At 48.3% G+C, this 54,743-nt stretch carries 42 protein-coding genes and 1 pseudogene; 24 read left to right on the top strand and 19 right to left on the bottom strand.

The features are described from left to right. Together J5I83_RS04725 and J5I83_RS04730 are read right to left on the bottom strand one after the other, a co-directional pair. Positions 1-1,250 (bottom strand): cbb3-type cytochrome c oxidase subunit I (locus J5I83_RS04725; protein ID WP_304053688.1); only part of this gene is annotated, 1,250 nt, incomplete at its 3' end. A 32-nt stretch (positions 1,251-1,282) separates the two neighbouring features. Then, on the bottom strand, positions 1,283-1,735 hold the full coding sequence (locus J5I83_RS04730; RefSeq protein WP_304053690.1) for a cytochrome c: 453 nt from the start codon (positions 1,733-1,735) through the stop codon (positions 1,283-1,285). 483 nt (positions 1,736-2,218) lie between these two features. Here J5I83_RS04730 and J5I83_RS04735 point away from each other — a divergent pair, with 483 nt between their 5' ends. Then, entirely contained in the window at positions 2,219-3,619 is a 1,401-nt protein-coding gene (locus tag J5I83_RS04735) for an alkaline phosphatase PhoX (RefSeq protein WP_304053692.1), read from the top strand. 120 nt (positions 3,620-3,739) lie between these two features. On the opposite strand, the gene J5I83_RS04740 is transcribed toward J5I83_RS04735, so the two are convergent. The 3 genes from J5I83_RS04740 to J5I83_RS04750 all read right to left on the bottom strand — a co-directional run bounded on the left by J5I83_RS04740 (position 3,740) and on the right by J5I83_RS04750 (position 7,949). Next, the gene (locus J5I83_RS04740) at positions 3,740-4,477 is read right to left on the bottom strand and encodes a ParA family protein (RefSeq protein ID WP_304053694.1); all 738 of its coding nucleotides are present in this window, start codon (positions 4,475-4,477) and stop codon (positions 3,740-3,742) included. Beyond that, complete coding sequence (locus J5I83_RS04745; RefSeq protein ID WP_304053696.1) at positions 4,474-6,051, bottom strand: CHAD domain-containing protein; 1,578 nt, start codon at positions 6,049-6,051, stop codon at positions 4,474-4,476. Before J5I83_RS04745 ends, J5I83_RS04740 begins: the two co-directional genes overlap by 4 nt. Before the next feature lie 221 nt (positions 6,052-6,272). Next, positions 6,273-7,949 (bottom strand): YeiH family protein, encoded by a 1,677-nt coding sequence (locus J5I83_RS04750; RefSeq protein WP_304053699.1) that lies wholly within the window; start codon positions 7,947-7,949, stop codon positions 6,273-6,275. A 418-nt stretch (positions 7,950-8,367) separates the two neighbouring features. On the opposite strand from J5I83_RS04750, the gene J5I83_RS04755 reads away from it, so the two are divergent. From J5I83_RS04755 to phoU, 7 genes and pseudogenes are all read left to right on the top strand, one after another. Continuing rightward, positions 8,368-8,925: an Hsp20/alpha crystallin family protein gene (locus J5I83_RS04755; protein ID WP_304053702.1), complete on the top strand. Its 558-nt coding sequence runs from the start codon at positions 8,368-8,370 to the stop codon at positions 8,923-8,925. Positions 8,926-9,144: 219 nt separating this feature from the next. Next, positions 9,145-10,748, top strand: a pseudogene (gene groL, locus J5I83_RS04760) (chaperonin GroEL). A 125-nt stretch (positions 10,749-10,873) separates the two neighbouring features. Then, on the top strand, positions 10,874-11,923 hold the full coding sequence (locus J5I83_RS04765) for a PstS family phosphate ABC transporter substrate-binding protein (RefSeq protein ID WP_304053704.1): 1,050 nt from the start codon (positions 10,874-10,876) through the stop codon (positions 11,921-11,923). 56 nt (positions 11,924-11,979) lie between these two features. Beyond that, a complete protein-coding gene (gene pstC / locus J5I83_RS04770; protein ID WP_304053706.1) occupies positions 11,980-13,362 on the top strand; it encodes a phosphate ABC transporter permease subunit PstC in 1,383 nt (460 codons plus the stop codon). Further along, entirely contained in the window at positions 13,355-14,653 is a 1,299-nt protein-coding gene (gene pstA, locus J5I83_RS04775; protein WP_304053708.1) for a phosphate ABC transporter permease PstA, read from the top strand. Before pstC ends, pstA begins: the two co-directional genes overlap by 8 nt. Before the next feature lie 22 nt (positions 14,654-14,675). Further along, positions 14,676-15,575 (top strand): phosphate ABC transporter ATP-binding protein PstB, encoded by a 900-nt coding sequence (gene pstB, locus J5I83_RS04780; protein ID WP_304053710.1) that lies wholly within the window; start codon positions 14,676-14,678, stop codon positions 15,573-15,575. A 26-nt stretch (positions 15,576-15,601) separates the two neighbouring features. Next, positions 15,602-16,303, top strand: coding sequence for a phosphate signaling complex protein PhoU (phoU, locus tag J5I83_RS04785; protein WP_304053711.1), 702 nt, complete (start codon positions 15,602-15,604; stop codon positions 16,301-16,303). A 100-nt stretch (positions 16,304-16,403) separates the two neighbouring features. Here phoU and J5I83_RS04790 read toward each other — a convergent pair whose 3' ends face one another. The 3 genes from J5I83_RS04790 to J5I83_RS04800 all read right to left on the bottom strand — a co-directional run bounded on the left by J5I83_RS04790 (position 16,404) and on the right by J5I83_RS04800 (position 19,478). Beyond that, positions 16,404-17,102, bottom strand: coding sequence for a lipopolysaccharide biosynthesis protein (locus J5I83_RS04790; protein ID WP_304053712.1), 699 nt, complete (start codon positions 17,100-17,102; stop codon positions 16,404-16,406). Between the two features lie 5 nt (positions 17,103-17,107). Beyond that, positions 17,108-17,710, bottom strand: a complete 603-nt coding sequence (locus tag J5I83_RS04795; protein ID WP_304053714.1) for an oligosaccharide flippase family protein — start codon at positions 17,708-17,710, stop codon at positions 17,108-17,110. A 322-nt stretch (positions 17,711-18,032) separates the two neighbouring features. Beyond that, positions 18,033-19,478 (bottom strand): OprO/OprP family phosphate-selective porin, encoded by a 1,446-nt coding sequence (locus J5I83_RS04800; RefSeq protein WP_304053715.1) that lies wholly within the window; start codon positions 19,476-19,478, stop codon positions 18,033-18,035. Positions 19,479-19,959: 481 nt separating this feature from the next. Between J5I83_RS04800 and J5I83_RS04805 the strand changes: the two genes are divergently transcribed. The 3 genes from J5I83_RS04805 to metK all read left to right on the top strand — a co-directional run bounded on the left by J5I83_RS04805 (position 19,960) and on the right by metK (position 25,343). Next, on the top strand, positions 19,960-20,769 hold the full coding sequence (locus J5I83_RS04805; protein WP_304053717.1) for an EcsC family protein: 810 nt from the start codon (positions 19,960-19,962) through the stop codon (positions 20,767-20,769). A 195-nt stretch (positions 20,770-20,964) separates the two neighbouring features. Beyond that, on the top strand, positions 20,965-24,159 hold the full coding sequence (locus J5I83_RS04810; protein WP_304053718.1) for an HAD-IC family P-type ATPase: 3,195 nt from the start codon (positions 20,965-20,967) through the stop codon (positions 24,157-24,159). Then, the gene (gene metK, locus J5I83_RS04815; protein WP_304053720.1) at positions 24,156-25,343 is read left to right on the top strand and encodes a methionine adenosyltransferase; all 1,188 of its coding nucleotides are present in this window, start codon (positions 24,156-24,158) and stop codon (positions 25,341-25,343) included. Before J5I83_RS04810 ends, metK begins: the two co-directional genes overlap by 4 nt. Before the next feature lies 1 nt (position 25,344). Here the strand turns inward: metK and J5I83_RS04820 are convergent, their stop codons facing one another. From J5I83_RS04820 to J5I83_RS04855, 8 genes are all read right to left on the bottom strand, one after another. Further along, complete coding sequence (locus J5I83_RS04820; RefSeq protein WP_304053721.1) at positions 25,345-25,845, bottom strand: HMA2 domain-containing protein; 501 nt, start codon at positions 25,843-25,845, stop codon at positions 25,345-25,347. Positions 25,846-25,849: 4 nt separating this feature from the next. Then, positions 25,850-26,191, bottom strand: coding sequence for a DUF5132 domain-containing protein (locus J5I83_RS04825; RefSeq protein WP_304053722.1), 342 nt, complete (start codon positions 26,189-26,191; stop codon positions 25,850-25,852). Positions 26,192-26,277: 86 nt separating this feature from the next. After that, positions 26,278-26,568 carry an HMA2 domain-containing protein gene (locus tag J5I83_RS04830; RefSeq protein WP_304053725.1) on the bottom strand — a complete coding sequence of 97 codons (291 nt, stop codon included), beginning with the start codon at positions 26,566-26,568 and terminating at the stop codon, positions 26,278-26,280. 242 nt (positions 26,569-26,810) lie between these two features. After that, the gene (locus J5I83_RS04835; protein ID WP_304053728.1) at positions 26,811-27,821 is read right to left on the bottom strand and encodes a magnesium transporter; all 1,011 of its coding nucleotides are present in this window, start codon (positions 27,819-27,821) and stop codon (positions 26,811-26,813) included. A gap of 126 nt (positions 27,822-27,947) precedes the next feature. After that, entirely contained in the window at positions 27,948-28,187 is a 240-nt protein-coding gene (locus J5I83_RS04840; protein ID WP_304053731.1) for a hypothetical protein, read from the bottom strand. A gap of 253 nt (positions 28,188-28,440) precedes the next feature. Then, on the bottom strand, positions 28,441-28,740 hold the full coding sequence (locus tag J5I83_RS04845) for a hypothetical protein (protein WP_304053734.1): 300 nt from the start codon (positions 28,738-28,740) through the stop codon (positions 28,441-28,443). 163 nt (positions 28,741-28,903) lie between these two features. Then, the gene (locus J5I83_RS04850; RefSeq protein WP_304053736.1) at positions 28,904-30,205 is read right to left on the bottom strand and encodes a cytochrome c; all 1,302 of its coding nucleotides are present in this window, start codon (positions 30,203-30,205) and stop codon (positions 28,904-28,906) included. Continuing rightward, positions 30,202-30,909: a c-type cytochrome gene (locus J5I83_RS04855; RefSeq protein WP_304053738.1), complete on the bottom strand. Its 708-nt coding sequence runs from the start codon at positions 30,907-30,909 to the stop codon at positions 30,202-30,204. The genes J5I83_RS04850 and J5I83_RS04855 overlap by 4 nt, the downstream gene beginning before the upstream one ends. A gap of 291 nt (positions 30,910-31,200) precedes the next feature. On the opposite strand from J5I83_RS04855, the gene J5I83_RS04860 reads away from it, so the two are divergent. From J5I83_RS04860 to cphA (J5I83_RS04895), 8 genes are all read left to right on the top strand, one after another. Then, entirely contained in the window at positions 31,201-33,039 is a 1,839-nt protein-coding gene (locus J5I83_RS04860; protein ID WP_304053740.1) for a sigma 54-interacting transcriptional regulator, read from the top strand. A 136-nt stretch (positions 33,040-33,175) separates the two neighbouring features. After that, the gene (locus tag J5I83_RS04865) at positions 33,176-33,745 is read left to right on the top strand and encodes an RNA polymerase sigma factor (protein WP_304053772.1); all 570 of its coding nucleotides are present in this window, start codon (positions 33,176-33,178) and stop codon (positions 33,743-33,745) included. Next, positions 33,742-34,119, top strand: a complete 378-nt coding sequence (locus J5I83_RS04870) for a DUF3619 family protein (protein WP_304053743.1) — start codon at positions 33,742-33,744, stop codon at positions 34,117-34,119. The genes J5I83_RS04865 and J5I83_RS04870 overlap by 4 nt, the downstream gene beginning before the upstream one ends. Beyond that, on the top strand, positions 34,098-34,493 hold the full coding sequence (locus tag J5I83_RS04875; RefSeq protein WP_304053746.1) for a DUF3106 domain-containing protein: 396 nt from the start codon (positions 34,098-34,100) through the stop codon (positions 34,491-34,493). Before J5I83_RS04870 ends, J5I83_RS04875 begins: the two co-directional genes overlap by 22 nt. Before the next feature lie 208 nt (positions 34,494-34,701). Beyond that, the gene (locus J5I83_RS04880) at positions 34,702-36,969 is read left to right on the top strand and encodes an ABC transporter ATP-binding protein (RefSeq protein WP_304053747.1); all 2,268 of its coding nucleotides are present in this window, start codon (positions 34,702-34,704) and stop codon (positions 36,967-36,969) included. Beyond that, positions 36,966-37,436, top strand: a complete 471-nt coding sequence (locus J5I83_RS04885; protein ID WP_304053749.1) for a DUF1854 domain-containing protein — start codon at positions 36,966-36,968, stop codon at positions 37,434-37,436. Before J5I83_RS04880 ends, J5I83_RS04885 begins: the two co-directional genes overlap by 4 nt. 86 nt (positions 37,437-37,522) lie before the next feature. Then, a complete protein-coding gene (gene cphA / locus J5I83_RS04890; protein ID WP_304053750.1) occupies positions 37,523-39,835 on the top strand; it encodes a cyanophycin synthetase in 2,313 nt (770 codons plus the stop codon). An 11-nt stretch (positions 39,836-39,846) separates the two neighbouring features. After that, positions 39,847-42,462 carry a cyanophycin synthetase gene (gene cphA / locus J5I83_RS04895; RefSeq protein ID WP_304053753.1) on the top strand — a complete coding sequence of 872 codons (2,616 nt, stop codon included), beginning with the start codon at positions 39,847-39,849 and terminating at the stop codon, positions 42,460-42,462. Between the two features lie 190 nt (positions 42,463-42,652). On the opposite strand, the gene dcd is transcribed toward cphA (J5I83_RS04895), so the two are convergent. Both dcd and apbC read right to left on the bottom strand, forming a co-directional pair. Next, entirely contained in the window at positions 42,653-43,219 is a 567-nt protein-coding gene (gene dcd, locus J5I83_RS04900) for a dCTP deaminase (RefSeq protein ID WP_304053756.1), read from the bottom strand. A 4-nt stretch (positions 43,220-43,223) separates the two neighbouring features. Beyond that, a complete protein-coding gene (gene apbC / locus J5I83_RS04905; protein ID WP_304053758.1) occupies positions 43,224-44,312 on the bottom strand; it encodes an iron-sulfur cluster carrier protein ApbC in 1,089 nt (362 codons plus the stop codon). Between the two features lie 117 nt (positions 44,313-44,429). Between apbC and metG the strand changes: the two genes are divergently transcribed. Both metG and J5I83_RS04915 read left to right on the top strand, forming a co-directional pair. Beyond that, positions 44,430-46,553, top strand: coding sequence for a methionine--tRNA ligase (metG, locus tag J5I83_RS04910; protein WP_304053760.1), 2,124 nt, complete (start codon positions 44,430-44,432; stop codon positions 46,551-46,553). Between the two features lie 151 nt (positions 46,554-46,704). Continuing rightward, on the top strand, positions 46,705-47,532 hold the full coding sequence (locus J5I83_RS04915) for a hypothetical protein (RefSeq protein WP_304053761.1): 828 nt from the start codon (positions 46,705-46,707) through the stop codon (positions 47,530-47,532). Between the two features lie 94 nt (positions 47,533-47,626). On the opposite strand, the gene J5I83_RS04920 is transcribed toward J5I83_RS04915, so the two are convergent. Beyond that, positions 47,627-48,277, bottom strand: a complete 651-nt coding sequence (locus tag J5I83_RS04920) for a CPBP family intramembrane metalloprotease (protein WP_304053764.1) — start codon at positions 48,275-48,277, stop codon at positions 47,627-47,629. A gap of 481 nt (positions 48,278-48,758) precedes the next feature. Here J5I83_RS04920 and J5I83_RS04925 point away from each other — a divergent pair, with 481 nt between their 5' ends. From J5I83_RS04925 to putA, 3 genes are all read left to right on the top strand, one after another. Next, the gene (locus J5I83_RS04925) at positions 48,759-50,552 is read left to right on the top strand and encodes a diguanylate cyclase (RefSeq protein ID WP_304053765.1); all 1,794 of its coding nucleotides are present in this window, start codon (positions 48,759-48,761) and stop codon (positions 50,550-50,552) included. A gap of 239 nt (positions 50,553-50,791) precedes the next feature. Next, complete coding sequence (locus tag J5I83_RS04930) at positions 50,792-53,089, top strand: NAD(P)/FAD-dependent oxidoreductase (RefSeq protein WP_304053768.1); 2,298 nt, start codon at positions 50,792-50,794, stop codon at positions 53,087-53,089. Beyond that, the coding region (gene putA, locus J5I83_RS04935) for a bifunctional proline dehydrogenase/L-glutamate gamma-semialdehyde dehydrogenase PutA (protein WP_304053771.1) at positions 53,049-54,743 on the top strand (1,695 nt) is incomplete at its 3' end. The genes J5I83_RS04930 and putA, both read left to right, overlap by 41 nt.

Genomic DNA, 54,743 nt, shown 5'->3' on the forward strand with positions numbered 1-54,743 from the left:
CATAGACCTGCCCCTAGCCGGAACCAATAGAACAATTCAATTTGTGACTGGATTTGCATAAAACCCATGGCCAGCACACGCTGAAGATGGGTCTGCAGGATACCCGCGAACGCAAGCGTAAGCGTCATGAATACCATGGCGCCCGTCATGAACCAGAAACTCCACATATTCAGAATCTGGTTGAATGGCTGCAATCCCCGTAAGGCAGGCAAGGCATAGGTAAAGAAAGCCAGATTCAACATCACATAGGCGCCATAAAAAGCCAGGTGCCCATGCGCCGCTGTCAACTGAGTGCCATGGGTATAGTAATTGATCGATGGAAAACTATGCATGAGACCTAATATTCCTGCCCCAAAAAAAGCCATGACCGGGCAACCCAGGCTCCAGAGTGTTGCCGCTTTATTGGGATGGTTGCGCCCGCTTTGATAAACCAGATAAAAAGCCCACAGGATCATAGCGAAAAAAGGCACGACTTCCAGAATCGAGAATACTGCGCCAATCCAGTGCCAGTATTCCGGCGTACCTATCCAGTAATAGTGGTGGCCGGTTCCCAGCAAGCCACTAAACAGAGAGAAACCAACGATGACGTAAAGCCACTTTTCTATCACTTCACGATCGACTCCGGTTAGCTTAATCAACAAGAAGGCCAGCATGGCCGCCATAATCAATTCCCATACCCCTTCAACCCAGACATGCACAACCCACCACCAGTACAGCTTATCCAAGGCCAGGTTGTCTGGATTGTAAAAAGCAAAGAGGAAAAATATTGCGGCGCCCCAGAGACCCAGCAGCAAAACAATGGAAACGACGGTTTTCCGCCCTTTAAGAACGGTCATCGTTACATTGTAAATAAACAACAAAAAAGCAATCACCATCAGAATCTTGATCCAAAAAGGCTGCTCCAGTAATTCGCGCCCTTCATGGATCCCGAAAAGATAACCGACAACAGCGGCCAAGGCGGCAAACACAAAGATCCCTAGCTGTAGCCAGGCTAGCTTGGGGCTATGGATTTCACATTCACTTTCTTCTGGAATCAGAAAATAACTGGCTCCAAAATAGCCCAGCAGCAGCCATACCAGAAGAGCGTTGGTATGTATCATTCGAACAATATGAAAGGGAACGGCTTCCGACAGAAAATTCGGAAAAACGTAAATGATGCCCGCAAGCACACCAGCTAATACCTGAACCAGGAATAAGGCCAGCGCCGCTACAAAATAGGGATAAGCAAGTTTCTGGGTCTGATATTTCATCATGAATCTCCTTAAGTAAATCGTACATGCAGTCAGCCAGCATCATTTGGGGGCCAGCCCAGCGTATCGATACGACTCGTCCATTCAAGAAAATCAATTAGGTCATCCAGCTCCTGTTCTGTCAGATTGAACTGCGGCATTTGCCGCCGTCCTGGGACACCTGTAGGCTGGGCGCGCATCCAGGCTTTTAGGCCCATGCGTGCGCCTTCCGGACTTTCACGTCCGCCGTAGCGGACCCACACATTTCCTAATTCCGGGGCAAAGTATGCGCCCTCACCCAGGAGAGCATGACAATTAATACAGGAATGGCGTTCCCACACATGCTTTCCTCTGGCGACTGCCTCGGTCAAAGTAGATTCATCTGTTGAAACATTTTTGATATAGAAATGACTGTGAACAGTTAAAAGCGTGAAAGTCACCAGAAAGAAAATTGAACCACCATAGAAAATATTGCGTGCTGCGGATTTGGTAAAACGTTCTGCCATACCTCCCCCTTGTTTACAAATGGTCAAAATTCACACATCGGCTACATTTGATTTTAACCATAATAATCATATGGATAAATGGTTTCTCTAGAAACCGTCTCTGATTCTAACGCAAGCTTCTTACAATGAGAAGCCTGTGTACTAAATCGATGCCGGGAGAAAAATTTTTGTTTAAATATAAGCTGTGATATCTCCATCTTTCCCATGACTTAACGTGAAAGAACCTGCTCAAAAAACGAGTGCAACCTGACCTCGAGGTCAAGGATAGGGGTGAATAGATTAGGCTGTGCAGTTCAAGTAAGCCATTTTAGAGCTCAATAATAGAAGCGCGCTTTTTCTTAATGTTTTCCTCTCATTAAAACGTCATATATGCGTCACAAGCATTTAACAATCCCACATTATCTTTGCAGTGTTTGATCGATCAATTAAGCGCAACAAAACAGATGCATATCTATTCTAAATAATGTGGATGGAGAACAATCAATGTCTAATTCTCGTCGTGAATTTATCAAGCTGATGAGCGCGGGTGCCATGTTGGCGCCACTTACCGCCTTTTACAGCCGTCCTTCCGCGGGTGCTCCCAGTTTCGGTCCTGGTTTCGGCCCACTTACCCCAGCGTTGCCACTCAACACCAGTGAATTATTTGCATACCGGGTTGATGATCCAGCGTCGCTGGCTTTCGATTTTCGTAACATTCCAATCATCTCGCTTCCTCCCGGGTTCCGTTACTGGGCGGTGTCATGGACGGGCCAACGCATGAGTGATGGGTCGATCGTGCCTGGCGATCAAGATGGTATGGCAGCTTACCGTGGGCTGAATGGTACGACCATTCTGGTGCGTAACCACGAGCTTAGCAACCGTGAGAATAAATTCGGCAATCTCGATGGCGTATTGGTGCCCAGTGAACTGAAGTACGATACCTGGTGCAATGGTGGCACGACTACGCTTGTTTTAAACAGCGACGGCATGCTGATGCGTGATTTTGCCTCGTTGGGTGGTACTAATAACAATTGTGCTGGTGGTTTAACGCCATGGGGAACCTGGTTGACCTGTGAGGAAAGCACTTCGCTGCCGACGGGTAGCGAAACGGGTTACCAGAAGCCTTATGGTTATGTGTTTGAAGTGCCCGCGTTTGTGCACGCGCCTGTGCAAGCCGTGCCTATTGTCGCCATGGGCCGTTTCAATCATGAGGCCACAGCAACCGATCCGCGCACCGGCATCGTCTACCAGACTGAGGATGTCGGCGATAGCTTGTTCTACCGTTATGTACCGAACATCAAAGGTGAGCTGCTGGCGGGAGGGAAGCTGCAAGCATTGAAGCTCAAAAATTTTTCTGATGTAACCAATACCCGTACCGGTTTTCTGGAGCTCAAGGGTGTACCGCTGGCTTGCGAATGGGTCACGATTGATAACCCAGATCCTGCTGACAATGTGTTCGACAACAGTACTCGTGCACAGGGTCAGGCAAAAGGCGCTACGATTTTCTCACGCGGCGAAGGCGCGTGGTATGGCAATGATCTGATATATTTCTGCTGTTCGAATGGCGGAAATTTGGGCGCAGGGCAGATTTGGGCCTACCACCCAGCAACCGAAACTTTAACGCTAGTGGTCGAGTCAGAAAGCCGTGATGGGCTGGATGCACCGGATAATATCACTGTTGGCCCCGACGGCCGTATCTATATGTTTGAAGATGGTAGCGGGGGGGACAATATCGTCGGTGTAAATTCAGAAGGCGAATTGTTCAGGGTGGCAGAGAATTTGGTCAATACAGCCGAGTTTTGTGGTGGTTGTTTCTCGCATAATGGCCGCTTCATGTTCGTCAATATTCAGAATCCTGGTATGACGCTGGTGATCGAAGGTCCTTGGCGCAAGGGCCAGGCTTGATGAAATAAACTTTCCTTTTGTATCCCCATCAGGAGTGCCGCCATAATGAAAACATGGCGGCACTCCTTTTTATTTTAAAAATTCCACTAGACGCTCTCTCGCTCCATCCAGTGGCGGAATCTAGCTTAACTCTTTGATTTCGTCCCAAAGCGCCTCGTAAGCTTTTCCAGCTCGGCTATTTTTGGCGAACAGAGGCACTGGCTGACGATGGATGCCCATTTGTTCGATATCACTGGCATAAGGGATGCAGGTTTTCAGGATACGCACATTATCAGGCGGGTTTTCAATGATCTGTTTGTGCAGTTTTTTGCGTAAATCAACCATGGAAAAGAACATGAAAACCTTGGCGTGTGCAACCCCAATTTTATTGCAGAATTCAAGGATCTGGTCCAGTGTGCGCAAAGACAGGGTTGTTGGGATTGTTGGCGCGATAATGATGTCGGCGGCGACGAGAATATTCTCGGATACCAGTGAAACACTGGGCGGACAATCAAGAAAGATGTAATCATATTCTGTATCCAGTGGTTTCAACAGCTTACGAATTCTTTTGTCAGAATTTTTAAAATCATCTAACGCAAGATCGAGGTTTCGATAGGAAAAATCGGCAGGCACCAGGTCCAGGTTGATATGATCGGTTCCTTTAATCACATCATCCAATTCTTTTTTACCGGAAAGCAATCCTGCACCACCTTTTTTTACTTTGGGTTTTATCCGGAAGTAAAAGCTGGTTGCACCTTGCGGATCCAGATCCCAAACCAGCGTCCTGGCGCCTTCCCTGGCTGCGAGATAAGCTAAATTGACGGTTGTGGCTGTTTTTCCGATACCACCTTTGATGTTGTAGCAGGCAACAATTTTCATACTGACATACCTCCCGGTTGATGATGGGGGCTAAGTGCGTTTGTAAATTCCGCCCTTTTACTGGGTGAGGTAAATTCCTTAAAACATTCCTCAAAGTGCGCCCGAACCGCTTCTTTGCGCGCGGTCAGTTTTTCTACCAGTACACCCATGGCGATGATGGTTTTTGTTTCAGCCAATCCCTCATCCTGCATTTCCTGCGCAAAGCGGATTAATTGTGTTATCTGAATGCTGAGATCCTGAAAATCACCCAGATTTTCTTGCAACAGTTTGAGTGTTTTTATCAATTTCTTAATTTGCTCATCCGCATAATAATCATGAAAAAACTCGAGCAGATAGCGGAATTTTTTGCAAGTCTTGCGAAGCTCATGTAGCTCTTCATCATGCGATTGCTCACTAATCGCTGCGCCTTCCCTGAGGACTCTTTTGTACAGTTTCCAGATGCGTTGATTGGCCACTTGTTTGGCTGGTTGAATTGCGTTCGAAGCCGCCTGCGATCGGTCAGGTTTATTTGTCAGAATGCGTTGCCATTCGCTGATCAGTTTATGGTAACGTTTTGAATTCAGTGCCTGACATAGCTGCTTATGTTCCACTTGCCAGTGACGCTGCAAGAATTGCCGGAACGGGATGAGATCGTTCTGCAGCCCTGACGGAAGTTCTTGCGTATAACCATCAAATTTTAATAAGTACATATCAAGATCACGCGTAGGGCCTGTCATCGTTCCCAGCCAAGACAGCTCTTGTCTGAAGTAAGCGAGCACTTTATCAGGAAACACCTGTTTGATCTGGCCTAGAATTGATCGGGCACGCCTTACGGCAACACGATAATCATGCAGGAATTCCGTGTCGATTGCAGCGCATATGCCTTGCTCATTTGCCTGTATGACGCTGAGTAAGTGTGTCAGCAAAATCTGGAGTGCTTCCCGGGTATTCAGCGACTCTGTTAATTTCTGGACTATTGCCGGTGCGGCAGGTGTTTGCCCGGTTGCTGCAAGAACTTCATCAAACAGGGTGCTGCTCGCGTGGGGCAACTTCAAATGTTGACTGCTATATTGCACTACCTGCTTAAATGCTTTTTTATAGCCTCTGACCGGAAGCACCATCAGGCGAGCAGGAATGCTGTTATCCTCAGCTTGCCCTGTCATTGAATAACTTTCAGCATGCAGGATGGCAAGCGTCTTGCCTTCCTTATCCAATACCAGCAATTGCCTGCGCTTGATATGAATGGTTGCAACCGTGATTAGTGCTCTGATGCCAAGGACGCTATCCAGTAATTGGCGACATGATTTATGGCGAATATCGTGTGAAAATCTGGCCACTTTATCGAGTGGAAATTTATAAGTACTGTTGTCAGTTTCCTTATGGCAGATAAAAAAATGATGCGCGCTGCCGTGGCTGTCCATGCCGCAAACATAACCGCCGTGATAAAGTCGCCAATCAAAAGAATCCAGATATTGCCTTTGAATACGGATATGGCTAGCTTCGTGCGAGGCATATTGTTGGCACAGCAACGTAAAAATATGCTCAATATCTGTCTTTTGATTAAGAACGAACTGGATGCAGTGGGCTGATGCCATAGCATTAGGAAAAGGAAGAACGGTCAGACATGATTGATATGGTCCATTATAGAATTATCAATTAATTTTTTTGCGCATGAGGATAATCAAAAGATTGTTTTGCCAGCCAGATGGAAACCAATCCCGCATCCTCTGCGGCAATAGCCTGGGCTGTCAGGACAAATAAAAACAGCTATGCAGAAGCTATCTTTTCATGCTGTCGCCAGAGCTATGAGCAGGAATCAAATCATCGCTGTAATTTCCGGAAACACGATATAAAACATTAAGTAAGCAGCGCCCAGGGTTAACAGCAGATTCAGCAGCTGTCCACAAACATAAAGTATCAATGGTTTGCCACCAACAAAATGATGCTTGAGCGTTTTGAAATTGGTCGACAGGCCGATACTGGCAAACGCCAGGCAAAAAAACCATGTTCGCAGATTTCTGGTGAAATCACTCAGAATGCCGTTTTCCAGCACCAGATTGGCGATATGTTTATCCAGCGATGCATAAAGGATTGAAAACAGGACGCTTGCGCCAATAAAGCCGAGAATGAATTTAGGGAAACGATGCCAGATTTCTCCGATACCGATTTGCGGCGCTTGTGCATCCTTTTCTACCTTGGTTGCAAAATAAATGGCAACACAAAAGGCGACAAGGCCTATCAGCATGTTCTGAATCATTTTGATCGTGGTCGCGACATACATCGCTTTTTCACCCAGCGCTGCGCCAGCGGCCACTACTGCGCCGGAACTATCGACTGTGCCGCCGATCCAGGCCCCGCCCAGCACTTCCGGCATGCCGGTAAATTTGACGAAAAGTGGCATCACCACCATCATGATAGCGGTGAAAACCATGCTCAGGCTGATCGCCACGGTGAGTTCCTCGCGGCTGGCCTTGCTGGCCGCGGCCGTAGCAATCGCAGCAGATACGCCGCATACGCTCATATCGGCACTGATCGTGATGTTGAGCGATTTGGAAGCGATCTTCAATATATTCTGACCAAACCAGTAGGTTGTTACCAAGACGATGGGTGTAACTATCCAGGCTACAAAAATGCCAGGCAGGCCAATAGCGAGGATTTTACCGATCATCAACTCTGCTCCCATTAAAACCAGCCCGGTTTTAATGAAAAACTCCGTTTGTAATGCGCTGGTCGCCCAGCCTGGTGTGCCGATGGTGTTGCTGATGATGATGCCCAGCAGGATAGCCCATATGGCGTATTCGATACCGAAATCCTTGAAATCATTCTGTGCTGCCAGAAATAGTGAAATCAGCGACAGCAGAAAGACGGGCACAAAACCTTGGGCGAACTGTTTGAAGGGGATACCCTGCACTTTGGCGCCTATGCCAAATAATACCGCCAGAAATCCGAAAAGCAGGATGATATGGGGCAGGGAGAAAGCACCTGCTTTCAGTTTTGCTTTTTTCTTTTCAGTTTCACTCAAAAGCTGTTGCCATTGCTCAATGGCGCTCTGGGCCGATGAATTGAGCGTTTCTATCTTAAAATCAACAGTCTGCGCGGCGAGTTCAGCAACCAGTGCCTGCTCGCGTGCTAAAGCGAGCGCATTGGTTTCTGCCGCCATATCGGCAGGGGTGGCTGGCTTGTAAAAAGCTTCAATAGGATTATTGCTCCATTTATTGGGCAGGGTGGTGAGGTTTTTCAGGAATTTGCCAATGGGATCCTCCGATAATTTCAGTTTGGCTAATTCCGCTGTGGCTTCGTGCCAGGCGACAGTTTTGATCGGTTTGCCGGCTTCGCTTTGAATGATTGCTGAAGTTTCGGCAATTTTCTGCTTCAAATCTGCAGAAAGAAGCGAGAAGTAAATCGCCAGCCCGGCTAGCAATAAAAAGCTACCAATGATGATGGCCCAAAAATCTTCTGTTTTAAAAAAAGGTTGTTGATGGTGCTTGGTCATATTCGATAGTAGTAATAAGTGTGATTACCCAGCTAAAAATCAGAGAGAATAAAAAAGAACATCATCTTATGTTATTGATATCTTGGCGGTAGCGCAATGTTATTTGTACTTTGGCATGTTGCAAGTCACTGTTCGTAAAGTGGTTATAAGTATTTCTACGTATATATTTTTTTTGATTACGAATCTAGTATGAATGACGTCCTCGGTTATTGCGTGCTACTGCAGCAGAAGCTTGCAGGGCAGACTGAGTGAGTGGCTCAAACAGCAAGGAAACAGTGGCATTTGCAGTTTAGATCATCTTGTAATTAATAAGGTTGAGATTGAGCAATACATGCTTATTTCAGCAGTCGCCGATTTGAGTAACTGTTTGGTTTGGCCAGGTTTCAAAATTATGTTGCTTCAGTTAAGGAGAACCATCATGACAAGTACCAAGCGAGCATCTTCAGCTCCGTCTAGCGAGATAACCGCCACACCGGCACCTTCAGCTTCAGCGAATGAGGCAAGCGTCGCGCCGCCTTCAATTCCGTCTGGCGAGACAAGCGCTACGCCAACACCGGCAACTTTGCCAAGTACTGTTGCGCGATCCGATCTTTTTGCCACTATTGAAGATTGGCTCACCAATTTAGGTCAACGGATACATATAGGAGATATTCCAGAAATGAAAGTCGATTTGTCTGAAAATGATACTGTTTACACCGTCCTTGCAGATATTCCCGGGGCAAATAAAGAAGATATCAAAGTTCAACTGGAAGGCAACCGTGTTTCCATCAGTGTCGATAAAAAGAAGGCGGCAGAACCAAAAGAGGGTGAAAGAGTCATTTCTCGCGAGCGTTCGCAAGAAGCAATCTCCCGTACATTCCGTCTGGACGAGGAAATCGATGAAAACAAGGCACAGGCTAAATATGAAAATGGCGTGCTGGAATTAATATTGCCGAAAAAACATGTGAAAACGATCAAACAGATCGAGATCATGTAGCAGCGAGGAAGTCTTGCCTATTCACAGCAGGGGCAGTTACTGCAGCTAAGGGTAGCATCATGCTGTGTCTAAGTCTGGGCACTGTGGCTACAGAGGCGAGAGGTGCCCCGCTTTAACTCGCTTTAGGGTCCGCTTTTATCTATCTGCGATCTGTTTACAGATAGCCTTTTGAGTGAAGTAATCCGGGTAAGCTGAGAAACGATCGTCCAGGAGGTTCCATTGCCGGCAAAGCAAATCCTGTTTCATGATGCGGTATACAGCAAGATTGCCTGCGGCATGAATATTCTAGCCGATGCAGTCAAGGTCACGCTCGGCCCGCGTGGCCGCAATGTTATTCTCGAACGTGCTGATGGTTCACCGCTGATCGCCAATTCTGGTGTAGTGGTGGCGAGGGAAATCGAGCTTGAGGATAAGTTTGAGAATATGGGTGCACTGATGGTGCGAGAAGTCGCCAGTAAGACATCCGCTACGGCAGGAGATGGCACGACTACCGCGACAATCCTGGCCCAGGCCATCGTGCGCGAAGGCATGAAGTTTGTCGCAGCAGGAATGAATCCGATGGATTTGAAGCGTGGTATCGACATAGCGGTGGCGGCTATCGTGGAGACGCTGGGAGCAGTATCCAGACCATGCATCACCCGCAAAGAAATTGCCCAGGTGGCTGCTATTTCTGCGAATGCCGATACGGCGGTAGGCGAAATCATTGCTGCAGCGATGGAGAAAGTAGGAAAGGAAGGGGTCATTACAGTCGAAGATGGCCAAGGGCTGGAAAATGAACTGGAGATTGTAGAGGGCATGCAGTTTGAGCGCGGTTACCTGTCTCCCTATTTCATCAACAAGCCGGAAAGACAAACAGTCGAACTGGATGATCCCTATATCCTGCTGTGTGAAAAGAAAATCAGCAATATCCATGATTTGTTACCCTTGCTAGAGCAAGTTTCCCAGGCTAATCGGCCGTTACTGATCATTGCAGAGGATGTTGAGGGGGAAGCACTGGCAGCATTGGTGATCAATAATCTACGTGGCATTCTTAAAGCAATAGCCGTTAAAGCGCCAGAATTTGATGACCGGCGCAAGGCGATCCTGGAAGATATTGCGATTCTCACTGGTGGCGCTGTGATTACTGAAGCAAGCGGTCTTCTTCTGCAAAAGATTACCCTGCAAGCACTTGGCCAGGCGAAGCGCGTTGTAGTAGATAAGGAAAATACGATACTCATTGGCGGGGTTGGGGAGATTGAGAAGATCCAGAACCGTATCAAAGAAATCCATCAACAGATTGAAGTACCTTCAAGTAATTACGACAAGCAAAAGTTACAGGAGCGTGCGGCCAGGCTCGCTGGGGTGTGGCGGTTATCAAGGTGGGCGCCGCGACCGAAACAGGGATGAAAGAGAAAAAAAGCCGGATCGAAGATGCTACGCGTGCCACGCGTGCCGCTGTGGAAGAGGGGATCGTACCAGGTGGCGGTGTCGCTTTACTGCGCGCCAGAACGGCGATCGGTGTCCTGCAGGGTGATAATCATGAGCAGAATGCCGGTATCCAGATTGTCCTGCGGGCGTTAGAGGAACCTTTACGGCAAATTGTCATCAACGCGGGCGGTGAGCCATCCATCGTACTGGCCAATGTATTGAAAGAAAGCGGTAACTTTGGCTATAACGCAGCTTCCGCGGAGTATGGCGATCTGCTGGAAATGGGGGTGCTCGATCCCACGAAAGTGACACGCTCTGCCTTACAGAACGCAGCTTCGATTGCCGGTCTGATTCTGACGGCCGATGTCATGATCGCTGGCCTGGCTGAGCCTGCTGAAGAAACACATGGGACATAAGATGAATAAAACCAGGAGATTTGAGCGATTGTCATAATTTTGTAACAAATGAGGCACATAGTATTTCAGGGTTAGCAATAGGGATATATAACATCATCTAATTGTTATCCTAAAGGAGGAAAGAAATGTCCAGAAAATCATTTGTTTTGACCATGGCGCTACTGACTGCCGCAATCCCATGTTTCGCGCAGGCCGCGCGTGATTATGTCAGTATTGTTGGCTCCTCCACGGTTTATCCTTTTGCCACGGTCGTGGCTGAAACTTTCGGTAAGACCAGCCGATTTAAAACGCCAAAAATTGAATCCACAGGTTCTGGCGGCGGTTTCAAGCTTTTTTGTGGCGGGATAGGGGTTGCGCATCCTGATATTACCAATTCTTCCCGTGCCATCAAAAAGTCAGAGATCGACGCCTGTGCTGCCAACGGAGTTACAGATATCATCGAAGTGAAAATTGGCTATGACGGCATTGTCATTGCCAATGCCAAAAAAGCTGAGCAATTGCAGTTTTCGCGAAAAGACCTGTTTTTAGCGCTGGCCAAGAATGTTCCCGATCCCAAGGGTAGCGAAAAATTGGTGCCCAATCCCTTTAAGACCTGGAAAGAGGTCAACTCCGATTTGCCGAATACTGCCATTGAAGTGCTCGGCCCGCCACCCACCTCAGGCACCCGTGATGCTTTTGTCGAGCTTGCCATGGAAGGAGGTTGTAAAAAGTTTGATTGGATCGCAGCAAAAGAAAAAGAGGATGAAAAGCAGTACAAGTCAATTTGCCATGCAATTCGTGAAGATGGCGCTTATGTTGAGGCAGGTGAAAACGATAACCTGATTGTACAGAAGCTGGAAGCAAATCCAAATGCAGTAGGTATTTTTGGCTATAGCTTCCTGGATCAGAATACTGACAAGGTGCAGGGTCTAATGATTGACGGGGTTGCACCATCGTTTGAAGCGATTGCAGATAATAGCTATCCCATTTCCCGCCCACTGTTTTTTTATGTGAAGAAAGCGCACGTCGGTATGATTCCAGGAATCAAGGAATACTTGCACGAGTTTGTCAGTGAAAAAGCCTGGGGCGAGGAGGGCTATCTGTCAGACAGAGGGTTGATTCCTATGCCAGTGGCTGAACGTACTGCCGTCGCTCAGGATGTTAAAACCCTACGGGTAAATGTAAGCCGTCATTAACCGGTTGAAAAAGTGGCGCAGTGCAAGCCACACCGCCCTTTTTGAGTTAAATTGTTATGCATACATTCACCTTTGTTTTGATTTTACTAATGCTGATGGTGGCCAGTTTCTTCTTTGGCCGCCGGCGGGCAGTGACAGTTTCCAAGGGTGATGTTCGCTCCCTCAACTCCTTGCCCGGTTACTATGGCTACTACACTGCGCTGTGGTGCGGGATTCCGGCGCTGCTTATTTTTACTTTCTGGCAGTTTTCTGAATCGGCAGTGATCACCAATCTGGTCATTGCGGGCCTGCCGGAAGAAGTCACGTTACTGTCAAAACAGCAATTAAACCTTGTCATCAACGAAATTCGCAATCTGGTAAGTGACAATATTGTGGCAAGTACGATATCGCCAGAAATAGCAGCAGCAGCCGAGCGCTATCGTGAAATGCAGGCGATCAGCAAGATGGCATTATTTGCAGTCATGATGGCGCTTGGCGTGGGTGGCGCTACCTATGCATTATCCCGCATTCATCAGCAACATAAAGCACGCAACAAGGTTGAGAATACGATTCTGATTTTTCTGATAGCCTGTTCTACCATCGCGATATTTACCACCTTGGGTATTGTGCTGTCAGTTTTATTTGAGGCGATACTTTTTTTCCAGGCGGTGCCTGTCACAGACTTTCTGTTTGGATTGGAGTGGAGTCCTCAAACCGCCATACGGCCCGGCCAGGTGGGCGCATCGGGTGCATTTGGCGCTGTCCCTTTGTTCACCGGCACCATGCTGGTATCAGCCATTGCCATGGTAGTCGCGGTGCCCATTGGGCTGATGTCGGCTATCTATTTAGCTGAGTATGCCTCACCAGGCATGCGTGCCTTGAGTAAACCCATGCTTGAAGTGCTTGCAGGTATTCCCACGGTGGTATATGGATTTTTCGCAGCATTGACCGTTGCGCCCTTTTTCCGAGGATGGGGTGAGTCACTGGGGCTGGCTATTTCATCTGAAAGCGCATTGGCGGCAGGGGTCGTGATGGGAATCATGATTATTCCGTTTGTCTCGTCACTTTCTGATGATGTGATTTATGCGGTACCACAATCATTGCGTGACGGCGCTTATAGTCTGGGGGCAACGCAATCTGAAACGATCAGAAAAGTCGTGATACCAGCAGCACTTCCTGGCATTGTGGCGGGCATTCTGCTGGCGGTGTCACGTGCTATTGGCGAGACCATGATTGTGGTGATGGCAGCAGGCCTGGCAGCGAATTTGACCGCTAATCCATTAGAGTCTGTTACCACAGTGACTGTCCAGATCGTCACTTTGCTGGTGGGCGACCAGGAGTTTGATAGTCCGAAAACGCTGGCGGCTTTTGCTTTAGGGCTGGTACTTTTTGTGGTAACGCTGGTCCTCAATGTCATCGCATTATATGTCGTGAGAAAATATCGTGAGCAATATGAATGAATTAGTCCCGCCAAAACCGAAAACAATCGATCTGGTCAACGCCAGCCTGGCTAAGCGGCGCGCATCTGAAAGGTTGTTCCGCGGCATCGGCCTGATATCCATCATGATGGCCCTGATGTTTCTTTTTATGCTGTTCTACAGCATCGTGTCCAAAGGCTACACTGCTTTTCGGCAAACCCACATTCAACTGGAAGTCAATTTTGATCAGCAGCTGCTGGATCCGGCAGCAACACGCCACCATGACGTGCTTTCCTCTGCTGACTATAGCAGTCTGGTCAAAGCAAGCTTGAGCAAGCTATTTCCTGATGTAACCAGTCGTAACGAAAAGCGTCAGCTTCATGGTCTTGTCAGTGCGGGTGCTGCCTATCAGTTGCGGGATATGGTCATGGCGGACCCTGCCTTGCTTGGCCAAACCCTGCAGCTATGGGTACCGGCGGATGATGACGTGGATATGCTGATTAAAGGGCATATTGATCGAGATGGGCCAGAGACCGAACGCCGCCTGCGTGATGTGCAGATTGCATGGCTTGATCAATTGGCAGCCCAGGAAAAACTGTCACTTAAGTTCAATATGTTATTTTTCGCCAATGGCGATTCACGCGAACCGGAGCTTGCTGGCATATGGGGCGCGTTGATGGGATCGATCTATACCTTGCTGGTAACTTTGCTGTTATCGTTTCCGATGGGTGTCGCCACTGCTGTCTATCTGGAAGAGTTTGCTCCCAAAAGCAAGTGGGTGGATTTGATCGAGGTTAATATCAACAATCTGGCTGCAGTGCCATCCATTATTTTTGGACTCCTTGGTCTGGCAGTATTTATCAACTTCATGAGTTTTCCGCGTTCGGCCCCGCTGGTTGGCGGATTGGTGCTTGCCTTTATGACATTGCCTACGATCATTATCGCCAGCCGTGGCGCCCTGAAGTCCGTGCCGCCTTCCATACGGGAGGCGGCGCTCGGTGTGGGTGCATCAAAAATGCAAACAGTTTATTTTCATGTACTGCCGCTTGCTACTCCCGGCATGCTTACGGGTACGATCATTGGTATGGCGCGTGCGCTCGGCGAGACAGCACCCTTGTTGATGATTGGCATGGTGGCTTTTATCGTTGATATTCCATCAGATATATTTGATCCTGCCACGGCGTTGCCGGTACAAATTTATTTGTGGGCAGATAGCCCGGAACGTGCGTTTGTCGAGCGTACCTCGGCAGCGATTATTGTGTTGCTAGGATTTCTTTTTGTCATGAATGCGCTGGCGATCATCCTGCGCAAGAAATTTGAACGGCGGTGGTAAATTATTCAGGAAAGGATGGTTGATGGCTAATACCGTTAATATGAGTCAATATAATGAGCAGGCCGAGCGTCGCAAACAAGAGCGCAGAAAACAAGGCAAAATGCGGCTGTCAACAGCTACAGTTACGCGTGACAATAGAGAAACGATTGGAAATGTCACTGTTCCTGACTACCGGATACGCTGTACCGATATCAACGTGTTTTATGGCGACAAGCATGCTATCAGGAACATTACGCTCGACATTGGGCGCCATGAGATCATTGCCATGATTGGCCCCTCCGGCTGTGGAAAATCTACTTTCCTGCGTTGCTTGAATCGAATGAATGACACCATAGAAAATTGTCGTGTGACTGGCAAAATCATGATGGATAACCAGGATATCAATGACAAGTCAATTGATGTGGTGCCGTTGCGCGCCAAGGTGGGAATGGTGTTTCAGAAGCCCAATCCTTTTCCGAAATCAGTGTATGAAAACATTGCTTTCGGGCCACGTATTCATGGTCTTGCCAAAGACAAAGTCGAGCTGGATGAAATCGTGGTGACAAGCCTGAAAAGAGCAGGACTTTGGGAAGAAGTTAAGGATCGGCTTGATCAGCCAGGAACAAGCCTGTCCGGCGGACAGCAGCAGCGTTTGTGTATCGCGCGCACGATCGCAGTCAACCCCGAAGTGATTTTGATGGATGAGCCTTGCTCTGCGCTTGACCCCATCGCGACGACCAAGATCGAGGAGCTGATGGATCAACTGTGTGCCGATTATTCGATCGTGATCGTAACGCATTCCATGCAGCAGGCGGCGCGTGTATCGCATCGTACCGCGTATTTTCATCTTGGTGATTTAATCGAGGTCGGCGCTACCGAGCAGATTTTCACCAAGCCTGTGCATCAGCTGACTGAAGATTATATTACGGGCCGTTTTGGTTAAACCCATAAAGCAAGGAGGAAAAAAATATGTCAACTCGACTTGAGGGTCATACCTTCCGGCGGTTTGATGGCGAGTTATATCACCTTCACACCGAAATACTTCAAATGGCTGGACTTGTTTATGAGCAGGTGCAAATGGCGCTTGAATCTTTTCAACAACAGAAATTGGATAGCATTCGTGTGATAAATGAAAGAGAGGCGCAGGTAGATGCTTTGGAGAAAAGCATCGATAGTGTCATCACTGAAGTATTGGCAAAACGTGGTCCAGTCGCCCGCGATCTGCGCACCATTATGGCATTTTCAAAAGCAGTCACCGATCTTGAACGTTTGGGTGATGAGGCCGCTAAAATAGCCTATATCGCTGCCACCATGTATAACAATGATGGCAATAATCCAAGTAATTACTTGCTGCGCGATGTCGGCATAATGGGCAAGCTTGCCTGTGTCTTGCTAAAAGAAGCGATTGAAATTCTGGATATGCTTGATCTGGAGAGAGCTGAAAAATTGTTAAATAGCCATGATGATATTGAAGAAGAGTTCCAGGCAGGTTTACGCAGATTGGCTACTTATGTGCTTGAAGACGCACGAAACGTTGGCCACATCATTAATGTTGTGCTGGCCATGAAATCACTAGTGCGTATTGGTGAACACGCGCGCAACCTGGTGGAATATGTCGTGTATATGGTTAGCGGCGAGGATATTCGGCATACTGAGAGTGTGCAGGCCTGATTTTTCACAAGTTTGAACTGTGTGAGGCTTTCGATGAATTGTTGAAGCGCTCTACGCGCAGTACGACGGAATGTAGAGACAATTTACCTAATAAAGGGGTTTAGGATGAAACATTCAGGCTAGGATGACGGGAAATCTGGACACGTTGTATCAGAAAGAGCAAGGACATCGATATTGAATAACCGCAAGCGGCACCGACCAGACCCATGTGATAACTCAATACTGTGGTGAAGATCAGGTTCAGGATCATCGCACACATTGTTGTTACGAAAACATTATGCGTCCTTTTCATAAACTGCAGATAATAGGGTGCATCTGAGAACATGGCGCTGATTGAGGCGCCTGCAGCAAGGATACAAAGTGCAAAGTAACCATCAGGAAAATGGGGACCGAACCATGCAAGAACCTCTTGTCCGAAAACTGCGATACTACAGAAAAACAAGCCTGCCAGGCCCCCGACGACGACCAGTCGATGCTGCATGAGATGATGCATTGATGCAGCATCCCTGCGCTCCATAAACAGTGACATCAAGGGTAGATACAATCGGTTGACTGTGTTTGCAAATAATACAATAAGTGTCCCGGTCTGGGCCACAACGGCGTAAATTCCTACTACCGCTTCAGATGGATAAAGGAATTTGAGAAGGATTACACCGGAGCTCGCCATCATGGTGAGCATCCAGCTGTTCATCATCAGTGGGGCGGAGTGACTGATCCATTCCCGCTTGAGATATAAAGGTTGGGCCAGCCATACCCCCTGCGGTGTAGAGATGCGCATGAACCGGTAGATTGCAATCAAACCCCCTATCCAGCGACTCCATAGACCAGGCTCACGCTGACGGCTGTCATCGGCAACTCGAACGCATAGAGCAGAATCACGAAAACGAAGAAACAGGCTGGAACTTGGAAGCGATAGATAACGACGGCTTCGATCGGGGCGTTGTTGGCTATGACAATCTCAATCAGGAACAGAACGATTACTATAAATGGCAGGAAAGAGACCATCACTACGATCGGGATATGACTTTCGCCAAGTCGATTCAAAAATACTAATTCGAGTATAACGTCCAGCACCACGACCAACAGAACACTGAAGATAAATATCACGGTCAGTGAAAACCGCAAGAAACCACGCGTGTGAGACCAATCGCCATGATCGCGATAGACCGGAATGCAATGTAACGCATACTTCTCTAGACCGAGTGTAGCAACTGTCGCCAAGACGGTGACTACGGATATCGCCACGCTGTAATCGTCGAAATCGGGGACGGTAAGATTACGAGCCAGGACGATGTTGGTCACGTAAAACCACAGGAAGTTTGCAAGGGCCAAAGCACAGAGTAGAAGCGCCCGGAAATAGTCTGCTCTTGAGAGCGCTTGAACTTCGATATATTGTCGTTTCGTCATTGGCTCGAGTGAAATAGAATTAGCAGCGATAGGCCCTTTTCATCAGAATTGAAAGGTTTCACTACTGTTGGACGTCTCTGAGGTCGACTTAGCAAGAGAATCATTCATGGCCAGTCTCGTTTAGGCTTCGTCGAAGCATTATTGGCGTGGTTTACCTTGTATTAATTGGTTAAGCGAGCTTTATCCGCTTTACAAAAAAATCGGGTAGAAACAAGCATCAAGCATCGATCGGCGTATTTTACTAATCAGGCAGAAGGCTTGGCCTGTAGCGCCTAAGAGCTGACTGTATTCCGCCCCATCTCGCCTTTTAAGCTAAGGAGTTTTACCAAGTGACCTGTCCGCGGAGTAAAACGCCTTGTGGTTCAGCTCCTGCAAATGGACCACCTTTGACGTTCAGAACGTGTACGTAATTGGCCATGAATTTGAAATTGGAATGAGGATACCAATTGACGCCTACTGTGATATTCTCCTCCTTGCCACCTTCAACGTCCTTATTGTTTAGATCTAAACCACTGTAACGAGCCGCGATTTCCCAAGCCCCGATGCCTCCCAGGCCCACGATGCTTTTTGGTTTAGGATTTTTGAGAGTGCCAAATTTGAAATTATAGATTCGAGGCTCGCCTGTCACAATCCAGCTTCCCTGGACATACCAGCCGTCGAACCCGGGGTTCGTCAGACCCTTGCGCTCAACATCGGCGTACATATATTCGCCCTGCAAGGAAACTGGACCATAGATGATAGCGGTTTCCACACCAATACGGGTTACGCTGTCGACATTGGTCAATAAGCCCGTATCAACTAGCCGATTGGTGCCCGGAGTCATTTCAGGCCGTTCACGGAAGCGAACCGGATTATCGGGCGAGAGCCAAGAGCCGGCAAAGCCAAAATGCACGATTTTATCCTCGGTGTGGATAGGCGATAGGGTGCCCCGGCCGGTAAAAACAACGGGATCATCCCTTTCCAGCTCCACGCCACCAAACTCTTCACCGGAAGCGTTTCTCCCGTAGAAACCTGTGTGGAGCGTCCATAGGTCATGACCGTGGGTAATTAGGCCGAAACCGAGGCGGCGGGCGTCAGGTGGGCTGAAAGCTCGGCTGGGCAAGGCTCGTTCGATAAAGGTAATATCGTTGGAGCTGTTGAAACTTTCCAATCCATAGGTTTCCTTGAAATGGCCCAAAATGGCCGAGGCTGGCCAGACTTCCTCATTGTTATAAGCCAGCCATGCATCCCGCAAGCCTGCGAGGACGTCACCATTGCCAGCAAAGTCATATTGTAGCTTCAATTGCCAGCGTTTCCACAAAGTGGCGAGGATATCCAAGCGGGCGCGCCTGATGCTGGCGTTATCGTGAAAGTCGGTAGATTCTCCGCTGTCTGCCCGGTCGTCGTCGTAAATTCCTCCTTGCGTATGAAGACGCCCTCCTAGGCCCCATACAAAGTTACCATCCCGTGACTTGAATTCGAGTTTGCCTTTCGTATTGATTACAGGAAAGTCCTTAGTGACTGCTTCGACTTCCTTCTTCACTTCCTGCTTGGTGACCGCCTCGATTTCCTTTTTTACCTCTTGCTTGATTTCTTCCGGTGTTGCAGAAGGAATCTCGTTAGCTTCGTCGACAGGCTTGAGAGTCCCGAGTTTAACGCGGCCAGGAGCTGGTTGTCCGTAGAGCTGGTCGGTTTTGGGGTCGATGTAAATATCGAGCGCGAAGGCTGGAAAGACGGCGAATCCAGTGAGAATGAACACCAGTATGCTAGTAAGATAGGTGATTTTCATTGAGATCCTCCACTGAGAAGCGAATTCTGTTAAGCAGCTGTTGATTAGTACTTCCCGAGTAAATGTGATGTACAGCGAAACAGCAAACAGCTGCCCGCACTGGACTAGCTTATGTAAGAATTGTTACAAATTTATTAAAGAGAGCGTCTGCAAGGATGGTGATTTCCCTATAGCAGTGGGCCGCGAGACGGCTTTGGTTTGGCTATGATCCAAAAATTCGCAGGCTACCGTAGAGAGAGTAGTGATAAAACCAAGCAAACCAATGTGCGCTCGGCTGCATCATTGATTTCAAGGAGAGAATAAATTTACCATGATGGCGTGCCCAATCGAGCCTGATAAAGGTTATTATTCATATAGAACTGCTTTGGGATACGCCATAGACCGAATAGCATGCGTGCACCGGCCTCAAGATATTGCTAAAATCAAATGACGAATAGCCAGAGGCAATTCAATATTTTTTCATATTGATTACAGGCAAGAAATGACCGAAATCCTGCAACTCATACCAGAGGATGCGGAGGCACTACGCATTGCCCATCAGCATCTGGAGCATCCCAGCCTGGCGGCACGCCTGACTAACTTTGTCGGTCTGCCGATTGAGCGCAGTCTCAAGCTGCTGCCCAAGGCTTGGTACGAGAATCTGCGACAGGGCATGAACCGGACTCTGCTGACAGCGCTGGAATGGGCTATCAGTCCACTTGACTTGCAGCCTGGCATTTCTGCCCAGGAAGGTTACCATAAACTTTTGGCGGCTACTTCGGGAGCGCTTGGCGGTTTCTTCGGCCTTCCCGCAGTTATTGCCGAGTTGCCTGTGTCGACCACGATTACCTTGCGGGCTATTGCCGATATCGCCCGCAGCGAGGGTGAAGACCTGGGCGATCTACGCACTCGTCTGGCCTGCCTGGAAGTTCTGGCGCTAGGAGGTCGTACTGATGAGGATGATGCAGCAGAAACCGGCTACTATGGTGTCCGCATCGTCCTGGCTCTGCATTTGTCCAGAGTACCGGAAAAGGTGCTGGAAAAGAGTATTCTCAAACCATCTCACCCGGCCATGGTGGAGCTGATCGCTGCTATCGCTGCCCGTTTGGGTATCGTGGTTACTGAAAAAACTGCAGTTCAGATGGTGCCCATACTGGGCGCCTTGAGCGGAGCGCTGGTGAATGTGATCTTCATTCAGCATTTCCAGGATATTGCCCGTGCCCACTTCACGGTGCGCCGCTTGGAGCGCAGCTATGGCTCCGAGTTGATCCGGCGTGAATACGATAATTACAGCCGGGCGGAGCACGTCTGACGCTGATTCTGCTTGCAACAGGGTTGGCATGCATCGCACCGTTGGTTATAAACGTGAGTTGAAAAAGGCGGTCAGTTTGTTATACATTGGAGCAAGCAAGATACGTTAAGCGTAGAGCAGCAATCCTCAGTGCGGCTGGACGATACATTTCGTTGCTGCCCACTGCAGTAAAGCAACCAATATTCAATATACTATATGATGGTCAGCAATACTGAATCCAGACTTACGCCGCAGGTCTCGCCTGGTGCGGATAAAAAAATTATTAAAATCAGGATAAAACCTGTGCACACCTGCGTGCCGGGCAGAGCGCGCTATCATGTAAATATCTTGCAGCGTGTAGCTGCGCTGGCACAGCACCTGGAGCAGCAATTGGGTGCAATCTCGGGTGTTGTTATGGTTAGAGTAAATAGCCTGACAGGATCGGTGGTAATTGTTTATGGCAAAGACATCGCGCTGGATAAACTGCCTTTTTTGTTGCTAGAAGCCTGCAAACAAGCACTTAAAAGTCTTCGTTATACTGGCTCGCTAACTAAATCTGATGCAGCAGCAGTATCAACCAGTTTCACAGCTTATTTCGATTCGCTGTGGAAAAGAACGCAAAACTTATTTGCTGCGCCGCTGCATACCCCCGTAAGCCCAAATGCACCTCAAGATAACACCGATTGGCACATTCTTGAGGTAAGCCGTATTTTAGAAAAACTTCAAGTAGATACGCGCCAAGGCTTGGATAAACAGGCAGTGCAGCGCATGCTGCAACAGTATGGCCTGAATCAATTGCCGGAAATTGCCCAGCGCTCACCGCTTAGCATGTTTCTCAACCAGTTGTTCACGTTACCGGTAGGACTACTCGCGGCCTCTGCGTTAGTCTCGCTGGCAACAGGTGGGATATTGGACGCAGGCATTATTGTGGGCGTGGTGATGATTAATGCGAGTATTGGTTTCTTCACCGAAATGCAGGCGGAAAAAATTATTAGCTCATTGACAAAAATTACCCCGCGGCATGCACAGGTAATACGCGATGGCGGCGAACTGCAATCGATACCGCATGCGCATGTGACTGTGGGTGATGTGCTGGTGTTGCAGCCGGGTGATTTTGTTGCTGCGGATGCGCGTGTGATTAAAACCAGTCAGCTCACCGTGGATGAATCGGCATTGACCGGTGAAAGCATGCCAGTGTCGAAAAATACGTCACCCATTGCCAAACAGGACACGCCACTCGCTGACCGGCGCAATATGGTGTATATGGGTACCATGATAACCGGCGGCAATGGCGTGGGCATTGTCATCGCGACTGGTGTTAACACGCAGATTGGGCAAATTCAAAGTCTCGTTGGCGAAGCGCATTCACCTGAAACTCCCATGCAGCAGGAACTTGATCATATTGGCACCCAATTAGCGCTCACGAGCGGTGCGATTTGTTTGGGTGTATTTGCACTTGGTATGTTGCGTGGCTATGGTTTATTGCAAATGCTCAAGAGTTCAATTTCACTGGCAGTAGCAGCAGTGCCGGAAGGGTTGCCAGCAGTGGCCACGACCACGCTTGCTCTCGGTATCCGCAAGATGCGCAAATATAACGTGGCAGTCCGCCATCTTGACGCAGTGGAAACGCTCGGTTCGGTGCAAGTATTTTGTCTGGATAAAACCGGCACTTTAACTTTGAACTGTATGACTGCTGTTACAGCTTATGTGGGTGGCAAGCACTATCTTGTGTCCGGCGAGCAATTACTCGTAGGCGATCAACCCATAGCCGGATTTTCCGATGACAGTTATCGGCGCTTTTTAGAGATTATCAGCCTGTGCAATGAATCAGTGCAACAGAATAGCGGCCAGCAGACTCACATGAATGGCACGCCTACAGAGAACGCCTTGCTGGAGCTTGCCAGATTCAGTGGTTTGGATATTGATGCGCTGCGGCAGCAATATCCCCACTATAAAATCAAGTATCGCGCGGAAAACCGGCCATACATGTGCACTTTTCACCGTTTGCCGCGAAAGCGGCATTTGATTGCCGTGAAAGGGAGTCCGCAAGAAGTGCTAACGTTATGTGATTTTTACCAGGATCAAGGTGGCATACATCCGATTGACGATGCTTTTCGTGCCTCGGTGAGCAACATCAATAATCAAATGGCAGGGGATGCGCTGCGCGTGCTGGCTGTAGCTTACGCCGAGAAACCAATGAAAGATGAAGAGGCACCTGTGCATTTGACCTGGCTTGGTTTGGTGGGCATGACTGATCCTTTACGTACCGGCATGCCCGATTTGATGCGCTTGTTCCACCGCGCTGGCATTCATACCGTCATGATCACCGGAGATCAATCCAGTACCGCCTATGCAATTGGTAAGCAATTGAATTTAAGCAACGGCAAGCCGCTGCAAATTCTTGATTCCACCCGATTGGAAAAACTCGATCAGAAAATATTGAGTGGCGTGATTCAGGGTGTGCATGTGTTTGCCCGTGTCAGCCCGGCCAATAAACTGCAAATTGTGCAAGCCATCCAGAGGAGTGGCAAGATTGTTGCGATGACAGGGGATGGCATTAACGATGGTCCCGCGCTAAAGGCAGCCAATATCGGGGTGGCAATGGGTGGCGCTAGTTCCGATGTGGCACGCTCAGTATCGGATGTTGTGCTGGAAGACGATAACTTGCATACCATGGTGCTCGCTGTCGAGCATGGGCGCGCTATTTATAACAATATCCGTAAATCGATTCACTATCTGATCTCGACTAACATGTCCGAAATCGAAGTGATGCTAGCCGGCATTGCGGTGGGGGCGGGCGAAGTGTTAACGCCGATGCAGCTTCTGTGGATCAATCTTATTACTGATATCTTTCCGGGACTTGCTTTATCCATGGAAGCACCAGTAGCAGACTTAATGCAGCAACCGCCACGTGATCCGCAAGAGAAAATCATCCGGCGCGACGATTTAATACGAATGTCACGGGAATCGGCCATTATCACCATGGGGTCTATGGCAGCATACGGTTATGGATTTTTACGGTACGGGATTGGCCCGCAATCCAACACCATTCTGTTTAATTCGCTGACGCTTGCGCAATTGTTGCATTCAATTACCTGTCGTTCGGAAACCCATTCGATCTTTAATCAAGGCGCATTGCCGCGTAATCCTTATTTGAATTATGCTATTGCAGGGTCTGGTCTGCTACAAGTTCTGGCCATGCTTGTACCTGGCTTGCGCAACGGTCTCGGTGCAGTGCCGTTAAACATACTCGATTTGCTGGTCGTTGCAGGCGGCGCGACGGTACCCATGCTGATCAATGACAGCGCCAAACATCTCATCAAGGCTAAAATGGACGTTACCAATGACGAAAGTGATGCAAATACATCAACTACAGATGTTTCTCAAACAATGAAGGAGGCGGCGGCATGACGGCAAACTTTATATTTACTTCCGCCTCAGTGACCGCCGGGCATCCGGACAAGCTGTGTGATCAAATCAGCGATGCCATTGTTGATCACTTCCTGCAACAAGATCCTTACTCGCGGATTAACGCGGAGTGTGCGGTGGCAAGTGGTGTGGTATTTATCGCAGCGCGGTTTGCATCGCATGCAGTAGTCGATATTCCTGAAGTGACGCGTTATGTAATTGAAAATGTGGGTTACAACCAGCCTGATTTTAATGCTAAGGATTGCACCATACTGACCAATTTCACTGAATTGCCGCCAGAGGAATATGTCACGGCCGATGAAACACAAATGAGCGATGCGGAACTGGACAATGTTACTGCAGAAAATCATGCAACAGTGTTCGGCTATGCCTGTAAGCAAACGCCGGCCATGTTACCTATGCCAATTTGGCTGGCACACCGGTTCGCGCGGCAATTAACGCAGGCGCGTGAAAGTGAACTGATATCCGGTTTGCTGCCTGATGGAATGTCGGAGGTTGCGATTGAATACAGAGATCACAATCCAGAACGCATTCACAGCATGGTGCTGGTCGCCAGTCATAATGAGGGTCACAGCAATAAAGCCAAAGATTTAAATGCTGCCTTGATCAAATATGTGGTTGAGCCAGTGGTAGAACAACAAGGTATCAGGATTGATAAGGACACCAATATTTACATTAATCCGCAAGGTCCTTTCTTCGGCGGTGGGCCTAAAGTGCATGCAGGACTTACGGGCAGGAAAGTGGCTGTTGATGGTTACGGTCAATATTGCCGTATGGGCAGTGCCGCGCTTAGCGGCAAAGATCCGTTGCGTATCGACCGCACGGGCAATTATATCGCCCGTTATGCTGCAAAAAATGTCGTTGCAGCAGGTTTGGCAGAAGAGTGTGAAGTGCTGGTGAGTTACTGCATCGGCCAGGCGAAACCGGTGACAGTTCAAATCAATACCTTTGGTACTGGCAATATTTCCGATCATGATATTGCAACGCGTTTACTGGATGTGATTGATTTCCGGCCGGGAGCAGTGATTAAGCAGTTCAATTTGCGAACTTTGCCTGCTAATAGAGATGGTTTTTACCGCAGGCTGGCAGTATTTGGCCATGTAGGCAGAGATGATATTGAGTTGCCTTGGGAGAAGACAGACTTAATAAAACTGTTAACCGGCTAAGTTATGGTTTTTTGGGTCTTAACAATTGGAAGGCATACCAAAACAAGTTGACCGCATTGCCCAATACCGCACCTTGCGTGAGTTGCCGCGTGGCAAACATGACGAAGCTGATAAATAGCACTGAACGTAAGTCGAGAGAACCATGACTGAATTCCCGTAAAGTGGAATCAAATGATGCAAGCGAGCGGGAGGCTTTTTGTGCAGCCGTTGGCTGCTTGGCTGTGGTAAATATCGCCCCAGATTTTTCAGTCAAGTTGTCGGTGGATTCAAACTGAAGGAAGGGATGATTTTTGATGCGTTCAATCAGAACGTCTTGTTTAATGTCATCATATAACAACAACACACTGCCGGTTAGTATATTCGCGGTAACTTGCTTCACGCCTGCAAAGCCGCTGCAATCAATCTGCAGTGCTTCAAAAAAAGATTGGTCGCGGCGTTTCGCGGGTACTTTAAAACGAATTCTTCCCGGCGTGATGTGGGTGATTTGCGCGGGTAGTTTCATAAAGCTAAGAGGAAGGATGCACCGTTTGTTCCGGATCTGCTGCAGATACTTCTACGACATCTTCAATAATCTCCTCTGCGGCTACTGTTGCGGCTGCAGCTCCGGCACGTTCTTCATCAATTTCAGCGCGGGCTTCTGCCACCAGATCTTCTACCACTTCTCCCAATTCAGCAACCGTCTCGCGGCCCTTATTTAGAAAAAGTATGCCTGATTTGATTGCTGCGCGCGCAAGAGGTCTCGCAGCTTGCGCAACTGCGGGCAGTATCACAGGCGCTAGAATGGCTGCCGCTATGCCGATTGCAAAGCCTTTGCCAGTATTACTTTTAAAAAAATCTTCAACTGACATAATTACCTCAGATTAAAAAGTGCGCAGATCAAATTTCCTTATTTGGTTAAACACTGCGCGGATTTAAAAATATCAATGCATTATACTTATTCAGCCAAATATGGCCGCAATTTTTCCGTATCTAAATCTGGAAATAATTTCTTTAAAGTGACTAACAAGTGGTCTGAATTTTTTCCATCCTTAATCGCATACTTGTCATATTTGACTAATACGCTGCCGGTCAGCATACTGATTTCCACTTCAGTGATACATAGCACCTTCGACAATTCAATTTCTACTTTCTTGGCAAAAGCCTCGTTATTTTTTATTTTGTCAACTTTTAGACGCACGCGTCCTGGAAAGAAATGTATGATTTTGATGCCTGGAAAGCTGAGCATGGTTGATCCTTTAATGACTAGCCCAATACAGAGCTGCGGTTCAACTATAGTGCTGCCAATTTTGTGAGCTTAAACAATGATTCCTTATTGATAAGCGCCAATTCGTACAATGAATTGATGGTATATAAGTAGACAACCTATTGTCAATTTATAGCGCACAAAATCTACGCTTGACCGCTCCCTTGTGAGTTTTAGTATTTGTCCCTCTTGCCTCGCTACGATTATTCATATTCTGGAATTTCCTAGAAAATGAGCACGTTTACCACCAGGAAATACACTATCAGGCTTAAAAGATCCTGGATAATCGTCGCAAGTGGACCACTTCCGTAGGCAGGATCAGTGCCTAATCGCTGCAGCAGCCACGGCAGGAGCATCCCGATCGTCGATGCTATCGACGATGCGATCACTAATGATAACGAGACAGCTATTGCCAAATTTATATCAGCAAAAAACACCCATACGAAAGGAAAAGTTAGCAAACCTAATATCATGCCGATAATGATGCCGGTACGTGATTCCCCCACTACTAAATGATGCAGATCGGCATGAGACAGGGATAGGCCGCGCACTGCCACAGCTTCGCTTTGTGTTCCTATCGCATCGGCAATATATACCAGACCTGGTACGAAAAAGGCGATCACAACGTTTCGGGCAAGCTCCGCTTCGAATGACGAAACCAGCACTGCTGATAGCATCGAGCCAAACAAACCGACGATCAGCCATGGTAAACGATGGCGCACGCGCCGTAGCGGCGGCAGTTCGAGGGCTTCACGGGCGACATCGGATTCGCGTCCGATACCAGCCAGGCGGTGCAAATCTTCGATATGTTCGCGCCGCAGGATATGCATCAGCGCATTGGAAGGGACAGTACCCAATAAAAAGTGATGGTGATCGACGATAGGCACTGCGTTATGATCATGATGCAAAGCGATTGACGCCACCCGTTCTTGATCGACATCTGGATACACAAACGGCAGATTAGTGTGCATGATATCGCCAATTTGTGCCTCGGGTGCCGCCGCGAATAACTCAGAAATCGGGATGACACCCACTAACTTGCCCACCGGATCAATTACACAGATTAATTCAATGTTTTCGTAGGTGTGGTTAGACAGGCTTGCACGCGTAGCAGCGGTGGTGTCAGTTGGCAGCGCACGTGGCACTGATGCAACCAGATAGTGCCCGGCAGTTTCAAAATGCTGACGAATTGTTGGAGGTTTGTAGCGGGTCGATTCAGTTTTGCGCTTTATCATGATTTTGCAAAAGGCGGTTGAAAAAAAGCACTACCAGCATTAAGTGTAAGAGGCACAATAAAAATTGTTCTGGAAGCTTTGATCAGAAATGGTTTTGGTTCTTTAATAAGTAGCCATTATAGCTATCTAAAACTGCTTGTCAGCATGACCAAGAGACCGCTTGTTATGAATCCAGTAGGCAGCCATAAGAATATGCCAGTCGTAATCGGGCGGTTTTCGAAATACTGATAAAACAAATAACCACTGCCAATGCTGGCCCACAAGGCGAAAATCAGTCCGAATAGATGAATGCCAGGCTGATGCGGCAGGAAATGAAAGAAAGCTGCATGAGTAATCAAACATAACGGGAGCAGCTACGACCAGCATGACTAATAGCATTAGCCAGAAGAAATGGTCTTGTCTGCTGGAGTTATTCCATTTCTAAATCAAAACTGACATTGTCGGCTTCACCTTGCCGTATTATTTATACTGTCTGCGGCTCGCCTTCGCGTCATTTTTGATTTGGAAATGGAATTACAAACCACACGCTTGCGCCGAGAGCGCTTCTTGATTGAGCAGATCATGCAGCAACAATATATGCGCTACAAGCTGGAAAAAATTGAGTGTGTCTGGAATGGAGTCATGGCTTATCCAGACTCGAGTCAATGCGGCGTATCCGATTGCCAGTGTGAGTTACAGCAAGGTACGGAATGATCAGCCGGCCGTAGCGTTGTTTAATGGCATGAATCGGCTCAGTGACAAGTGATATGCCAGAGGATGCAAGCTTTTTTGCTGACAGAAATCCTGCTATGACAAAAAAGACTTGCACCGCGACTCGTCCGTGCTCACGCAACCAATCAATCAGGCCAGGGATCAATGGATATGCAAGTCTCGCATAGGCCCATACAATGTCAAGTGATGAGATGTGATCAGCAGGCATGAAATCGCTTTGAGTGCATCAATCAGAGGCATTCTCGAAGAACCGGTTTGCATGACTTTAAGGTGGCAAAGATAACAGTAGGTTATTTTCCTTATTGAAGAAATGGTTGCTTTGCCAAGATAACATTTCGCCTATTAATTTAGAAGCGTAGAATTTTACACCATTAACGCTCCCCACTTTTACTTCGATCCACCTCAAGCGCTGTTACCCAGCTACCGCTGTTTCCCCATGCATTTCTGATAAAAGATACGACGAGGGCGATTTCTCCATCACGCAGGATTTGTTGAAATGGTGGCATCCCATAAGGCCGTGGGTTTGCTGCTGTCGTCGCTGGAAAACCTCCATTTAAGACAGTGCGGATTGTATTCAAGGGAGATGCCATGATGACACTCCGGTTACCTGCCAGTGGTGGATAGATGCCAGCCACACCTTCTCCGGAAACACCATGACATTCCTGGCAGTATGTGTCATACAATTTTCTACCTTGAGCAAACTGCTCTTTCATGTTTTCTGATATTACTGGTACAAGCGTGCCCGAGGTATCATCGTTATTATTTTCCGCAATGGATTTAAGGTAAACAGCCATTGCACGAATATCTTCTATGGATAAATGCTGTAGGCTTTGCCGGATGATCGTCGCCATAGGACCAGAGGCTACTGCGCGCTTTGATATGCCGGTTGCCAGCAATTCGGTAATTTCTTCAATTGTCCAATCGCCACTGCTTACCTCCAGGCGTGAAATCAATGATGGTGCATACCAATTCACGCCCATTATTCGCCCGCCTGTTAATGTATCTTCTTCGCTGGCTCCTAACAAGTTACGATTAGTGTGACAGGCATTACAATGACCCAATCCTTGCACCAGGTAAGCACCCCGATTCCATTCTGCACTTTTGGATTGATCCGGTGTATATATCCCTTGCTTAAAATACAATGCACGCCAGATAGACAAGAGCGGTCTGAAATTATAGGGAAAACGGATGTCACTTGGTGGGTTAATTTGAGAAACCGCTGGCAATGACTGTAAATAGGCAAAAATTGCATTGGCATCCTGTCGCGTCACCTTGGTATATTCGGTATAAGGAAAAGCAGGGTAGAGCAAGCGACCATCACGTGACTTACCCTGATGTAACGCTTGCCAGAAATCCTCTTCAGACCAAGAACCTATTCCTGCCTCTTTATCAGGGGTGATATTGGGGGTAACGAAAATTCCAAACGAGGTAGACAGGCGGCGCCCTCCTGCAAATGGCTGACCTCCTTGCGCAGTATGACATCCCATACAATTTCCTGCGCGTGTGAGATAGGCGCCAAGCTTTTGCTGCTCAGATGCAGAGCGAGCCGATTCTTCATTGAGGATGTTTTCCGCTGCGGTCGTGGGTGCCAATATGGTTGCTAGAACATAACCAAGAAACAGGACAGCGATTTTCCATTCGCTCATGGTTGATGTGTTGAACCGGTATTTCATTTTGTATGCTCCCCCAAAACAATGTTGCTGCAACGATTTGTCAGTGCAGGTGAAAGCACGCTGATGGAGCCTGGCTGTGTTGAAACAGGCTGAGCCGCTAGCCACTTAGTCACCGCATTGACTTCATCGTCAGTCAACTTTTTGGCAATTTCAGACATGCAGGTAGATACTTGACCGCGCATTGATCCACCATTGCGCCAGCTACCGAACTGGGCAGTAATATAGGCGCGGGATAGTCCCAGTAATCCGGGAATGGACGGCGCAATACCCATCAAGGTATCGCCGTGACAAGCGCTACATGCCGGGATATCCCTGGCCGGATATCCCGAATGGATGAGTTGCTTTGCCAGCTTGATTTCATCAGGTTGTATGCTGACCTGCTCGGGGGGTGGAAATGACAATGGTAGAGTGGAGAAATAACCAGCTATTTCCAGCATGTATTTATCTGACATATTTTCCAGCAAAATAGCCATCGGCTGGTAGTGACGGCGGCCATCCCTGAAATGACGTAACTGATTAAAGAGGTAGTCCTGCGGCTTGCCAGCTATGCGAGGATAATAAGCATGCCGCTCAATCTTGTCTTCGTTATCATGACAGATGGTACACGCTTTTACGCGCTCGGCGATCGTATCAGGTACGCTCTTCGCAGCGTTGGCCACGGGCGTAATCAAAAGAAAAGTAATTAGAAGAATAAAATGCATCATGTGCGATACCTCCTTGCTATTTAGCTTATTCTGAGAACTTGCTGCAATAGATGACTATCTCGACAGATCGCATGATCCGCCAGGTGGCTTGCTTTCTGAACTGTGCAAGCTTTTAAAATCATTTTTACTTGCTGATTGAAAAAAATATATTACTCAAGAATATATATTCAATAATCGTGCCATAAAATAAACCATTGATTAATAATAGATTGCTGTTTTGTTGTGCTGTTGGAAAATTATGATTCACAATTTTTTGTGATACGATTCACAAAAAATTGAGTTTTTTTAGTGATGATGAATACTTTTAATGAGCTGTTCCATGATTCGCCGCTGTTTGTTGCGGTAATCGATGATTCACTTGTTTGTCGTGATCTGAATGCAGTATGGCGTGACTACCTGAGTATGACGACTGCAGCGGTGGAGGCAATACCGGTAGCGCAATTATTCAGTCTTGAAAATGAACTTTTGCTCATGGATCAAATCACGCAGGTTATTCATCAGGGCAACGTGATTAGTGGAAGATCAGTTACATTACGGGAAAAAGATCCGGCAGTAAGATTCATGCACAAGGGATTGTTATCGGCCTGGCGTATCTCGCAGACTCAGGAGGAACGGATGCGGGCGCTGTTAGTATTTACGGAAACAACAGAATATAGTCGGGCGATTAATCAGTTCAATCGATTGCAAACTACACACGAATTAATTCTGAATGCGGTCGGCGAGGGAATTTATGGCGTAGATTGCGAGGGTAATACCACTTTCGTTAATGAAGCGGCCACCCAGATACTGGGTTGGCGTGCGGAAGATGTGATTGGTAAGTCACTGCACGATATCCACCATCATTCCTATCCTGATGGCAGGCCTTATCCTAGCAGCGAATGTCCAATTTACGCTGCTGTGACAGATGGCAAAGTGCATCGTGGAGATGACGAGTTTTTTTGGCGCACGGACGGGATATCCGTCCCTGTTGAATATACCAGTACCCCCCTTCGTGAAGATGGCAAGCTCAAAGGTGCTGTTGTGGTCTTCCGCGATATTACTGAACGCCGGAAAAATGAGCGGCAACGTGAAGCGGCCTATACACAGATAAAAATCCTGAAAGATCTGCTCGAACGTGAGCGTGACTATCTGCGTGATGAAATTAATGTCAACATCAATTTTGGTGAGATCATTGGAGAAAGTCAGGCCTTAAAGCGTACGCTTGCCCAGATTGAAGCCGTTGCCAAGACTTCAACCAGTGTCCTCATTCTAGGGGAGTCAGGTGTTGGCAAGGAAATGGTTGCGCGCGCGATTCATGCCAATAGCTCCCGGGCTGACAAACCCCTGGTAAAAGTTAATTGTGCTTCCATTCCCAAGGATCTTTTTGAAAGCGAATTCTTTGGGCATGTCCGTGGCTCATTTACCGGTGCTCATCGTGATCGCGTTGGCCGCCTGCATCTTGCTGCAGGCGGAACACTTTTTCTTGATGAGGTAGGTGAAATTCCTCTAGATTTACAAGGTAAGCTATTGCGCGCATTACAGGAGCATGAATTTGAGCGCGTGGGCGATGATAAAACCATTAAAGTTGATGTGCGTATTGTGGCTGCAACGAATCGTGATTTGAAGGCGGAAGTCGAAGCAGGGCGGTTTCGTAAAGACTTATATTATCGTCTGAGTATTTTTCCTATCGAAGTACCGCCATTGCGAGAGCGTATTCAAGACATCGGACCTCTCGCGATTCAATTCTTGAATAACATCTGTAAAGAGCTAGGGCGTGATCCATTAACATTGACCCGGCAACAATTGGATAGCCTGAATAGATATCACTGGCCGGGTAACATCAGAGAACTCAAGAATGTTATCGAACGCGCAGTCATTCTTACAAAAGGTAGCCGGCTCAGACTCGATCTTGCCATGTCCCATAATCATCAGAACGAGAAACCTCTGATAGCAGCACCGCCGGAAAATAATGAGTTTGTTACCGATGCTATTTTCCGTGAACAAGAGAAATTAAATATGGTTGCAGTCTTGCGTCACACGAACTGGCGCATATCAGGCACGGATGGCGCAGCCGAGTTACTGGGAATCAAACCTTCTACTTTTGCTTACAGAATGAAAGTATACGGTATCAAGCAATCTGATTACCCATGACATCTGATTTGTTTCCTATCTCAATAAATACAAAACCATAGACAGAGAATCATCATTCCTTCCTGGCTAAAACAAAAAAATTGCTACTATTGCAGCAAAAATGATAATTTTTTACTCCATTAAAAGGTAGGCCGCTCTGGCTACGCTACAAGAATTCTCTGATTTTTTCATCAGCATCGAACAGCGTGCATATAAACAGGCGCTGTTCGCAGTGCATGATGAACACGTGGCATTGGATATTGTGCAGGATTCTATGATGAAGCTTACCGAGAAATATGCGGATAAATTGCCCGAAGAACTGCCTCCCCTGTTTCAGCGTATTTTGCAGAATACGATACGTGATTACTACCGGCGGCAGAAATCCCGCTCGATATGGATAACACTCTTTTCAGCTTTCGCGCCCACTCATGATGAAAGTGAAGGTCATGATTTACTGGAAACTTTACCGATATCAAAAGATACTGGTTTAGGTACTGATCCATACACGGAACTTGAGCAATCGCAATTAATCAATTTTATCGAGAAAGCATTAGAAACATTACCTGCGCGTCAACGAGAAGCCTTCCTGCTGCGTTATTGGGAGGAAATGGATGTAAGTGAAACTGCCAAGGTGATGGGCTGCTCAGAAGGAAGTGTGAAAACACATTGCTCTCGGGCAGCGCATGCGCTTGCTACTATACTGAAAGAAAAAGGAGTCAAATTATGAACGAAGAAGATAGGATGGGAAAAGAGGTGGCCAAACTATTGAATCGTAGTTTAAGTGAAATTAACCAGAATACACTGTATCAATTGCAAATAGCGCGCATGGCTGCCCTGCAGAATTATCAACCTGCGAAAAAGATTTTTCATATCGGTGCGGGTGTCTCTGTGCATAGTGGGCATGACGGACTTTTTGCTCATGCCAACAAACTGCTTTTGTCAGTGGCTGTATTACTTATTTTGCTGGGAGCTATTTATTTGAAAGTTGGCTACGAAATCGATGAAAATGCCGCAATTGATGCGATGATACTCGCTGACGATTTGCCAGTTGATGTTTATATTGATGATGAGTTTGATGCATGGCTGGATTCCACCTCCTAGTCGCTGTTTGGATATTATTATTTACTGCCTATCCCAGTGATGCTTTTTCTGAGCAGAGACAGCCTACGTGGGCAGAGCTCAAACCCTATCAGAAAATAATCTTGCAACCGCTTGAGCAGAACTGGGATACAATCGAACCAGCCCAAAAAAAGAAATGGATAAATATCACTAAACATTATTTAAAGAAGACTCCTCAGGAACAACAGCGTATACAATCTCAGATGCGTAGCTGGAATGCGCTGACATCCGAGCAGCGCACGCAGGCCCGGGAAAGATACAAAAAAATAAAAAAACTACCTGCTGACAAACGTCAGGAAGTCAAGCAAAAATGGCGAAAGCCAGATGAATTACCGGAAAATAACAACAAGCAGTAATTGGCCAAGATAACTTGAATTCTTGGTATTGCTGCATTCTGTTCAGGATTAAACAGAATGCCTGTATAGCAGAATGAGTACATATGTGTGTATTTGAGTTTTATACATCCTATCTGTAACTAGTATTAGTTGTAATCATTTTTTCCTCTTCTACCTGATCACCCCTGAGCAAATGCAACAGAACTCTTATCCATTGCAACATGAAACTATGCTGACGTTTCCTCCCGTTTGGGCTTCTCAAGTCACGGCATATTTGACAAGCGAAGAAATCGTGCTGGCCTGGCTGGAAGTTGATCTGAATACGCGCTTGCATTTTTCTTCTGGCATAGTGGTGGTCACCAACCGGCGCTTATTGGCAAAAATGGCGGAGGAAGAATGCTGGCAAGACTGGAGCTATCAGCAGGGATTAAAATTGTCATGTCGTGATCATGCGGGTGTGGGTAATCTCGAGCTATTTGATACACAAGCACGGCTTGCTCAATGGTGTTATACCTTGGGCAAGAATGCGGGAGTGCATCATCTCATAGCGGAATTTACGCAACAACTCCATTTCCGTTTAACCGGAGAAACGCCAATACAGCGCATTCCGGTCAAGTGTCCGAAATGCGCAGCAGTGTTATCGAGTGCGCAGGAAACTTGTCCGGTATGCAATCAGGATGCTCATATTCCTCCCTCCACTTGGACATTGTTTCGTTTGTGGCGCTTTGCCAGGCCATACAGATGGCGTTTGCTCACAGGCTTCCTGCTGATGCTTGGCGGTACTGCTGCGACGCTCGTGCCTCCCTACTTGACCATGCCGCTGATGGACAATGTGCTGATTCCTTATCAGAACGGTAAGCCGATCGATGTTGATCTTGTCACCATTTATCTTTCCGGTCTGCTAGCTGCGGCTTTGTTGGCCTGGATATTGGGTTGGTCACGGACTTATCTGCTAGCTAAAGTATCCGAGCGTATCGGCGCAGATTTACGGACGACGACCTATGAGCATCTTGTCAAGCTGTCACAAGAATACTTTGGCGGTAAGCGCACAGGGGATCTGATGGCACGGATTGGAGCAGAAACAGATCGTATCAATCTGTTTATTTCGCTGCATCTGCTCGATTTTGCCACGGATGTGATCATGATGAGCATGACCGCTATCATTCTGGTTTCGATCAACCCGTGGTTAGCGCTGGTGACATTGCTACCGTTACCGATCATTGCCTGGTTAATTCATCTGGTTCGCGACAGATTACGCACGGGTTTTGAAAAAGTTGATCGCGTCTGGGCGGAAGTCAATAATGTGCTAGCCGATACCATTCCCGGGATTCGTGTAGTCAAGGCTTTTGCCCAGGAAGATCGGGAGGTGGCACGCTTTCGTGCGGCCAATCAACGCAATCTGGAAATCAATGATCGGGTTAACAGAGTCTGGGCACTATTTACGCCTACTGTCACGTTATTGACTGAGGTCGGCTTGCTGGTGGTATGGATATTTGGTATCTGGCAGGTATCGCAGGATCAGATTTCTGTCGGTGTGCTGACTGCTTTTCTGGCCTATATTGGACGTTTTTATCTAAGACTGGATTCGATGAGCCGGATCGTTTCTGTAACGCAGAAAGCGGCAGCCGGAACCAAACGTATTTTTGATATTCTGGACCATGTTTCGAGTGTGCCAGAGCCAGTCAAACTGGTTACCTTACCCGCGATGACAGGCCGTATTGAGTTGCGCAACGTGGGGTTCCGCTATGGAACGCGCAGTGTCACGCGAGATGTCAGCTTGGTGATCGAGCCAGGAGAGATGATTGGCCTGGTAGGACATAGTGGTTCAGGTAAGAGCACGCTCATCAATCTGATCTGTCGGTTTTACGATGTGACTGAAGGTGCGATTCTGGTTGATGGGGTAGATATACGCTCTCTACCTATAGCGGAATATCGCAAACATATCGGTCTGGTGCTGCAAGAGCCCTTTCTTTTCTTTGGCACGATCGCAGAGAATATTGCTTATGGCAAGCCTAACGCAACGCGCAAAGAGATCATTGCGGCAGCACGTGCCGCCTATGCGCATGAATTTATCCTGCGCTTGCCTTATGGTTATGATTCGCTGGTGGGTGAGCGCGGACAAGCGCTTTCAGGTGGCGAACGGCAGCGTATCTCGATTGCCCGTGCCTTGCTGATCGATCCACGCATCCTGATCCTGGACGAAGCGACCTCTTCGGTCGATACCAAAACTGAGAAAGAGATCCAGGAGGCACTTGATAATCTTGTGCAAGGCAGGACAACCATCGCTATCGCCCACCGCTTATCCACCTTGCGTGAAGCTAATAGATTGGTGGTGCTCGATGGTGGAAAAGTCGTTGAGGTGGGTAATCATACCGAACTGATGGCGCGTCAGGGGTATTACCATCATCTCTACCTGTCTCAGTCGCGTAATGTCGATACTGAGGATCATTTGGCCGAGTTGGATAGTGCGGTTCGCGTCAGGGGAGATCGTGTGTGAACCAGCCTGATTATCAACTGAGCCGGAATGCCTTTGGGCGCCTGGTTTTGGTAGCTAAAAATCATCAAGTGTACGAAGGTGTCGTACCTATACGGGCCTTTCCGGTGACAGCGTCTGATGAAAGCATCGCGCTGGTCAGCGCGCAAGGTCATGAACTCGCCTGGATTGAAAACCTGAATGATTTACCCGAAGAATTTTGTGCCTTGATCAGGGCAGAGCTCATAAGTCGTGAATTCATGCCCGAGATTAAGCGGATCGATAAAGTATCAAGCTTTATCACTCCCAGCACTTGGTGGGTTCGAACTGATCGGGGTGATACTGCCTTCGTGCTCAAAGGCGAAGAAGATATCCGCCGCCTGCCGCCTACTGGCTTGTTGATCACCGATAGTTACGGTATTCATTTTCTGATTCGTGATCGTTTGCTGCTCGATCGCCATAGTTGCAAACTGCTTGACCGTTTCCTCTAAAGCAGATCAAAAATAGTTTGACTGAATGTAAACCGATTGGATACCAGCTGCGTTAATTGAAATGTTATTTATTCAGATTTCAATTTATGTCAACTCATTCCAAACCTGATAATAGCAGTAAGAAAGACTTTAAGTTTCTTGAAATCCGTCACCTGAATGGCCCCAATATCTGGACGTATTACCCGGTGCTTGAAGCGCTTGTTGATATCGGAGAGCTTGAAGATTATCCATCGGATACCATTCCTGGTTTTTATGAGCGTTTATCTTCTTGGTTACCTAGCCTGATTGAGCATCGCTGCAGTTACGGAGAGCGTGGCGGTTTTCTGAGGCGCGTCGAGGAAGGAACATGGCCATGTCATATTCTTGAACATGTCACACTCGAATTGCAGAATCTGGCAGGGATGCGTGGCGGCTTTGGCAGGGCGCGTGAAGCTGCTAGCCGAGGTGTCTACAAGGTGGTTGTTAGTGCCTGGCATGCAGAGATTACACGCAGTGCCTTATTCTCAGCACGCGAACTGATCTTGGCAGCAATGGGATTTGACTCTCAGCATCAGTCTTATGATGTGAAGGGTGCGGTGGAACGTTTGCGTGACATGGTCGATTCGTTGTGGCTTGGGCCTTCAACCGCATGCATTGTGGATGCAGCGATCGCGCGCAATATTCCAGCTATCCGTTTGCTTGCCAAAGGAAACCTGATTCAGTTGGGATACGGCGCGCACAGTCGGCATATTTGGACTGCTGAAACAGACCGGACACCGGCTATTGCTGAAAGTATTTCACGTGACAAAGATTTGACTAAAACGCTACTTGATTCCTGCGGTGTGCCTGTTCCGGAAGGGCGGGCGGTCACTAGTCCAGAAGATGCCTGGCAAGCTGCCAAGGAAATAGGTTTGCCGGTGGTAGTCAAACCACGCGATGGCAATCACGGGCGTGGCGTGTTTATCGAACTGAGCAGGCGTGAAGAAATCGAATCAGCCTATAGTATTGCATTACAAGAAGGAAGTGATGTGCTGGTTGAACGCTACATTCCAGGTACAGAGCATCGCTTGCTTGTCGTAGGCAGTCAACTCGTGGCGGCTACGCGCGGTGATTCGGTATCTGTCGTGGGTGATGGGGTTTCTACCATTGCCGAGTTGATCGATAATCAGATTAACTCTGATCCGCGCCGGGGAACTTCTGAAGATCATCCTCTCAATATCATCCGGCTGGATAGTGCTGCACAGATGGAAATTGCTCATCAAGGCTATAGCAGTGATTCTGTGGTGCCGGAGGGCAACAAAGTGCTGATTCAGCGCAATGGTAACCATGCTTTTGATGTAACAGATGATGTTCATCCGAGCATTGCTAAAACGGCAGTCTTGGCAGCGCGTATTGTTGGGCTGGATATTGCTGGTATCGATCTGGTGGTCAGCGATATCTCCCGTCCGCTCGCTGAGCAGGGGGGCGCGATCGTCGAAGTCAATGCCGGTCCCAGTCTATTGATGCATATCAAACCGGTTGTCGGCAAGTCCCGGCCTGTCGGCCAAGCGATTGTCAATCATCTTTTCCCAGGCCAGGACCATGGCCGTATTCCCGTTGTCGGCATTACTGGTAGTTATGGCAAAACAACAGTTGCCCATCTCGTCGCCAGGCTGCTCACGTTGTCAGGTAAGCGTACCGGCTTAGCTTGCAGCAGTGGTCTCTATCTTGATCATAAGCAAATTGACAAAAGTGATAGCGCTAAGTGGGAGGCAGCGAATCGCGTATTGATGAATCGTACCGTTGAAGCGGCGGTTTTCGAGAACGGTTTCGATGCCATTCTGCGCGAAGGGCTGGCTTATGATAGCTGCCAGGTAGGTATCGTGACCAATGTCAACCCTGCCTTGCACTATGGTCGATACGGCATTGAAACGCCCAAACAAGTTTTTACTGTACTGCGTACGCAGGTTGATGTCGTAACGCCAACTGCAGCTGTAATCGATGATGTTTTAAAAGAGGTGATTTTGCCGACAGGTGCAGCGATTCTCAATGCAAGCATTCCCATGCTGATCGAGATGTCGGAGCTGTGCCATGGTGAAGTCATTTACTTCAGCAGTGATCCAGAGTTGCCGGCAATCAATGCACATCGCCAACAGGGTACAGGTCCTGTACACGGCAAGCGGGCTGTCATTGTCCGGAATGGCAGAATCGTGCTGGTTAATGGAGCAGATGAAATGCCATTGATCAAACTGGCTGAGTTGCAACCTGCTGTGGGTGAACGCGCAGTGAGGGAAGTCGAGCATGTATTAGCTGCGGTAGGTGCCGCTTGGGCGCTTGGTATTGCTCCTGAGCTTATTCGGCTGGGTATTGAAACATTCGGTTTTAATCAGGAAAAGAATAAATCTCAATATCTACATTTTCCAGAAAAACAAGAAATTTAAGGAAATTTAATATGAAAGTGATACAAATTCGTGCATTGCGCGGTCCCAATTTATGGAGTAAGCACACTTCCATTGAAGCAACGGTTGTTTTTAATGAAAACGAATGGTTCATCGACCGGCTGCCAGGTTTTGAAACACGTCTGCGTGAACGTTTTCCGGAGATTGCATTACTCCAGCCTGCTGATCAGCATGAAGCGGTTACAGTGGCGCATGTACTCGAAATTGCTGTACTTGGTTTACAAGCACAGGCAGGTTGTCCGGTTACTTTTAGCCGTACTGTTCGCATGCCGGAGGCAGATACTTTCCGCATTATTGTCGAATACAGTGAAGAAGCTGTGGGGTGCCTTGCTTTTGAACTCTCTTTAAAATTGTGTCATGCTGCAATGGAAGATACACCCTTTGATCTGACTGATGCGCTACAACGTTTGCGGGCGCTTTATGAGGATATTCGTCTCGGGCCAAGCACTGGTGCTATTGTTCGGGCTGCGGTCGCACGTGGTATTCCCTATCGCCGCCTGACTGATGGAAGTCTGGTGCAGTTCGGGTGGGGTAGCCGGCAACGGCGTATCCAGGCTTCCGAAAGTGATTTAACCAGTGCAGTGGCGGAATCCATTGTGCAGGATAAGGATCTGACCAAAGTACTTTTGCGCGCAGCTGGAATTCCTGTGCCGATGGGACGACCCGTTACAGACGCTGAAGACGCATGGGTTGCTGCTTGTGAGATTGGAGTGCCTGTAGTCGTCAAACCGCAGGATGGGAATCAAGGCCGGGGCGTGACAGCCAATCTGACTGATTATGAACAGATAAAAGTAGCTTATCTGAAAGCTGCAGCAGTTAGTGATAATGTCCTGGTTGAACGTTATGTGAGTGGCCATGACTATCGCATGCTGGTTGTGGGCAATAAGCTTGTGGCTGCAGCGAGGCGTGATCCGCCGCAGGTGGTAGGTGATGGTGTGCATAGCATTTATCAGCTAGTGGAGCAAATCAACCGTGATCCGTTGCGCAGCGAAGGTCATGCCAATTTACTGAGTAAAATTCACCTGGATGAGATTTCACTGGCTTATCTCGCTAGCCAGGGACTGACAGCAGAATCCATTCCGGCTAAAGGCAAGCGAGTTGTTTTGCGTCATAACGCTAATCTGTCCACAGGAGGTACGGCAACCGACGTCACAGACGATATTCATCCAGAAATTGCAGCAACAATGGTGGCTGCTGCCCAAATGACCGGCCTGGATATCTGCGGGATGGATGTGATCTGCGATAGCATTCTGCGTCCGCTGGAGGAGCAAGGGGGAGCGGTGATCGAAGTCAATGCAGCGCCTGGTTTGCGTATGCACTTGCAACCCTCCTATGGGAAGGGGCGCCCTGTAGGAGAGGCGATTATCGATAATATGTTCGCACAAGGTGATAATGCGCGCATTCCGGTGGTTGCTGTGACCGGCACCAACGGTAAAACGACCACGGTACGCCTGATAGCGAGTATTTTTGAAAGTAATCAACTGTGCGTGGGCATGACATGCACCGATGGCGTTTTTGTCAATGGTGAATGCGTGGATACTGGTGATTGTAGCGGTCCTAAGAGTGCCAGAAATGTTCTTTTTCATCCTGATGTCGATACTGCCGTGCTGGAAACGGCACGCGGGGGAATGCTACGCGAGGGATTGGGTTTCGATCACTGCCAAGTAGCCGTGGTCACCAATATCGGGAGGGGAGATCATCTCGGTTTGGCTAATATCAATACAACTGATGAATTAGCCGCCGTTAAGCGGCTCATCGTAGAGAATGTCACGCCAGGAAGTGGCGTTGCCGTGCTCAATGCGGATGATCCGTTGGTGGTGAGAATGGCTGAGCACTGCCCAGGTAGTGTCATATTCTTTTCCCGCAATAATCATAACCCAGTGATACTGGCGCAACGGGCACAACGCAAGCGAGCGATCTACCTTGAGGATCGTTACATTGTTATGTCGGCGGCAGAGATTGAACAACGGATACCATTGGGCGAGATTCCGCTCACCCAGAATGGACTTGTCACCTTCCAGATTGAGAATGCTATGGCAGCTATTGCTGTGGGGTGGGCGCTGGGACTGGATTGGACTGTCATTCGTACTGGCTTGGCTAATTTCATTAGCGATGTGGAGACTGCGCCCGGACGGTTTAATTTTTTCAGTTACCGGGATGCGACGCTGATCGCTGATTATGGGCACAATCCGGATGCGATGGAAGCGCTGGCGTGTGCGATTGATCGCATACCTGCAAAAAGGCGGACAGTGGTCATCAGTGCGGCGGGTGACCGTCGTGATGAAGATATCCGGCTGCAGACCCGAATTCTGGGCGATGTGTTTGATGAAGTCGTGCTTTATCAGGACAAATGTCAGCGTGGACGTGCCGATGGTGAAGTGCTGGGATTATTACGTGAAGGTCTCGAGAATGCTAAACGTGTGCGCAAGGTGAGTGAAATACACGGTGAGTTCAAGGCGATTGATACAGCGCTCACCAATCTGCAGGCAGGGGAGCTTTGTCTCATCTTAGTTGATCAGGTGGAACAGGCGCTTGGTCACATCCGTGACCGGATTGCTACTGTCTGCCGAAGCAATGATCAAATGATGGAAGAGGCGCTGACAAGCTAGCGGTGATGGATTGCACATAATATTGGGATGTATGGCTGCTTGGAGGTTTGCCTTGTCTCATGTACTCAGTGGCGCTGTAAGGAACCCTACTCGACCATAAGGCGGAATCTGCGGAGTCCTGGTTCAACCCAGATTCCACAGTTGATCTGATAATTTGCCGAGCTGAAACGGTGATACTCAGGAATGAATTTTATATCTTAGGTAAGGTTACGCCTTGCTGGAATTGGTATTTGCCGTTTCTATCTTTATATGAAGTCTCACACACTTCATCCGCTTCAAAGAAGATCACCTGAGCGACGCCTTCATTGGCATAAATTCTGGCAGGGAGGGGAGTGGTATTGGAGAATTCGAGCGTGACATATCCTTCCCATTCTGGTTCAAATGGGGTGACATTGACGATGATGCCGCAGCGCGCGTAGGTGGATTTACCCAGACAAATCGTCAGGATGTTGCGCGGAATGCGGAAATATTCGACTGTACGTGCGAGTGCAAAGGAATTGGGCGGGATAATGCAAATGTCACTTTTGACATCGACGAAGGAATTCGAGTCAAACCGCTTGGGGTCGACGATGGTCGAGTTCAGATTGGTAAACAGTTTGAATTCGTCTGAGCAGCGGATATCGTAACCATAACTGGAGGTGCCATAGGAAACAATGCTGTGGCCATCTTTCTGTTTGACCTGACCAGGTTCGAATGGCTCGATCATGCCATGCTCGCTGGCCATTTTGCGGATCCACTTGTCTGATTTGATCGTCATGGGGTTAATTATCTTCCATGATAATTTTAGTAAATACTTCAGAGTAGTCTTTTGTCAGATTGGCTATTTTGACCGCAACCCGGCGCGCTATGGCACGGTAAGTTTCAGCGATTTGTCCATCCGGTTCTGCGATCACGCTGGGTTTGCCTGAATCGGTATGTTCGCGGATCTTGATATCCAAGGGCAGTGCACCTAATAAATCGACATCATAGTCCTTGCTCATTCTTTCGCCGCCGCCTGTTCCAAAGATAGGCTCGGTATGACCGCATTTCGAGCAGATATGCAGGCTCATGTTTTCCACGATGCCGAGAATCGGAATACCTACTTTTTCAAACATCTTCAGTCCCTTGCGCGCATCCAGTAAAGCAATATCCTGCGGGGTAGCGACAATGACAGCACCAGTCACCGGCACTTTCTGCGCGAGCGTCAATTGAATATCACCAGTACCAGGTGGCAGATCGATAACGAGATAATCAAGGTCATGCCAGCGCGTATCGTTCAACAACTGCTGCAAGGCCTGCGTCACCATCGGGCCGCGCCATACCATTGGCGTTTCCACATCGATCAGCAAGCCGATCGACATGGCTTGAATGCCATGCGCGTGCATCGGTTCGATGGTTTTACCGTCGGGTGATTCGGGCTGACCGCTGATGCCGAGCATTTGCGGTTGTGATGGACCGTAGATATCCGCATCCAGAATGCCGACATTGGCACCTTCAGCCGCCAGCGCCAGTGCAAGATTGACTGCCGTAGCAGATTTACCAACGCCTCCCTTGCCAGAAGCGACTGCAATCACGTTTTTTACCCCCGGGATCAGTTTGACACCACGCTGGACGCTGTGCGGAATAATCTTGCTGGTGACGTTGACCGAGACACTGCCGATACCTGGAATGGCTTTCAGCGTATCACTGACTTGCTGTTGAATCGATTCGAACACGCTTTTTGCCGGATAGCCCAGTTCGATCTCAAGCGAGACATTGTTCCCATCGATTTTGACGTTGTGTACTTCCTTGCTGCTGACGTAGTCTTTGCCCGTAGTCGGGTCGATCAATTGCTTGAGGGCGGTTTCTATTTGTTGTTCTGTAATCGCCACGATATCACTCCTTAATGCAGAGCATCATTTACTAAAACCATTGATGTTAACAAATATCAGGGTAAAGTATCCAGTTTGTTACAATTTATCCCCCTAACATTCAACTACTGACAATCGATGAACACACGCAAGATTCTGGTTACCTCTGCGCTGCCTTATGCCAATGGCAGCATTCACCTTGGCCATCTGGTGGAATACATACAAACCGATATCTGGGTCCGCTTCCAGAAAATGCAGGGACACACGGTGTATTACGTGTGCGCAGATGATACTCATGGCACGCCTATCATGCTGCGCGCTGAGAAGGAAGGTATGACGCCGGAAGCACTGATTGCGCGTGTGCATGGTGAGCATTTGCGGGATTTTACTGGTTTTCATGTCGATTTCGATAATTACTACAGCACACATTCGCCGGAAACTCGTCAGTATTCGGAGATGATTTATCACAAGCTGAAAGCAGCGGGGCTTATTAAAGTACGCGCTATCGAGCAGCTTTATGATCCGGTCAAAAACATGTTTCTGCCGGATCGCTTCGTCAAGGGGGAGTGTCCCAAATGCGGCGCAAAAGATCAGTATGGCGATTCCTGTGAAGCCTGTGGTGCAGCTTATGCGCCGACAGAATTAAAAAATCCTTATTCCGCGGTATCGGGCGCGACTCCTGTGAAAAAAGCCTCCGAGCATTTCTTCTTCAGCTTGTCGGATAGCCGTTGCGCCGATTTCCTGCGCCGCTGGACGCATGAAGCCAATCACCTGCAAGCGGAAGCAGCCAACAAAATGCACGAGTGGCTGGGAGAGGCGGGAGAAAACAAACTGTCCGATTGGGATATTTCGCGTGATGCACCGTATTTTGGCTTTGAGATACCGGGCGAATCCGGCAAGTATTTTTACGTCTGGCTCGATGCACCGATTGGTTACATGGGTAGTTTCAAGAATCTATGTGCGCAACGCGGTATTGATTTCGATGAATTCTGGCAGAAAGAGAGCACGACCGAACTCTATCACTTCATCGGTAAAGATATCCTGTATTTCCATGCATTGTTCTGGCCGGCCATGCTGGAAAATTCAGGCTACCGCACGCCCACGCAGATTTTTGCGCATGGCTTCCTCACCGTGAATGGCGAGAAAATGAGCAAATCACGCGGTACTTTCATTACTGCAGAAAGCTATTTGCAGCAACAGCTCAATCCGGAATGGTTGCGCTACTACTATGCCGCCAAACTCAATGGCACATTGGAAGATATCGATCTCAACCTGGAAGACTTCACTGCACGCGTGAATTCGGATTTGGTCGGCAAATATATCAATATCGCCAGCCGCTGCGCGGGATTCATCAGCAAACGCTTCAATGGCAAGCTGGTTGCCGGAGAAGATTATCACTTGCTGCAGCAGATGATTGATGAACGCTTTGCCTCCTGGCAGCCGGGCATCATCGAGAAAGCATATGAAGAGCGGGATTTCTCTGCCGCAGTGCGGCACATCATGAAGCGTGCTGATGAAGTGAATGAGCTAATTCATGAATTGGCGCCCTGGGAAATCGCCAAAGATGCTGCACGTGACCAGGAATTGCACCGTGTCTGCAGTCTGGGAATTCAGTTGTTTTATTTGCTCTCGTGTTACCTGAAGCCGATTCTGCCTGCAACAGCGGAGAGAATTGCGTACTTCCTTAATTGCCAATCCCTGCGCTGGCCGGAACAAAAAGCTGGGCAAGCTCTATCCAGCCTGCTGCTGCCAGCCGGTCACACCATCAATGCCTACCAGCACCTCATGACGCGCATTGATCCCAAGCAAATCGATGCCCTGATTGAAGCAAACAAACAGACCATCGCCCCAACCCCCGATTCACACTCTCGCGTGCGGCACGCAGAAGCGCAACAGCATATCCAGCAACATGCAATCACACCGATCGCCGAAACCATCACGATCGACGATTTCAGCAAAATTGATTTACGTATCGCACGTGTTATCAATGCTGAACATGTGGAAGGTGCAGACAAATTGCTCAAACTTACGCTGGATATTGGCACAGAACAACGCACCGTTTTTGCCGGCATTAAATCCGCTTATGATCCAGAGAAACTCAAAGGGCGGCTTACTGTCATGGTCGCCAATCTGGCGCCCCGCAAAATGAAATTCGGCCTATCGGAAGGCATGGTGCTGGCAGCAAGCGATGGCAGCAGTGGGGGAGGGTTATATATCCTTACTCCTGATGACGGCGCGCAACCGGGCATGAGGGTCAAGTAAATCGAGGCAATAAGAAGCTGTTTGGGAATTCTGAGTGCTAGTGTTCATGTGATGATTTTTTGCTGTTAACATGCACTATTTTATAAATTGACAAAAAAACGGAAAAAGCGTTATTTATCCACTGCCTTATGATTTGTAGCCTTAGACAAGATTGAGACAACTTAACGAGACAGGAGATGCTAACGCGACATGGCATCAGCAACCCAAGCAAGCAAACCGGCTTATTCTGCTAGGAGCGAGTAATTTGACCTTGTCTTTGCGTCTGGTTATTCAGCAGGCTCAGCATTATTGTGGCAGACCGAGCGAGGTGCTGGTGGCTGCTGGTCATGGGCGTTCCTATGGTGAGAGCAGCCAGGTGCTGGTACGCGAGTTGCCGGGTATCATTGCCAGCGGTTTGTGGTCACAGCTTGATGCGGGGAATGCACGACCTACTTATGCTTTGCTGACCGATATCGGCAACGATATACTTTATGGATTCATGCCTCACCAAATCCTGCAGTGGATCGCTTGGTGTGTCGAGCAATTGCAGAAGCATTCAGTCCATATTGTTATGACCAATCTGCCAATCGCATCGATTGAATCGCTGCCAGAATGGCGTTATCAGCTTTTCCGCAATCTGTTTTATCCCTCCTGCCAGCTTTCCAGAAGTGAAGCAGTTGAACGGGCGAGAGCGGTGCATCGAGGTCTAATTGAGTTGGCTGCGCGCAAACAATGCGTGCTCTGTGAGCAGCATCCCGAGTGGATGAGCGCTGACGGCATTCATTATGCTTATGGGAAAAGGCAGGAGCTATATCACCATATTTGTGCGTATTTCAGCGTGATGCGTGATCAATTGGGTCTTGCCGAAGATAAGCAATTATTTCCTCAGATCTGGCTGCAACGTCCACAGTTTGCTTACAAAAAAGTGTGGGGAAAAGAGAAACGTTGTCCGCAACCCAGTGGATTATTAACCGATAAAACAGTTGTTTTCCTGTACTAATAGAAAATATCGCGCGATACACTCAATCGAATCGGGCAGGATTTTACGCGCTACGCTCAATAACATTGCGGTTTTCGGGTTGAATTCCCAGGTTTTACCGGTCTGCAGCGTGATAAAAGAACCAGCCGAGACCGATCGTAAAAATAAAACAGCCGTATAACGCATGTTCGATGGTAGTGAGCAGCAGCGACTGGTGTTTATGGTAAGTATGGGAAAACATGACTCCACCCACCAAGGTAAACGAAATCGAGATCCAGTTGTTAAAGACGATATGAGCGTAACCAAATAGAAAAGAACTGATGGCAATCATTTGCCATGGCTTACGAAAAATCGGGCGGTAGCGCGTGAAGAAATACATGCGGTAGAGCAACTCCTGCGGGTATACCGACAGAATGGGGTAAAGCAGCATGACCAGAAACCAGGTAAGTGGTTGTGTGCTGACAAGCGAGAATAATCTTTCCTCATGGTAGATATAAGTGAAGATGGTGACGACAGGTACAAGAAGGGTAAAACGCAGCAATATCGGTTTTAGGTTATGTAGCGTGACTTCTTTCGTGCTGACAAGCTGTTTCTTGTCAAAATCTGGCTGCTTCACTAGAAAAATAAGGCAAACGATGGAAAATGCCCATAGCGTCAGGAAAATTAACTTGATGCCATCAACGCTGTGGATCGTCAAAGGTAATGCGATGAACACAGCGAAACATTCCAGATAGAGCAAGGGAAGGTGAGGGGGAGTGGAATTCATACTGTTTTACAAGTTTTCCTGGTATATCTAATTCATGCTTTTGTTATCCAGCGTTGCAAAGAGTGACATTGCCTGGCTGACGCGCACAGCTAAGTACACAATACGAATCAGAATTTTACAGCGTGTACCTGCCTTGAGGAAGAGCAAAAGTCTGCTTAGTCAAAGTGGAACTGACTGTCGCTCCGGTTTGATTGCACTTGCTGATCTACCTTACCCAGATAACACTTGATTTTTGAGTAGAACAGAAAGTGCTGATTTAACAAGCTGTTTTGGTGTGAGCACGCAGACATTTGTGGTCAAAATCATGTTTCATAACTAGAAATATGCTATCAGGTGCAACTTGCCTTAGCCGTTGCTCATGTAGTACCACGGTACAATTGAATCTTCGAGGGTTTATGCAATGATAGCCGAATGCAATTCTGCTCCATGATTGCTTATCAGCATTTTTGAACTGATACCGGATCTTTAATTCATTGCAATAATGCAAAATAAACTGGTTATTTTTCCCAGTCTCATGCAAGTGCAGTTGGCTAGCCGGTACTCCCTGCTTCAAGTAGCCTGCTGCAGCGTCCGCATGCCTGGGTATCCTGTTTGCTTGCTCTTCATTCTGCTGATTTTATTGCTGATGCCGCAGCTTGCACCAGCGCATGCTGATAAGTTGCTGATCGAGCGCGGACTGAGCGGGACGGTAATCAACGATCGGATGGCGGCGGCGACTGATGTCACTGCACGTATCCCTTGGCAGCAGATGCTGGATGAGCTGCAACGTTTTACACCTGGAAGTGGGTGCAGCGGAGTTGGCCTGGTGCCGGGTGCGCATTGGCTGCGGCTGGATTTCCACCGTGCTGAAACTGAACGCAGCGCGCCCTGGTGGCTAGTGGTGGAACCGCTCAATCTCTATGATCTACGCTTGTACCGCCGCAATGTACGCGGAGAATTCGAGGAACTTGCCTCTGGCGAACGTGTGTCCTTTGCTGGAGGACGCGAGCGCGAATGGCGCCAGTACGCTTTTATCCTGCCCGAGCAGGGGCCAGTTTATCTGCGTGCTTATGATCCTGGTGGTGCCAGTTTTCCAGTAGCGTTGTGGCATCAGGATGATCTTGAGCGCCATGAGCATCTGGGTGAGTTGCTGCTGGGCGGTGTCTATGGTGCGCTGCTGGCTATGTGTCTCTATAATCTTTTTCTGGCGCTGAGTTTGCGCGATCCGGTTTACGGTTGGTATGTTGCAACCACTGTGACATTGGGTGTTTTCCTGGCCTATCTGCATGGCCACGCGGCTCAATGGTGGTGGCGCGACTGGCCGCAGTGGGTAGCCATGGGGCGGGTGGTGCTGCCCAGCCTCTGGGGACTGGCACTGGCTGGCTTCATAATGAGCTTCTTCCGCACCCGTATGTATCTTCCCGGCGCACATCGATTGCTACAGTTCATCGTGCTGAGCTATCTGTTCATTATCGTGATGCGTCTGACTGGCGCGCATGCGCTACCATCTCTGTTGTTAACTGCACAATCGCTGCCGGCTATTGGTCTGGTGTTCTATATTGCGATCCAGCGGTGGCGGCAGGGCATGGTGGCGGCGCGATATTTTCTAGCAGCGTACGGAATTGTGCTGGCTGGCACAGTCATTTTTCTGTTGCGCATTTGCGGGCTACTGATGCCCAGCCCCTTGACCGAACTGGCTATGCCGGTGGCAGCTACGCTGGAGAGTCTGGTGTTCTCGCTGGCGCTGGCGGGGCGCATAAAGAGTCTCCATCATGCCAGCGCAGCAGCTTTCGTTGACGAATTGACCGGTCTGCCCAACCGTCGTGCGCTCGAGCAGCGCTTCAAGCTACATGTTGATAACAAAGCTCGCCACAGCTTCTATTTGCTGTCCGTGGATCTGGATAAATTTAAACCTGTCAACGATCGTTGGGGGCATGCCGAAGGTGATCAGGTATTGCGCGCATTGGCTCAGCGTATGCAGGCTTGCGTGCGCCATGAGGATTTGGTGGTACGTGTGGGTGGTGATGAATTCGTCGTGCTGCTTTCGCCTTCAGCCAGCAGCAGCATGGTCGCGGCGGTGACCAGTCGCTTGCTGGAAGTAATGCATGAACCAGTCCACGTGAATGCGCGTAGCCACACCCTATCAGCCAGCATTGGGCTGGCGCATTATCCCACTGATGGCCACAGCTTGGCTGAGTTGTGCCATCATGCAGATATGGCGATGTATGAGGCTAAGCGGGCTGGAGGCAATACCTGGTGCGCCGCGCCACACTCAAGAGGAACAGCCCCAGCATAGCCTGCCGGGGGGCATGCTCGAATTCCAAATGATAGATCTTCTATCATCATTTGTTCGAGGCATAAGAATGTAGGAGCAGTTTGGAGTTTGGTGTGAGCCAGATACAATCTTATGCCGCGATCACTTGGCAGTATTTTTGCACTGGATTGAATTTTGCAAAAACTTTGTTTGTTTTTCCCATGCCAGGGACAAGTTATCCAGCCTTTTATTTGGCTTAATGTTAAAGAGGGGGGTGTAGAATGAAAGGGGTTACTGCTAATAACGATACCGTTAGTAAGAAAGATGATAACCTTCTTGATGTAGCAATTGTGGGCGGGGGAATTGCTGGCCTGTATTGTCTTTATCGCCTGTTGAAAGATAAGGATCAGTTTGGTGGGGCAGAGAAAATCCGGTTGTTCGAATCATGTGATCACTTGGGTGGTCGGATTGAAACATGGTCATTAAAAAGAGAGTCAAGCGAGATTGGATACGCATCGACCTGGGATCCCCGACACTTGCTGGGTGACCTGACAGATCTTGATATTAGCCCCTATGATGATCCTGAAATCACCGAATATCTGCGAGCCGAATTTGGTCCCATGCGTATCGAACCGCGCGACCAGTCTTTATTGCGCAACCTTCTTAACGAATTAGGCATAAAAGAACCGGATCCTGGCGCTCCTGAGTCTTTGGACGATCTCATTCCTTTCTTTCCTTATACCGCCAAAGAGCCGGAATCGGCAAAATTTATCCTGACAGGTGAAGAAGCTGAACAAAAAAACACCATGGATTTGTTGCTGCTCAGTATCCGACGAATATTGGAGATTGTTGAGGGCACATACCAGGACAAGGATGAGGAAAATGTCATCAGGTGGCGCCATGCAAAGGCTAACAAGGCCTGGAATAATCTCCGCAGCGGCAAATCATTTCACAAGCATTATTGGAAGGGGGAGTTATTAGACTGGATCAATCATCTGGAGGATTTCGATCCGCGTTTGTTTGCTGAATATCATCATGGGGTAAATGCAGCGGTTGACGAGGCTAAAGAAGAGAAATTGCGAAAATGGCTTGAAGAGAATTCTGACTATTACAAAATTCGATTATATTTTGAAATAGATGGCCACCCTCTGTGGGATATGGGTTTCTGGAATTTGATGAGCGATGTCCTAAGCCACTATGCAGTCGTCAAAATCCGGGATTGGGGAAGCTATTACCACTTCCTGCATGAAAATCTGAATGCAGCGGAATGGCTGATTTTCTGGCTCAAAGCGATCAAAGGGACGCGTGCGCTCAGAGGCATCCGGGGAGGCATGAGTCGCATTATTTATGCCTTGCTTTTTAGACTGTGCGAATTGAGCGATCGCGCTAGCTTGCAAGCAGAAATTAATAAAGTGCAGACCCAAGATGCTAAGACTCTTTATCACACATTTAATCAATTATCTGGAGAAGAACAGAAAAAAATTTTTACTAAGTTGCTTGCCCCTCTAATTAAAGTTGGACACGAACTCACTACGCTTGAGCTGATAGATCAAAGAAATCAAGGCGCGGTGAAGCTTGCTTTTGATATAAAAAATAAAATAGATGATCAACCATCTGAATTTTTGGCAAAACACGTTATCCTGGCTTTGCCGAAGTTGCCGCTGGATAAACTCAAAGAATCGCTCCCACAAATTTTGAGAAAAAGAGCACTAATGGAAGATGCGCAAAAATGTGAGGCCGCACTAGCATCAGTGAAATGTCTTCCCTTGTTGAAATGTTTTTTTATTCTCGAACATCCCTGGTGGCATGAGGACCTAGAATTAAACGCAGCGGCAGCCGATATTCCTACGCGAGAAATTACCTATACTCGGAGTAAAGACAAAACCAGGGGTATGATCATGATCTATACCGACCATCCTGCCATCACCTTCTGGTCAGATTATCTGCGGGAGTTCAAACAAACTGCGGAAACGGAGCAAATGCGCTACACCGTCTGGTGGAAAGATAAATTTCCATTACCTTCATTTGAACAGATGAATGCTTGGGGAGGACAATGGAAAGATCTTGCCCGATTATGGAAGGACATAGCGGGGAATGAAATCGATCATAATAACGAAATCGCGGTAAAGGAAAAGTGGTCACAAATGCAAGGATGGTGGGCTGCACAATCTGCGCAAAGACAGAAAACGTTACGGAAAGATTATCTTGGTATCGATTCTGCCAAGCACTATTTCGAAGCTAAGGAAAAACAACAAGAACGGCTGTGGAATCGGTTTGTGCAATTTGCCAGAGATTATGAGCATCATGATTTTCTGGCAGATCATTTGCTGGCCTGCGGTATTCATGATTGGGGCAAAGCGCCCTTTGGGGCGGCAGCTCACGGTTGGTTGCCCGGAGAACAGTCACGCAAGCATGTTGAATTTTTGGCAGCATTTCCTCAGAATGGCAAATGCAAGGGTCAAATTCATGTATGCGGCGAGGCTTTTTCCGATTACCAGGGATTCATAGAAGGTTCGCTTCGTTCGGCAGAAGAGGCGCTTGGTAGAATTGAGGCCGATAGGAAGGAGACAACAGGTTAAGACAGCAAATGGGAGGCCAGCTACCATGATCCATGATACCCCTTTTCCCGCTTTGACTTCTGCTAGAGCTGTTATCAACCGCGCCTATCTTTACGATGAAATCAGGCAACTCGATACTTTGCTTGCCTTCACCAAACTCAGCGAGCGCGAACAGGCGCAGGTGGAAGCACTGGCGCGGCAGTTGGTGAACACAGTGCGCAAAGCGGTGTGGGCGCGCGGCGGAATCGATGTTTTGTTGCATGAGTATGATCTCAGTACCGAGGAAGGTATAGTGCTGATGTGCTTGGCTGAAGCGCTGCTACGCATTCCCGATGCCGCCACCGCTGACCGGCTGATTCAAGATAAACTCTCTGGCGCCGAATGGGACCGCCATCTCGGCCATAGCGCTTCATTTTTTGTCAATGCTTCCACCTGGGGATTGTTGTTGACCGGAAAGCTGGTCAAACTCGAAACATCGTCATCGCTGTTTAATCGCCTCATTAGCCGCAGTGGCGAGCCGGTGATTCGCCTGGCAATCAAGCAGGCGATGCGTCTCATCGGCCATCAGTTTGTTATGGGCAACACTCTTGACGAGGCGTTAACGCGCGGCAGGAAGGATGAAAATAGACATTATCGTTATTCCTTCGACATGCTTGGCGAGGCGGCGCTCACCGCTGCCGACGCAGAGCGCTATTTCGCTGCTTATCATCATGCCATCGCCACACTTGGCAAAGAGGCCGGAGAGGGCGATCTGTTTGATCATCCCGGTATTTCGGTGAAACTCTCCGCGCTCCATCCGCGGTATGAGTACACTCAGCGGCAGCGCGTGCTCGATGAGCTGTCCCCGCGCTTGCTGGCGCTGGCGCTGGCGGCCAAGGCTGCCAATCTCAGCATGACCATTGATGCTGAAGAAGCGGAGCGGCTTGATCTCTCGCTCGATCTGTTTGCAAGCGTATTTTGTAACGACGAGCTTACGGGCTGGAACGGTTTCGGCCTGGCAGTGCAGGCTTACCAGAAACGGGCCGTTCATGTGATCGACTGGCTGGCACAATTGGCTAGTCAGTGCAAACGCCAGATTCCAGTTCGCCTGGTCAAGGGAGCCTACTGGGATAGCGAGATCAAACTGGCTCAGGAGCGCGGTCTCGACGGCTATCCGGTATTTACTCATAAAGCGGCGACCGATGTTTCTTACCTCGCCTGCGCCCACCGCCTCCTCGGCAGCGGGGATCTTTTTTATCCCCAGGTTGTCACCCATAATGCCCGTACTTTTGCCACTCTTATCGTCATGGCCGGGTCGCGCCCCTTCGAGTTTCAGCGTCTGCATGGCATGGGCGAAGCACTCTATAGCGCCGTGTTCGATGGGCATCCGCAATTCAACTGCCGTGTCTACGCCCCAGTCGGCAACTATCAGGAATTGCTTCCTTACTTGGTGCGGCGATTGCTGGAGAATGGCGCCAACAGCTCTTTCGTTAATCAGATTGCAAATGAACAAATCTCTGTTGATGAGATCATTGCCGATCCTGTCAAAGAGCTTGAGCATCGTCCAGTACACATTCCTATGCCACGTTACCTTTATGGTCAAGAGCGGCTCAACTCAAAGGGTATCAACCTTGCTGACACCGAGGCGCAAAAATATCTCAGCGAGGTGCTGGAAGCGGCATGCCAGCAATGCTGG

It is taken from the genome of Nitrosomonas communis, from assembly GCF_024102715.1.
Lineage (GTDB): Bacteria > Pseudomonadota > Gammaproteobacteria > Burkholderiales > Nitrosomonadaceae > Nitrosomonas > Nitrosomonas communis_B.

Excerpts from the sequence above, each read along its gene's own strand:
- J5I83_RS04750 (WP_304053699.1), bottom strand. The coding sequence starts at position 7,949 with ATGACCAAGCACCATCAACAACCTTTTTTTAAAACAGAAGATTTTTGG.
- J5I83_RS04835 (WP_304053728.1), bottom strand. The coding sequence starts at position 27,821 with ATGATAAAGCGCAAAACTGAATCGACCCGCTACAAACCTCCAACAATT.
- metK (WP_304053720.1), top strand. The coding sequence starts at position 24,156 with ATGACGGCAAACTTTATATTTACTTCCGCCTCAGTGACCGCCGGGCAT.
- J5I83_RS04825 (WP_304053722.1), bottom strand. The coding sequence starts at position 26,191 with ATGTCAGTTGAAGATTTTTTTAAAAGTAATACTGGCAAAGGCTTTGCA.
- pstA (WP_304053708.1), top strand. The coding sequence starts at position 13,355 with ATGAATGAATTAGTCCCGCCAAAACCGAAAACAATCGATCTGGTCAAC.
- cphA (WP_304053753.1), top strand. The coding sequence starts at position 39,847 with ATGAAAGTGATACAAATTCGTGCATTGCGCGGTCCCAATTTATGGAGT.
- J5I83_RS04740 (WP_304053694.1), bottom strand. The coding sequence starts at position 4,477 with ATGAAAATTGTTGCCTGCTACAACATCAAAGGTGGTATCGGAAAAACA.
- J5I83_RS04805 (WP_304053717.1), top strand. The coding sequence starts at position 19,960 with ATGACCGAAATCCTGCAACTCATACCAGAGGATGCGGAGGCACTACGC.
- J5I83_RS04830 (WP_304053725.1), bottom strand. The coding sequence starts at position 26,568 with ATGCTCAGCTTTCCAGGCATCAAAATCATACATTTCTTTCCAGGACGC.
- J5I83_RS04925 (WP_304053765.1), top strand. The coding sequence starts at position 48,759 with ATGCAAAATAAACTGGTTATTTTTCCCAGTCTCATGCAAGTGCAGTTG.
- cphA (WP_304053750.1), top strand. The coding sequence starts at position 37,523 with ATGTCAACTCATTCCAAACCTGATAATAGCAGTAAGAAAGACTTTAAG.
- pstC (WP_304053706.1), top strand. The coding sequence starts at position 11,980 with ATGCATACATTCACCTTTGTTTTGATTTTACTAATGCTGATGGTGGCC.
- J5I83_RS04735 (WP_304053692.1), top strand. The coding sequence starts at position 2,219 with ATGTCTAATTCTCGTCGTGAATTTATCAAGCTGATGAGCGCGGGTGCC.
- J5I83_RS04820 (WP_304053721.1), bottom strand. The coding sequence starts at position 25,845 with ATGAAACTACCCGCGCAAATCACCCACATCACGCCGGGAAGAATTCGT.
- J5I83_RS04845 (WP_304053734.1), bottom strand. The coding sequence starts at position 28,740 with ATGCCTGCTGATCACATCTCATCACTTGACATTGTATGGGCCTATGCG.
- J5I83_RS04880 (WP_304053747.1), top strand. The coding sequence starts at position 34,702 with ATGCTGACGTTTCCTCCCGTTTGGGCTTCTCAAGTCACGGCATATTTG.
- metG (WP_304053760.1), top strand. The coding sequence starts at position 44,430 with ATGAACACACGCAAGATTCTGGTTACCTCTGCGCTGCCTTATGCCAAT.
- J5I83_RS04875 (WP_304053746.1), top strand. The coding sequence starts at position 34,098 with ATGGCTGGATTCCACCTCCTAGTCGCTGTTTGGATATTATTATTTACT.
- J5I83_RS04800 (WP_304053715.1), bottom strand. The coding sequence starts at position 19,478 with ATGAAAATCACCTATCTTACTAGCATACTGGTGTTCATTCTCACTGGA.
- J5I83_RS04860 (WP_304053740.1), top strand. The coding sequence starts at position 31,201 with ATGATGAATACTTTTAATGAGCTGTTCCATGATTCGCCGCTGTTTGTT.
- J5I83_RS04930 (WP_304053768.1), top strand. The coding sequence starts at position 50,792 with ATGAAAGGGGTTACTGCTAATAACGATACCGTTAGTAAGAAAGATGAT.
- J5I83_RS04755 (WP_304053702.1), top strand. The coding sequence starts at position 8,368 with ATGACAAGTACCAAGCGAGCATCTTCAGCTCCGTCTAGCGAGATAACC.
- J5I83_RS04730 (WP_304053690.1), bottom strand. The coding sequence starts at position 1,735 with ATGGCAGAACGTTTTACCAAATCCGCAGCACGCAATATTTTCTATGGT.
- J5I83_RS04745 (WP_304053696.1), bottom strand. The coding sequence starts at position 6,051 with ATGGCATCAGCCCACTGCATCCAGTTCGTTCTTAATCAAAAGACAGAT.
- dcd (WP_304053756.1), bottom strand. The coding sequence starts at position 43,219 with ATGACGATCAAATCAGACAAGTGGATCCGCAAAATGGCCAGCGAGCAT.
- J5I83_RS04855 (WP_304053738.1), bottom strand. The coding sequence starts at position 30,909 with ATGATGCATTTTATTCTTCTAATTACTTTTCTTTTGATTACGCCCGTG.
- J5I83_RS04840 (WP_304053731.1), bottom strand. The coding sequence starts at position 28,187 with ATGCTGGTCGTAGCTGCTCCCGTTATGTTTGATTACTCATGCAGCTTT.
- J5I83_RS04870 (WP_304053743.1), top strand. The coding sequence starts at position 33,742 with ATGAACGAAGAAGATAGGATGGGAAAAGAGGTGGCCAAACTATTGAAT.
- J5I83_RS04920 (WP_304053764.1), bottom strand. The coding sequence starts at position 48,277 with ATGAATTCCACTCCCCCTCACCTTCCCTTGCTCTATCTGGAATGTTTC.
- J5I83_RS04795 (WP_304053714.1), bottom strand. The coding sequence starts at position 17,710 with ATGACGAAACGACAATATATCGAAGTTCAAGCGCTCTCAAGAGCAGAC.
- phoU (WP_304053711.1), top strand. The coding sequence starts at position 15,602 with ATGTCAACTCGACTTGAGGGTCATACCTTCCGGCGGTTTGATGGCGAG.
- J5I83_RS04810 (WP_304053718.1), top strand. The coding sequence starts at position 20,965 with ATGATGGTCAGCAATACTGAATCCAGACTTACGCCGCAGGTCTCGCCT.
- J5I83_RS04765 (WP_304053704.1), top strand. The coding sequence starts at position 10,874 with ATGTCCAGAAAATCATTTGTTTTGACCATGGCGCTACTGACTGCCGCA.
- pstB (WP_304053710.1), top strand. The coding sequence starts at position 14,676 with ATGGCTAATACCGTTAATATGAGTCAATATAATGAGCAGGCCGAGCGT.
- J5I83_RS04850 (WP_304053736.1), bottom strand. The coding sequence starts at position 30,205 with ATGAAATACCGGTTCAACACATCAACCATGAGCGAATGGAAAATCGCT.